Source organism: Pseudarthrobacter niigatensis, from assembly GCF_030812615.1.
GTDB classification, from domain to species: domain Bacteria; phylum Actinomycetota; class Actinomycetes; order Actinomycetales; family Micrococcaceae; genus Arthrobacter; species Arthrobacter niigatensis.
In genome coordinates this window covers 1-56,111 of sequence record NZ_JAUSTB010000011.1, presented here as the reverse complement: position 1 = coordinate 56,111, position 56,111 = coordinate 1, and the positions used below count along the sequence as shown (strand labels likewise).

Here is a 56,111-nt window from a genome sequence, read left to right as displayed (position 1 = left end):
TTGTGGCGGCTGACGTAGCGGACAAACTGCCGGAAAACGCTCCGCGATACCCTGCCGGGCAGGACGGAATGGTGAAGCTCTCCGCAGCATGGCTGATCGACCAGGCAGGCTTCGGGAAGGGCTTCGGCCTGGAAGACGGCGGCGTGGCCGGAGGCCGCGCGTCGCTGTCCACCAAGCACACCCTGGCCATCACCAACCGTGGCTCCGCCAGCGCCGCCGATATGGTGGCTGTCGCGCGGGAGGTGCGGGCCGGCGTCGAACGCCACTTCGGCATTTCGCTGCACCCGGAGCCGCTGCTGATCGGCCTCGAACTCTAGTCCCCCCTGGGCCGCGCCCGGCCTAGGATGGGCGCATGGCTGCATCTGGTGCCCTGCGTGACGGCAGGATGGTTGGCAGGCTCCGCTTGGCGTCCCAGCGGCTCGCCGGGATGGAGGCTACCTCTGTGCCGGAACTGGTCCGCTGGATGACCGCCATGCAGGCACAGGACCTGCCCGCGGCATTGTGGGCGGTCGGGGTCCGGGTGCCAGGGGAGGGGCTCTCCCAGGTACGTGCCGCCATCAATTCCGGAGCAATTGTCCGGTCCTGGCCCATGCGCGGGACGTTGCACCTCGTGGCTCCGGAGGATCTGCGCTGGATGCTGGACCTCACGGCCGAACGGCTCACCAGGAGCATCGCCGGCCGCCACCGGCAGCTGGAGATTGCATGGGCGGACGTGGAGAAGGCCCGCGACCTGGCGCTGGACCGCATCCTGGCGGACGGCCCCATCAGCCGCGCGGCACTGTTCAAGGTGTTCGACGACGGAGGCCAGCCGACACAGGGCCAACGCGGGATCCATCTCCTGGGTTCGCTCTGCCGGCACGGCTGGCTGGTACTGGGGCCCCTGGCCGGAAACCAACAGCTGATCGCTGCGTTCGACGAATGGATCCCGGCACCGCGGAGCCTGGAACGCGAATCCGCCCTGGCTGAGTTCCTGCTCCGCTACTTCCGCAGCCACGGGCCGGCCACCCTCCGTGACTTCGCCTGGTGGACCCAGCTGCCGTTGACCGAGGTGCGCACCGCGTTCGAGCACGTCCGGCGCGAGCTGGTGGAGCTGGAGTTCGAGGGGACCAGCTACTGGCTGTCCCCGGAGGTGGCGGCCTTGGTGGGCTCCAGTGTGCCCGGGGCCCGGTCCGTCCACCTGCTGCCCGGTTTCGATGAGTTTGTCCTGGGCTACACCGACCGCAGCGTCGTCCTGGCGCCGGAGCATTTCGACCTGATCGTGCCCGGCGGCAACGGTGTCTTCAAGAAGACGGTGGTTGCCGCGGGAAGGGTGGTTGGCACCTGGGCGCTGCAGGGATCGGGGCCGGGTGCCGTCGTCGTGCCCGAACTCTTCGATGAAGCCCGGCCGCTGGGTCCCGCCGCGCAGGCAGCCCTGGCCAAAGCCGCCCGGCGTTACACGGCGTTCCTTGCCACCTGACCTGCCCAAAGGCAAAAGCGGCCCCTGCCCGCCTGGGCAAGGGCCGCTCCTGAGCCAGCTGAAAGTTATAGGGTGCCGGTGGCGATGTTGAGCATGCGGCGCAGCGGCTCGGCGGCGCCCCAGAGGAGCTGGTCGCCCACGGTGAAGGCACTGATGTACTGCGGGCCCATTTCCATCTTGCGGATGCGGCCCACCGGGATGTCCAGCGTGCCGGAAGCGGCAACCGGAGTCAGGTCCGCCATGGAGGCTTCCTTGGTGTTGGGAACCACCTTGGCCCACTGGTTGTCCTCGTCCAGCAGCTTCTCGATCTCGGCGACGGACAGGTCCTCGCGGAGCTTCAGGGTCAGGGCCTGGGAGTGGGAGCGCATGGCACCGATCCTGACGCAGAGGCCGTCCATGATCACATGGTTTTCCTCGGAGGTGCCCAGGATCTTGTTGGTTTCCACCCCGGCCTTCCACTCTTCCTTGGACTGCCCGTTGCCCAGGTCGGCGTCGATCCAGGGGATCAGGGAGCCGGCCAGGGGAACGCCGAACTGGGTGGCGTCGATGTCGGTGCGCTGGTGGGCCAGGACCTTGCGGTCGATGTCCAGGATGGCCGACGCCGGGTCGTCCAGTTCCGTGCTGACCTCGGCGTTAAGCGTGCCGAACTGGCTGAGCAGCTCGCGCATGTGCCGGGCGCCGCCGCCGGAGGCAGCCTGGTAGGTCATGGAGGTTCCCCACTCGACCAGGCCGTTCTTGAACAGGCCGCCCAGGCCCATGAGCATGCAGGAAACGGTGCAGTTGCCGCCAATGAAGTCTTTGGTGCCGTTGACCAGGCCCTTGTCGATGACATCCCGGTTGATCGGGTCCAGCACGATGATCGAGTCGTCGTCCATGCGCAGGGTGGAGGCGGCGTCGATCCAGAGGCCGTCCCAACCGCGGCTGCGCAGTTCGCCGTGGACCTGCTTGGTGTAGTCCCCGCCCTGGGCGGTGACGATAATGGGCAGCTTCGCCAGGGTGTCGAGGTCGAACGCGTTCTCGAGCTTGCCGGCGCCGTCAGCGAAGGACGGCGCGGCACCTCCCGCGTTGGAGGTGGAGAAGAACACCGGGTTGATGTTGGCGAAGTCGCCCTCGTCCTGCATGCGCTGCATCAGGACGGAACCGACCATGCCGCGCCATCCGACCAGGCCGACGGAAGGGGTAGCTGCTGTAGTCATTGGTCCAGTTTAGACTTCGCATCCGGAAGGACGCAGTCGGTTACGTCACGCCCCGCCGGGCCCTCCCGTGGAGGTGGCGGCCGCCTCGGGGCCGCCGTGTGGTTCATTCACCGAGGGGTCCTGCTCCGGGTTCCGGCGCATGCCTTTCCTTCCGCAGCTTCTTGGCCCGGTACTCGTCCCTCGCCATGCCGAAGGTATACCAGGCTCCAAAAATGCCGAATGCAGTGAGGACCAGGGCGCCCCAGAACGGCTGGCCGCCGTCCGGCAGGGGCCTGAGCAGTATGACCAGGGAAAGGAGGGTCAAGAGCACCATGACGCCGGTCAGGATCCCCATACCCCACCAGGTTTGGACCTGTACGTGGCCACGGCCTGGGGAAAACCCAATTTCGTCGGCGGGGTAACTGTGCAGTTCGCCGGTGCTGGTGGTGCGCAGCACCCGCTTTTCACCCCGTGAAAGCGCGGCCTTATGTTCGGCGTGAACGGCGTCGTTGCGCCGCTCACGGTCACGGTCGAAGGTCACAGTCAGTCCTGACGGATGGCGCGGATTTGGTGAAGGAGGCCGGCGTCGTCCACGCCTTTGGTTTCAGCGATGTCTGCCTGTTTGGGTGTGGAGATACCAGTGGTCCATGATCCGTCGCCGCCATTCTTCACGTACAGGGTCTGTCCGGTGGGATCCTCGCGGCGGCGGAGAGTGGCGCCGCCCCCCGGGTTGCTGTCCAGGTGCTGCTTGATAATCATGAGGTTGGCTTCGGCGGCGGTAACGTCCGGCCGCTGGGCCATTGCCCACCACGTGAAGTAGGAGCGGGGCTGGAACAGCAGATGGATGTCGTCATTTTCCATGAAGACCACGCTGTCGCCCCCTTCGGCCGTCAGCAGCGAGATCTCAATGCGACGGAGGGCGGAGGAGAGCAGGGCAGCCACGGCGGCAGTGGGTCCTGACACTGAGAGGAGCCCGTCATTTTCGGCTTTGGCCAAGCCTCGGGCCACCAGTGACGACGCGCCTGCGCTCACCATGTCCGTATTGTCCAAATAGCCGTCCACCCTCAGTGCTTCAGCGCTGAGGACCGCAGCGTCCCCGCCCTGGAGGCTTGCCAGGGTAACCATTTCGGCAAAGCCATATCCGATCGCATCAGGGATGGTGGCGGCTTCGGTCGCTGTCTCAGTCATCGTCCATACCTCTCGTTGTGGGCTCAGAATCCAAAGAAGTCGCCGACTTTTTCGGCGGCGTCCCCAGCGCCTTCCCAGACTTCCTTGGCACCGTCAGCGATGGACCCGCCGATGGCATTCACTGTTTCCTTGACTACGGGCACATTGTCATAGATGGCCAACGCTCCGGATGCGACCATGGCCGCCGTTCCGACAGGCGGGGGAGCGAAACTTACCACTCCGAGGCCAGCCTTGATTCCAGAGTAGACGGCGGCCCCTGTGTCGCCCTCCTTTGCGTTGTTGACGGTGTCCAAAACGTCAAGACCCACTCCGATTCCGCCCAGGGCCCTGCCACCAAATTTGAAGAACTCCGCGGCCTTGCCACCTTCGGCGAGACGCAAGGCCGTATCCCACCTGCCGTCGAACAGTTCCGAGGAAGTGTTGAAATACTGGCTCAACATGTTCGTGTTCTGGAATGCTTTTGCCACGTTCTGGAAGTCCCTGGAGAACAGGAACTCACCGAGATTGTCTGCCTTGCTAATGAAATGGGGAAGATCGAACAGTCCTGCCCGGAGGTTCGGCAACGCTTTGGTGAGGTTGTAAATGTCCCAGCCGCTGCGGAAAGGGGAGTTGGGATCCGTGAGCCAGCCCGGGCCCCACGGATCGTTGCTGCCCTGACCCGGGATTGGCGGGCGGGGACCGTTGTTGCCGGCGGGAGAGCCGTTGCCAGGTCCTCCGCCGGCGCCGGAGCCGGTGCTGGCCTTCTCCTGCTCGTCCGCGTTCCTGAGCAGGACTTTGGACTCCTGCTTCAAGCGGGCGACGGTTTGTTGAAGGAGCGTGCGGTGGTTGCTGTTCCAGTCAGACCGGAACCGCTGTGCGTCGGCGCCCTTCCAGGCTGGATTGTTGTTGATCTGACTGCTCAGCTGGGTCGACTGCTGCTGCAGCAGGTCCGCCGTCTTGCTGAACTGCTGCGCGAGGGTCCGCAGTTGCTCTACGTCGGCACCCCACAAAGTTCCTGCCACCAGGATTCCCCCCAATATTCGTTCAACAGCCCCCAGAGTGCTGCGTGCACCAGCCTAGGGCAGGAGCAGCCCGGCCGCGATGGGGCGGTCTCCCCATGCCAGCCCGCCAGTTGGCTGGAGCTAGCCTTGGTCGGACTGTTCCAGCACCGCCGCCTTCCGTGCACGCAGGGCGAAGAACGCCCCGAAAGTGAACACCTGGGTGACCACCACCAGCACGATGGCCCCGGCGATCTTGTTGCCGCCCAGGATCATGGTCAGCCCCACGATAGCGGACAGCAGTGCCAGCAGGGGCAGCAGCATATAGCCCAAAACGAACAGGGTTTCCGGTTTCTTCAGCATGTTCCTAGCCCTCGGTCCGTGACCACTTGGTGAATCGGTAGCGTGTGCCGTTGGCGGCCGTCAGCCACCCGTCCGGCGGGACGGAGGCGGTGGCCTCCCAACTGGTGCCGAGCTCCGGGGCGAACGTGTCGCCGTCGGCCTTCACATCGATGGTGGTGACCACCGCGACGTTGGCGAGGTCCGTGGACTGGCGGAAGACGTCACCGCCGCCCAGGATCCAGACTGTTTCGCCGCCGTCGACGAACTGCGACTCAAGGAGTGCGTCATCCAGGGAAGGAACCACGACGGCGCCCTCCGCCTCGAGCGTGCCGGCCCAGCTTTTCTGCCGGGTGATGACGATGTTGGTGCGTCCGGGCAGCGGCCGGTACTTGTCCGGGAAGGACAGCCAGGTCTTGCGGCCCATGATGACCGGGTGGCCGGTGGTGAGCCGGGTGAAGTGCTTGAGGTCCTCCGGCAGGTTCCAGGGCATGTCCCCGTCCTTGCCGATGACGCCGTCGGAAGTCTGGGCCCACACCAGCCCGACGCCGGTGATTGATGCGGCCAGTTCCTCCGTGAAGGACTGGGGATCAGTGAAGTTTTCGGTGCTCATACAGCGATCGGCGCCTTGATGGTGGGGTGGTGCTGGTAGCCCACCACGTCGAAGTCCTCCAGCGTGTAGTCGAAGATCGACGCGGGCTTGCGGGTGATCAACAGCCGCGGATACTCGTAGGGCTCGCGTTCCAGCTGCTTGAGGACCTGGTCCATGTGGTTCTCGTAGATGTGGACGTCCCCGCCGGTCCAGACAAACTCGCCGGGTTCGAGCCCTACCTGCTGGGCGACCATGCAGGTGAGCAATGCGTAGGAGGCGATGTTGAACGGCACACCCAGGAACATGTCAGCGGAGCGCTGGTAGAGCTGGCAGGAGAGCCTGCCGTTGGCCACGTAGAACTGGAAGAACGCGTGGCAGGGCGGGAGCGCCATGTCGTTGAGCTCGGAGACGTTCCAGGCGGACACGAGGTGCCGGCGGGAGTCCGGATTCGACTTCAGGTTCTCGATGAGTTCGGCGATCTGGTCGATGTGGCCGCCGTCCGGGGTGGGCCAGGAACGCCACTGGACTCCGTAGACCGGGCCCAGGTCGCCGTCTTCGTCGGCCCATTCATTCCAGATGGTGACGCCCTGGTCCGTCATCCACTTGATGTTGGTCTCGCCGCGCAGGAACCACAGGAGTTCAACCGCCACTGACTTGAAGTGGACCCGCTTGGTGGTGATCAGCGGAAAGCTCTTGGAGAGGTCGAAGCGGATTTGGCGCCCGAAAACGCTGGTGGTTCCGGTGCCCGTGCGGTCCGATTTATGGGTGCCGGTGGCCAGGACATCGCGCAGGAGGTCTTCATAAGGCGTTGGGATGCTCACGCCCCAAGTCTACTTTGAAAGCCTGGAGGCTCAGGGAAGCCAGGCTAGTCGTCAAAGGGCTTGAACTGCTCCACCGCTACAACCCGCTTCTTCCCGCCGTTGGCCACATGGCACACCACCAGCTCGCCGGGCGAGAGGTATGGCTCGTGGGCCGGCAGCAGCTTGGCGAGGTGGGAGGGCATGTGGGCAGCCAGTTGCTTCAGCACGGTCGGCAGGGCGGGCCTGTGGGTGCAGACCACCACAGGCCGTTGCTTGTCCACGAGGGACTCGATGACGGCAGCGGTCTTCTTCGGGCTGCGCTGGTGCTTGTGCTCGGTCAGGCCCTCCGCCAGCTTCACCTTGGCCCCGCTGGCCCGCGCGTACGGGGCAACGGTGGCAACGCAGCGCAGCCAGGGGCTGCTGACAACCCGCATCGGCTTCCACGCCTGCAGGAGCCGGCCCACGGCCTGGGCCTGACGTGATCCGGTTGCCGCCAGCGGACGCTCACCTTCGGCTTTGCTCCAGGATGCGCGTGGCTTGGCTTTGGCATGGCGGAGCACCAGCAGGGGCCAGGTGTCCAGCTCCCCGCGCCCGTGCGCGTCCTGCAAGTACTCGAGCGGTACGACGTCGGACGGGTTGGACAGCAGGCGGCCCGCCTTTTCCGGGGCGCACCACATGACGCTGTCCACCTCCTTGCCGTCCGGAACCAGGCTGTCGCCGTTGACCTTTACGGCCCAGTAGTGGACAACCTTCAGTCCAGACGCTACGTGGTAATGGATGGGCGGCAGCGGGATGCCCAGGGGCGCCTTGAGGCCGATCTCCTCCCACACCTCACGGACGGCGCATTCCGGGACGGTCTCGCCGGCGTCGATCTTCCCCTTGGGCCATGACCAGTCGTCATAGCGTGGACGGTGGATCAGCAGGACTTCCAGGCCGTCCCGGCCGGCACGCCAGGGAATGGCTCCTGCCGCAGTGACGGCAATGGGTTCGCCCGGGTGGTCTGTCTGGTCGGCTACGAGTGCATCGCTCGACAACGCGGCGGCCCTTATCGCCGGCTCAGGCTGCGTTGCCGCGGCCGGGACGCCAGCAGCCAGGACTGGACGTCTTCGAGCGGCTTCCCGTCCTCGGAGAGGTGGTGCCGGGTCCAATGGCCCTGGTTATCAAGATGCCAGCTGGAGGTCTCCGGATCCATGTAGCGCTGCAGGAGGTCAAGGACGTACGTGATGTCGTCCGCACTGGCCAACTGGACCAGGGCCTCCACCCGGCGGTCGAGGTTGCGGTGCATCATGTCCGCGGAGCCGATGTACACCACGGGGTCCCCGCCGTTGGCGAATGCGAACACCCGTGAGTGCTCCAGGAACCGGCCCAGGATCGAGCGGACCGTGATGTGCTCGCTGAGGCCGGGAACGCCGGGCCGCAGCGAACAGATGCCCCGGACCACCACGTCCACCTTCACGCCCGCCTGGGACGCGCGGTACAGCGAGTCGATAATGGCTTCGTCCACCATCGAGTTCACCTTGATCTGCACGTGTCCGGGAATTCCGGCGCGGGCATTGCGGATCTCGGTTTCGATGCGGTCGATGAGGCCGGAACGCACGGAACGGGGTGCCACCAGGAGGCGCTTGAACGTCGACTTGGGCGCGTAGCCGGAAAGCTGGTTGAACAGCTTGGAAAGATCCTGCCCCACCTGTTCGTCGGCGGTCAGCAGGCCCAGGTCCTCGTAGTACCGGGCGGTGCGCGGGTGGTAGTTGCCGGTGCCGATGTGGCAGTAGCGGCGCAGGCCGTCCACTTCCTGCCGGACCACCAGGGACAGCTTGCAGTGTGTCTTCAGGCCCACGATCCCGTACACCACATGGACGCCGGCCTGCTCCAGTTTGCGGGCCCACGAGATGTTGGCCTGCTCATCGAACCTGGCCTTGATTTCCACCAGTGCCAGCACCTGCTTGCCGGCCTCGGCGGCGTCGATCAGGGCATCCACAATGGGGGAGTCCCCGGAGGTCCGGTACAGGGTCTGCTTGATGGCCTGGACCTTCGGGTCTGCCGCAGCCTGCTCCAGGAACGCCTGCACGGAGGTGGAGAACGAATCGTAGGGGTGGTGCAGCAGGATGTCCCGGCGCCGCATGGCAGCAAACACGTTGGCGGCCTTGGACGTTTCGGACTCGTTCAGGTACCGGGAGGTGTGCGGGACGTGCTTGGGGTAGTGCAGGTCCGCCCGATCGATGCCGGCTATGACGGACAGGCCCCGCATGTCCAGCGGCGCCGGCACCGAGTACACCTCGGACTCCTCTACGCCCAGCTCACGGATCAGCAGCGCCCGGATGTTGGGGTTGATGTCATTGGTGACTTCCAGCCGGACAGGCGGCCCGAACCGGCGGCGGAGGAGTTCCTTCTCCAGGGCCTGCAGGAGGTTCTCGGCGTCGTCTTCCTCCACCTCCACGTCTTCATTGCGGGTGACGCGGAACGTGTGGTGCTCCAGGACCTCCATGCCGGGGAAGAGCTTGTCCAGGTGGACGGCGATGACTTCCTCCAGTGCGATGAACCGTGCCACCCGGCCCGGCACCGCACCGGCGCGGGGGCCGTCAATGGAAATCAGCCGCGGCAGCTGGTCCGGGACCTTGACGCGGGCGAAGAGCTCCTTGTCGCTTACGGGGTTCCTGACCACCACGGCGAGGTTCAGCGACAGGCCGGAGATGTACGGGAACGGGTGCGCGGGATCCACGGCCAGCGGCGTGAGGATGGGGAAGACCTTTTCCGCGAACATGACGCTGAGCTGCTGCTGGGCGGCGTCGTCCAGTTCCCCCCACTGCATGACGTGGATGTGCTCGTACGCCAGCGCGGGCCGGATCTGCTCGGCGAAAACCTGTGCATGGCGCTGCTGGAGCCGGTGGGCTTCTTCGCTGATCCGCTCCAGCACCTCGACAGGGCTGAGCCCGGCAGGGGAGGGGACGGCCAGCCCGGTGGCGATGCGGCGCTTCAGGCCTGCCACGCGGACCATGAAGAATTCGTCCAGGTTGGAGGCAAAAATGGACAGGAAGCTGACCCGCTCCAGCAGGTGGAGGGTGGGGTCTTCCGCCAGTTCCAGCACCCGGGAATTGAAGGCGAGCCAGCTCAGCTCGCGGTCCAGGAACCGGTCGGGCCGGATGTCGCCCTCGGGCTGCAGGTTCGGTGCGAATTCGGGGATGTCGATGCGGTCCTGCGTGGCCCTGGATGCCGGTACCTCGGAGGAGCCGAAGCGGGCCCGGACAGGCACCGCAACATCCTGGGACGTGGCTGTTCCGGACGGTTCCGGGTTCATGGCTTCTCCTTTAGCTGGCGCTCCGGTGCCTGCGCTTCCGCCCCGCGCGGCTCCATTTCAACCTTACAAGCATTCACCGCCCCCACGGCCTTTGTTTTACGCCGTGCCAGGGATTGCTCCGGCCTCCCGGCTACCCGGCGGCGGGGCCGTACATGACGTCCATGTCCCAGCGGCTGAAACCGAGCCGCCGGTACAACGCGACAGCCGGAGCGTTGTCCGCATCCACGTACAGCATCACACCGGCCAGTCCTGAGTCGCGGAGGTGCTTGATGCCGGCAATGGTCAGTGCCTTGCCCAGTCCCATGCCCTGCGCGTCAGGTGTCACGCCCACCACGTAGACCTCGCCGATGGCCGGGTGGGTGCCGTGGCGTGGGTGGACCTTGGTCCAGTGGTACCCCAGCAGCCTGCCGTCCCGGTCCTCGGCGAGGAGGAAGCCGGACGGGTCGAACCAGTCCTCCGCCATGCGCGCCTCGAGGTCGGCCCTGGTGAGGCTGCCCTGCTCGGGGTGGTGGGCGAATGCTGCCCGGTTGGCTGCCAGCCACGCCTCTTCATCCTTGCCCGGAACGAACGTGCGGATGGCCACCCCGTCCGGCAGGCCGGCATCGGGCAGGTCCGCGCCCGCCGTCGTCATCCTCATTTTCCACAACTCGCGTACCGGCGCGTACCCGTAGCGGGCGGCAAGGTCGGCAGCGGCTTCATGGTTGCCATGCGACCAGGCGTTCAGCCCGTTGAAGCCCCGGACCTCCTTGAGCGCTCCCACCAGCCGGTCCGCCACGCCCTGGTTCCGGTAGGAGGGATGGACGGCGATTTCCAGGATGCCGCTGCCGTCCGGCTCCTCAACCACGACGGCGAAGCCCGCCAGGTCCTGGCCGGTCGCCGGATCGGAGTCCTCGTCGGGAGCGTAGAGGGCCAGCGTCAGGAGGCTGTGCTCCGCCGAGTCACCGGCGCGCATGGTCACCAGGGTTTGCTCGGAAATGGAAGGATTGCCGTCCGATTCCTCAGCCGCGGCCAGAAGGTCACGGCAGTCTTTCAGCAGTTGCTGGTCAACTCCGCCCCGGACGACATGGACGGGCCACTTCTGCGGATGCGCTGGAGTCATGAGCCAAGGCTATACGCCGGCGGCAGCCCAGGCTCAGGCCTCCGTGAGTTCATCTTCCTGCTGCCGGACCAGCGTGAGGCGGTAGCCGACGTTCCGGACGGTGCTGATCAGGTTCTCGTGGTCCGCTCCGAGCTTTGCCCGCAGGCGACGGACGTGGACGTCCACGGTGCGCGTGCCGCCGTAGTAGTCGTAGCCCCACACCTCCGTCAGCAGTTGCTGCCGGGTGAACACGCGGCCGGGGTGCTGCGCCAGGTACTTCAGGAGTTCGAACTCCTTGAAGGTCAGGTTCAGGGGCGCCCCGTTGACCCGGGCCGTGTAGCTTGCCTCATCAATGACGACGCCGGCGGCGCGGATTTCGCTGGGCGCGTCTTCCTGCTCGGGCACTGCCCGGGCAACGGACAGCCGGATACGGGCCTCCACCTCGGCGGGGCCCGCGGAATCGAGGACGATGTCGTCAACGGCCCACGCGGAGGACACCGCCGCCATGCCACCTTCGGTCAGGATCAGCACCAGCGGGGCGCTGAGGCCTGTGGCCTTCAGGAGCTGGGTGAGGGAACGGGCACCCACCAGGTCCTTGCGGGCGTCCAGCAGGACAATATCGCAGGGGTCTGTTTCCAGGAGGGCCGTTGGTTCGGCGGGGAGGATATGGACCCTGTGGTTCAGCAGCTCTAGGGCAGGCAGGATGTCCACCGAAGAACCGGTGCTGTTGGTCAGTAACAGGATGTGCGACATTGTTCCTCCAAGGGCTGTCCGCGCATCATTGGGCGACTGAACCGGATTCTCACCGGCCGGTACTGGCTCCTGCGGAAGGTTTTGGACCGTCAGCACGCCGCCGGCCAGCCACCTCAGCAGGGAGCGTAGCTGAGCTTTGAGTATACCCGGCAGCCCCTCCCTGGCCACAGATTCAGGACGTGGACCGGCACGATTTGCGACATATCCAGTTCACATAAGGCAGGATTGGACCAGGGCGCACCCGCCCTGCCACGAGGGGGCAGACCTGCCTTCCGGCCGACCGCCAGGATGGGAAAACAGCGCAGTGAGTGCACCGACGAAGCACAGGCCGGGCCACGCATGACGGCGGAACTGCAGGCTCCCGCGCGTTCACTGGGCTCCTGGACCGTCGGCGTCGTCGGGATCGCCGGCCTCATCGCGATCATCGCCGGGGTCTACGCCTCGCCGGAGGCACTCGTGGTGGTGGGCATCGTGATCGCCGTGGCGGTGGGCATCGGCTGGCCGCACTTCCTCCGCATTCCCGCCAAGAAGACCCTCGCCGCAGTTATCGCCCTGCCGGGTGCAGGCGCGGCCATAGCCGCCGCCCTGGTGCCTGCCCCCGGATACCTGGACTGGACTCCCGGCTTCGTGGCCTTGGGAATGATGGCCGTGTTCGTGGTGCAGCTCATCCGCGGAACAGGACAGGCGCAACGGCTGGAATCCACCCTGGGGTGCTGCGCCGGTGTCCTGCTGTCCTGCCTGGGAGCAGGCTGGATTGCCGGCTCCCGCTTCAACGGTGTCCGCGAGATGCTCCTGGTGGCGGCGATCAGCGCGGCTGTGGCCCTGCTGGCCGGGCTCATCCGCTGGCCGGACAGCATTGTTGCCCCGCTCGGAGTGGTGCTTGCGGGCCTTGCCGGTCCACTGGCCGGGCTGGTCCTGTCGGACATTGCCGTCCTGCCGGCGGCCATCTTCGGCGTGGTTGTGGGCGCGGTGCTGGCGAGCTTCCGGCGGCTGGCCACCCTGCGCGGCGCGCCACTGAACATCCTGGCCGCCCTTGGCATGGGGCTGGCCCCGGTCTCGGCTGTTGGATCCCTTGCGTACTTCATAGACAAACTACTCATCTACTAACGGTTAGGATGGCACCATGTCCGTACTTGCTTTTGAAATCTTCTTCCTTGTCCTGCTCGGCATCGCGAGCCTGTCCATGGCCTGGTTCGCCGGCTTTGTGGTCTACCGCCTCTTCAAGGGCCAGCAGTAGCCAGCCCTTTCCCGGGACCGGCCGTAGCTGGAGGTAATACCAATGCCCATTGAGATTCCTACAGACCTGACCCCCGAACTCGTCCCCCTGTCCTGGCTCATCGGTGAGTGGGAGGGCCGGGGGCGGCTGGGCAGCGGCGACGAGGACTCTGAACACTTCCTGCAGCACGTCTCCTTCACCCACAACGGCCTGCCGTACCTGCAGTACCGTGCCGAAAGCTGGTTGACCGACGACGAAGGGACGCGCCTGCGTCCGCTCACCGTCGAAACCGGCTTCTGGGCGCTGGAGCGCAAGCAGCTAGACGCCGACGGCGGCCCTGGGCTGGTGCCGGCAGACATCGTCCCGGTGCTGAAGAGCGCCGACGAGGTCGAAGCGCTGCGCAACAAGGACGGCGGCTTCGACATCTCCGTATCCATCGCCCACCCCGGCGGCATCACGGAGCTGTACTACGGCCAAATCAAAGGGCCTCAGATCCAGCTGACCACCGACATGGTGATGCGCGGCAGCCACTCCAAGGACTACAGCGCCGCCACCCGCATATTTGGCCTGGTGGACGGCAACCTGTTGTGGCGCTGGGACGTTGCCACCGGGGGTGACGCAGGAAAAGGGCTGGAGGCCCACGCCTCCGCGTTCCTGCACCGCGTCTCATGACCAGATAGGGTCTTCCGGACCCATAAGAGGGGAGCGGCACCGTGGGAGAAAGCACCGTCCAGGCAGCAGGAGCACCGGCTGATTACAGCGACCTGAAAGCTGTCTTCTTCAATGGCACGCTGAAGAAGTCGCCGCAGACGTCCAATACGGACGGGCTGATCCGGATCAGCCGCATGATCATGGAGAAACACGGCGTGGGCACCACGGTGATCCGGACGGTGGACCATGACATTGCCAGCGGCGTCTACCCCGACATGACCCAGTACGGCTGGGCCACCGACGAGTGGCCCCAGCTTTACCCCGCGGTCAAGGAAGCCGACATCGTGGTGGTGGCCGGGCCCATCTGGTTGGGGGACAACTCGTCCCAGACCAAGAAACTGATCGAACGCCTCTACGCCCACTCCGGCGAACTCAACAGCAAGGGCCAATGGGCGTTCTATCCCAAGGTCGGCGGTTGCCTGATCACCGGAAACGAGGACGGGATCAAGCATTGCGCCATGAACGTCCTCTACAGCCTTCAGCACATCGGCTTCAGCATCCCGCCGCAGGCCGACGCCGGATGGATCGGACCCGTGGGGCCCGGCCCGAGCTACCTCGATGAAGGCTCCGGTGGCCCGGAAACCGACTTCACCAACCGGAACACGACGTTCATGACCTGGAACCTCCTGCACCTGGCCCGGACCCTCAAGGACTCGGGGGGCTACCCCGCGTTCGGAAACCTGCCCGGCGAATGGGCTGCCGGAACAAGGTTCGATTTCGAAAATCCGGAATACCGCTGACCTCCAAGGACTTCTACTTCATATGACTACGCCCAGCCCTTTGTTGTCGCGCCCCGGTGCCGTCGAGGCCACCGGTCCTGACGCCGGAGTCGCCGCCCACTACGGCGAGCCGCTGCGCGAGCAGCGCGCCCTTGCCGCCGGAACTGCCGTCGTCGACCTTTCCCACCGCGGCGTGGTCACCGTCACCGGGCCCGACAGGCTCAGCTGGCTCAACACCCTGTCTTCCCAGCAGGTGGCAGCCCTGAAGCCGGGCGAGTCCAGCGAACTGCTGCTCCTCAGCGTCCAGGGCCGGATCGACTTCGATGCCCGTGTGGTCGATGACGGGGAAACCACCTGGCTGATCGTCGAAGCAACGGAGGCCGCCCCGCTGGCCGAGTACCTCAACCGCATGAAGTTCATGCTGCGGGTGGAGATTGCCGACGTCTCCGCGGACTGGGCCGTGGTGGGCAGCACCAGGGCCGTGCCGGAATGGGCCGGGCACCTCGCCTGGCAGGACCCGTGGCCACACGTGTCCGCGGGCGGGTACTCCTATGCCACCGTTTCCGAGGAGAACCACCCCGGCCTTGAACGTCCCTGGTTCGAGTACCTCATCCCTTCCGGCGGCCTTGAGGACGCCCTTGCCGGCCGGCCCCTGGCCGGTGTGCTCGCTGCCGAGGCCCTTCGCGTGGCCGCCTGGCGGCCCCGGATCGGCGCCGAAACGGATGACAAGACCATCCCGCACGAACTGGACTTGCTGCGCACGGCCGTGCACCTGGCCAAGGGCTGCTACAAGGGCCAGGAAACCATCGCCCGCGTCCACAACCTCGGGCACCCGCCGCGCCGGCTGGTGTTCCTCCAGCTGGACGGATCGCAGCACACCCTGCCCGCCGCCGGCAGCCCCGTCATGGCCGGGGAGCGGAAAGTGGGGACCGTGACCTCGGTGGCGCAGCACTACGAGATGGGTCCGGTGGCCCTGGCAGTCATAAAACGTTCAGTGGCCCCGGATGACATACTGACGGTCCTGGACGGCGATGAGCCGTATGCGGCCGCCCAGGAACTCATCGTCGCCCCCGACGCCGGCCAGGTTGTGGGGCGCCAAACCGGATTCCTGAGGGGGCCGCGCTGATGACCGGGAACACCACGCCCGTCCACGCCGCGGCGAAGGCAACGGAGGGGCACGACGACGACGCGCTGGCTTTGGCGCATACGCTCTTCCAGGCTGCCCGTGAAGGGGACGCTGCGCTGCTTGGTCCCTACCTGGAGGCCGGCGTCCCCGCCACCATGACGAACTCCGCCGGGGACTCCCTGCTGATGCTCGCCGCGTATCATGGCCATGCCGGAACCGTACAGCTGCTGCTGCAGCACGGCGCCGACGCCAACACCGCCAACGACCGGGGCCAGACCCCCCTCGCCGGAGCGGCATTCAAGGGCTACACGGAGGTGGCCCGCGTCCTGCTGGGCGCCGGAGCGGATCCGGACGCCGGTGCGCCGTCGGCGAGGGCCGCAGCGCAAATGTTTGCCCGCACGGAGATCCTGGACCTGCTGGGCTGATCTTCCCGGGTTTCCGCCCGGGCACCAAAACAAAACTCCAGAAGGATGACCGAGTGGAAAACGTAGAAAAGCCGTGGCCGGCGCTGTGGTCCCTGGTGATCGGGTTCTTCATGATCCTGATCGACAGCACCATCGTCTCGGTAGCGAATCCCCGGATCATGGAGGGACTGCACGCCGATATCAACTCGGTGATCTGGGTGACCAGCGCCTACCTGCTGGCTTACGCCGTCCCGCTGCTCATCACGGGCCGCCTCGGTGACAGGTTCGGGCCGCGGAAGCTGTACCTGCTGGGCCTGGTGGTGTTCACCCTGGCCTCGCTGTGGTGTGGCCTGGCCCAAAATGTGGAAACCCTGATCACGGCCCGCGTGGTGCAGGGGCTCGGCGCCGCAGTCATGACGCCCCAGACCATGGCGGTCATCACCCGCATCTTTCCGCCGGACCGCCGTGGCTCCGCCATGGCCGTCTGGGGTGCCACGGCCGGCATGGCCACCCTGGTGGGGCCCATCCTGGGCGGTGTCCTGGTGGACGGCCTGGGCTGGGAGTGGATCTTCTTCATCAACGTGCCCATCGGCGTCGTGGGCTTCATCCTGGCCATGCGCAACGTCCCGGCACTGAGCACCCACCCGCACCGGTTCGATATCCCCGGCGTCCTGCTGAGCGCCGTCGGACTCTTCCTCCTGGTCTTCGGTATCCAGGAAGGCGAGACGTACAACTGGGGGACCATCACCGGGCCCATCAGCGTCTGGGGACTCATTATTGCCGGCCTGGTTGTCCTGGCCGCCTTCGTGGCATGGCAGCGCCTCAACAAGGGCGAACCGCTCCTGCCGCTGGGCCTGTTCCGGGACCGGAACTTCTCCCTCGCCAACCTTGGCATCACCATGGTGGGGTTCACCGTCACGTCTTTCAGCCTGCCGCTGATCTTCTACTACCAGCTGGTCCGCGGCCTGACGCCCACCCAGTCGGCACTCCTGATGGTGCCCATGGCGCTGATTTCGGGCGGCATGGCGCCCGTGGTGGGCAAGATCGTGGACCGGGTCAACCCCAAATACCTTGCCGCCGGCGGCCTGACGCTGATGGCTGTCGCCCTTGTCTGGAACGGCCTGCTCATGCAGCCGGACACACCCATCCTGCTGTTCCTTCTTCCCAGCGCTGTCCTGGGGTTCGCCAACGCCGGCATCTGGGCACCGTTAAGCACCACAGCCACCCGGAACCTGCCGCCTCGCCAGGCCGGCGCAGGTTCCGGCGTCTACAACACCACCCGGCAGTTCGGGGCCGTGCTGGGCAGCGCAGCTATTGCCGTCCTGATCCAGTCGCGGCTCGCCGCGGAACTCCCGTCCGGCGGCCCTGCGGCATCAGCCGGTGAAGGGATGGCGATGGGCGGTACGTTGCCCGGATTCCTGCAGGCAGGGTTCTCGACGGCGATGGCCCAGTCGATCCTGCTGCCCGCCGGCGTTGTGCTCGCCGGGGCGGCCGTGGCACTGTTCTTCGCCAAGCCCAAGCCGGTCCAGGACTGGGGCGCCGCGGGCAGCCCGGCCTCAGCGAAGGTGGACGCTGGTCTGGATTCCGCCGGCTGACAGGCCCAGCTTCCGGGCCAATGCCAGGCAGCCGGTGTTGCTGACATCAGCGCGCCACTGCAGGGTAAGCCCGGCGGCCAGGGCCTCGTGGGCAGCGATGGAACCCGCCAGCGCTCCCAGGCCGCGGCGCCGCCAGTCCGGGTCCACCAGGACGCCCATGTTGGCCAGCAGGCCCTCCCACTCGCCGTAGGCCCCGCAGGCCAGGGGCACGCGCCTGCCGTCCAGTTCATGGACGACCGTGTAGCGGTTCTCGAGGTCGGACAGGCCAACTTCATTCACGTCATCCGGCGGGCACCTGCCCTCCAGTTCGATCGCCTCGGGATTCCCGTGCGAGACCGTCAGTTCCTCCGATGGTTGCTGCAGCGGCAGGTCGTCGGCAAAGAACAGGGCCGCGGCGCCCAGCCCGTGGCCACCCTGTTCCCTGGTCAGTTTCAGGAGGGTGACATGCTGGGCCATTTCCTCGTCGGGGATGCCGGCCGCTGCCTCGATGATGTTCCGTGGTCCTACCAGGACGGAACTGCCGAACAGCCGCACAAACTCGACGGTCCGGGCCGATTCGTCGGCGCGGACAATCCGTTCGCCGGATGCCAGGGCGTCACCGAATGCGTCGTCGTCAAGGCCCAGCCGGCGTGCCCACGCCAGCTGGATGATGGCCGCTGAGCCGGGATCGAGTGTCATGGTCCCAGCCTAGGGCGGCCCAGTGGCTTAGCCGAACAGGACCGCGGCCTCGTCGTAGCGGTTTTGCGGGACAGTCTTGAGCTGGCCCAGGGCCTCCTCGAAGGCGACATGCTGGATGTCGGTGCCCTTCAGCGCCACCATGGTGCCCCAGTAGCCTTCCACCACGGAGTCAATGGCCGCCATGCCCAGCCGGGTGGCAAGGACCCGGTCGAAGGCTGAGGGGACGCCGCCGCGCTGGATGTGCCCCAGGATGGTGGCTCGGGTTTCGATGCCGGTCCGTGCTTCAAGTTCGGGCGCAAGCTGGTCGGCGATGCCGCCCAGGCGCGGACGGCCGAAGGTGTCCAGGCCACGCTCCGAGTGCGGGCTTTCCATGTGTTCGGGCACGAAGCCCTCGGCCACCACCACAAGGGGTGCGCGGCCTCGGGCATGGGCTTCCTTGACCCATTCGGTGACCTGCTCGATGCTGACCTTCTGCTCCGGGATGAGGATGGCGTGCGCCCCGGCTGCCATCCCGGCGTGCAGTGCAATCCAGCCCACGTGGCGGCCCATCACCTCGGCAATCATGCAGCGGTGGTGGGATTCACCCGTGGTGCGGAGCCGGTCGATCGCCTCGGTGGCGATCTGTACCGCGGTGTCGAAACCGAAGGTGTAGTCGGTGGCGTCAAGGTCGTTGTCAACGGTCTTGGGGACACCCACGATCTTGAGTCCGGCGTCGGTCAGGCGCTTGGCCGCTGCCAACGTGCCCTCACCGCCGATTGCGATGATGGCATCGATGCCAAGCCGGTCCATATGGGCTTTGATGGCCTCGGGGCCGCCGCCGTTTTCGAACGGGTTGGTGCGGGAGGTGCCCAGGATGGTGCCGCCCTGCTTGGCGATGCCGCGGACCATGGTGCGGGGGATGGCGATGATGTCGCCCTCCACCACGCCCCGCCAGCCATCCCGGAATCCGACGAATTCCTGGCCATGGACGGCGATGCCCTTAAGTACCGCGCCGCGGATGACGGCATTCAATCCGGGGCAGTCGCCACCGCTGGTGAGGATTCCAATTTTCATGTTCGGCTCAAATCCTGGGAAGAAGGTTTACAGGCAGAGCGCCACGCTGAGCTCACCTAGAAGTGTAGTGGGGTGTGTGGGGTACGACACAAACCGGTTACATTGGGGCCGGCCGCCGGGGACACGGCAAGGCCCCGGCCCCGGAGGATGATTCCCCAGGGCCGGGGCCTGAAAGTGCGGTGGTCAGGGCCGGTTGAGCGACCGCCGGTCCAGGAAGGTCTGCAGCAGGATTTCATTGCGCTGGTCCGGGATGATGATCCAGGCCAGGAGGTAGAAGACCACGGCGGGTCCGGGGAGCAGGCACAACAGGAGGAAAGCGATGCGGACATAGGCCACGTCGACGTTGAGCTGCGCCGCGATTCCTCCGAGTACTCCACCAACCCAGCGCTGCGGTCCGCGCTTCAGGCCGAAGCCCCTGACAATGCTGAAGAACTTATCCATGGTTCAAGACTTCCCTGTAGTTGGTTGGTTGTCACGTTTCCGGGCTGAGAGCAGGCCGCCCACCACCAGGGCCACTCCGGCGCCGATCATGAGGCCGATCAGGACGTAGGTGCCATTGAGGGCGACGATCCCCAGTTGGGCCACGATGATCAGCGCGGCCAGCGCCAGGACGATCAGTCCCCACACCACCGTTCCCACCCTGGCCGGTGCCGGTCCGGCGGTGTCGTGGCCCGCCGTCGTCGGAATGTTGCTGTTGTCCATGTCAGTTGCCTTCCTGGATCGTGACGTTGCTGAAGGTGCCGTCGATCTGGACCACCAGGTGGTTGCCGGGCCGGTCGGTGTTGTAGCTGCTTTGGCGGGTGGTGGTGCCGCCGCGCTGGCCTCCGCCCTCGTTCAGGTTGCCCATGGTCATGTCCGCCTTGATATCCACCGGCACGTTCTGCGGAATCACCACGGTGACGTTGCTTGCGGTGATGTCCAGGGGAACCACGACGTCGGACGTCAGGGGGGCGGTAGGGGATAGGCCCGTGAGGTCCACGGTTCCACGTCCGGCGGTGATGTCGATTCCACCACGTGCTTCCTCGATGCTGGCGGGGTTCCAGTCCACCTGCTGGAACCGCATCCGGCCATCGTCCAGGGTGTTGTAGACGCCCCCGGTGATGAGTGCAACCACGGCGAAGAAGCTCAGGATGCCGGAGGTCCGGCCGCGGAAGCCTGCCACTAGGATGCCCAGGCCCAGGACCGCTGCCGCGCTGGCCCACACGATGGCGTTGGCGGAGCCGCCCAGGCTGATGACGTTCGCGGCGTCGAGGGCCTTCAGTCCGCCGCCCACCACCAGGGCGGAACCCGTTGCGATGGCCACACCGGGGGCGCCTGGACCGGACGGCCTGGGCTTGGGCGGCCGCGGCGGAACCCATGGGGTGGGGTAGCTGCCGCCGCCGGGGGCACCGCTGCCGGGACCGCCGGGAGACGTGCCGCCAACGCCGCCGGAGCCGGGAGCCGGTGGCACACTTCCGGCCGGGCTGTAGCCGCCCTGGCCGTAAGGGCCGCCCGTTGCGGTGGTGTCCGCCGTGCCTGCGGTGCTGCTGCCATAAGGGGGCGCCGCAGCCGCAGCCGGTCCGGCTGCGGTGCCGGCGGAGAACGTCGCGGTGTGGGCCGCGCCGGAACTCCCCATTGGAAAGGTCCCGCCTGGCGCGGCGGTGCCGTGGCCGGCCATGGTGGGGTGGGCCTTGTTGCGCTGGGAGAGGTAGTAGATCAGGTAGATGGCGCCGCCAACCCAGAAGAGGGTCCACAGCAGTCCGCTGAGGCCGTTATGGCTCCAGCCCCAGAAGCCTCCGCCCAGGCCCGTAAGGCCCAGGATGGTGGCGATGAGGGAACCTGTCATGCCGCTGGACCAGCGGCCAGCGCCGGCTTCCTGGACATGGATCCTGCCGTCCGGTTCCGGGAGGAAGGCCCAGGCCAGGCCGTACAACAGGACTCCGATGCCTGCCAGGAGGGTCAGGACAATGAAGACGCCGCGGATGATGATGGGGTCAACGCCCAGCCTGTGCGCAATACCGCTGCAGACGCCGCCAACCCACCGGTCATTGCCGCGGTAGATGCCGTTGCTGTGGATCCAGCCGAAGAAGTCGGTGGACGGAGCGGGTGCCGGTCTGCCCTGGTACGCATAGTTGGGTGAAGGTTCCGCCGGCGGGCCTGGGGCGGGGTCAGGAGGCGTCGGGCCGGAGGATGGCAGCGGCTCGGTGGGCTGCCCGCTGTCCGTTCCGGGCTGCTCCTTGCGAAGGGGCTCGGCAGGGTGTTCGTCGTCGGGGGAGGGGGTCTGCGAGTTCATACCTCGATCCTCCCGTCCATGCCCGGCGGCCCTCTACTGGGGGAAACCCTGAACCGTCCCTGAGCTGTCCCCGGGAAGCGGCTGAATGCGGTCCGGGCAACCCTGATCCATGTTTGGATTGACCCATGACAACCCTTCCGGTGCGGCCGCCCCTGGCGCGGAGCAGCGACCGTGTCATCGCCGGGGTGTGCTCCGGCTTGGCTGCACACCTGGGCTGGCCGGTGCGGAACGTCCGCCTGGGCATGGTCCTGGCGTGCTTCGCAGGCGGTGCCGGCCTGGTCTTCTACGCATGGCTCTGGATCATGGTGCCCACCGCGGACGAGGCCGTGCGCCGCAACGCCCGCCGCCCGGCGTCGCCCATTGCCCCAGCGGTGAGCCGGCCCGCCCAGGTGACCACTGCCGACGCCGGATCCCCGGCAGGTGCCCCCGGTCCGGTTCCGGACGGCGCCGGCGTGCCGCCGGGCGCCCCTTGGTTCCGGGCGCGCGGAATGCGGTACGGCAAGGAAATCCTGCTGGGCTGCGGGCTCCTGCTCGTCGCCGGCATCATGATCGCCCAGCTGCTGGGCGTGGACGTATCACTGGGAACGCTGATCCCGGCGGCCGCGGTCCTGGGCGGCGCCTCGATCGCATGGATGCAGCTGGATGAGACCCGTCGCGCAGGGCTGGTGGACAAGACCAAGGCTGACCAGGCCGGCGGCTGGGGCCGCCTCGCTGCAGGCCTGGCGCTGGTGGTGGCCGGGGTCCTGGTGATGGTCTCCGGCTCGGGGTCATGGGAGCAAACGTGGCTTGCGCTGCTTGCCTCGGTGGCCGTCCTGGGCGGGGTGGTGCTGGTCCTGCTGCCCTGGGCGCTGAAGTTTTGGCGTGACCTCGAGGCCGAACGCGCCGGCCGGATCCGGGAGACGGAACGTGCCGAAATTGCCGCCCACCTCCACGACTCCGTGCTTCAGACCCTCGCCTTGATCCAGCGGCGTGCGGGCAACGAGCACGACGTCGTCCGCCTGGCCCGTGCCCAGGAACGCGAGCTGCGCGGCTGGCTATTCCAGGACCCCGGCCGGGAAAGCGGGCAGCTTTCAGACCGGATCAAGGCCGTTGCCGGCGAGGTGGAGGACCTGCTCGGCAACGCCGTGGAGGTGGTCACCGTTGGTGATGCCCCCATGACCGAGGCGTACGAAGCCTTGGTCCAGGCAAGCCGGGAAGCCATGCTCAACGCATCCCGCCATGGTGGCGGGACGGTCTCGGTCTACCTTGAGGCATCGGACGGGCTGGCCGAGATCTTCATCAAGGACAGGGGCCCGGGCTTTGAGCTGGGGGACGTCCCGGCGGACCGGCTGGGCATCCGGGAATCGATCATCGGCAGGATGAAACGGCACGGCGGCTCGGCTGCCATCCTCAGCACGGGGGACGGCACGGAGGTCCGGCTCCGGCTGCCGGCTGCAGCAGAACACGCGGAAGGAAAATCATGAACCCGACCCAGGGTGCCGGCGGCGGAAGCGCCCGGCCGGCCAACTCCGCACGGGTGGTCATCGTGGATGACCACGCCATCTTCCGGTCCGGCCTGAAAGCGGACCTTGACCCCAGCATCCAGGTGGTGGGTGAGGCTGCCACCGTGGAGCAGGCCATCGCCGTGATTGCCCAGCAGCGGCCCGACGTCGTCCTCCTGGACGTCCACCTCCCCGGCGGACTGGGCGGCGGCGGCCGGGAAGTCATCGCCGGATCCGCCGCGCTCCTGTCCAGCACCCGGTTCCTGGCGCTGAGTGTGTCCGACGCCGCGGAGGATGTGGTCGCAGTGATCCGCGCCGGCGCCCGGGGCTATGTCACCAAGACCATTTCCGGCGCCGAGATCACCGACGCCGTGTTCCGGGTAGCCGGCGGCGATGCGGTCTTCTCACCCCGGCTTGCCGGTTTTGTCCTGGACGCCTTCGGCACTGCCCCCGCGGACATTGCCGACGACGAACTCGACAAGCTCTCAGCCCGCGAGCTGGAGGTCATGCGGCTCATCGCCAGGGGCTACAGCTACAAGGAGGTGGCCAAGGAGCTCTTCATCAGCATCAAGACCGTGGAGACCCATGTCTCGGCGGTTCTGCGGAAGCTCCAGCTCTCCAGCCGGCACGAACTGACCAAGTGGGCCGCGGAGCGCCGCCTCCTCTAAACGCCCCATAAGATCCTGCGTCTCTAACCCAAACGCCCCATCAGATCCTGCGTCTCTAACCCAAACGCCGCATCAGCTCCTGCGTCTCTAACCCAAACGCCCCATCACCAGGTGATGGGGCGTTTGGGTTATTCCTGCGGAAGGTGATGGGGCGTTTGGGTTATTCCTGCGGAAGGTGATGGGGCGTTTGGGTTATTCCTGCGGAAGGTGATGGGGCGACTACTGGGCCTTGCCGAGGAAGTCCTGCAGGCGCTGGACGCCCGTGGCGAGGTCGTCGTCGCCCAGGGCATACGAGAGACGCAGGAAGCCGGAGGGCCCAAACGCCTCACCGGGAACCACCGCTACCTCAACCTCGTCGAGGATCAGCGCAGCCAGCTCCGCGGACGTCTGCGGCGTAGCGGTGCCGGAAGCGGTGGGGAACTCCTTGCCCAGCAGCGCACGGACGTCCGCGTACACGTAAAAGGCGCCCTTCGGCGTCGGGCACTCCACGCCCTCAATGGCATTCAGCCCTGCAACGATGGCCTTCCGACGGCGGTCGAATGCCACTTTCATCTCGTCGACGGCGGTCAAGGGGCCGGACACGGCGGCGAGGGCAGCGATCTGCATGATGTTGGACACGTTGGACGTGGCGTGCGACTGAAGGTTCGTGGCCGCCTTGATGACGTCCGCGGGACCGATCATCCAGCCCACGCGCCAGCCGGTCATGGCGTAGGTTTTGGCAACACCGTTGAGGATGACCACCTTGTCGCCCAGCTCGGGGGCAGCGGTGGCGATGGACGTGAAGGGTACGCCGTCGTACGTCAGGTGCTCGTAGATTTCGTCCGTAACCACCCAGAGGCCCTTTGCCGCGGCCCACTTGCCGATCTCCGCCACCTGCCCGGGGGAGTAGACAGCGCCCGTGGGGTTCGACGGCGAGACGAACAGCAGGATCTTGGTCCGGTCCGTCACGGCTGCTTCGAGCTGGTCAACGGTCACCAGGTAGTCCTGTTCGGGCCCGGCAAACACTTCCACGGGGACGCCGCCGGCCAGCCGGATGGCTTCAGGGTAGGTGGTCCAGAACGGGGAGGGCACGATGACCTCGTCGCCCGGGTCCACCAGCGTGGCGAAGGTGTTGTAGACAGCCTGCTTGCCGCCGTTGGTGACCAGCACCTGTGAAGGATCCACGGAGTAGCCCGAGTCGCGCAGGGTCTTCTCCGCGATGGCCTTCTTCAGTTCGGGCAGCCCGCCTGCGGGGGAGTAGCGGTGGAACCTGGGCTGGGACGCCGCCTCGATGGCCGCCTGGACAATGTAGTCCGGGGTGGGGAAGTCGGGTTCGCCCGCACCGAAGCCAATAACCGGCCGGCCAGCTGCCTTCAGCGCCTTGGCCTTGGCATCGACGGCCAGGGTTGCGGATTCGGCAATTGCGGAGATGCGTTGGGAAACGCGGGCGAAAGGCATTGGCAGGTCCGTTCTTCGCTTGCAGCCCAGGGGCTGGAATGTGGGATTCGACGAGTTCTACTCTATGCTGTTCACCGGACCCTCCGGGGTGCCGGTTTTGATTTATGACTGCCCCGCGCAGCAGGATCCGGGCCGGGCAGCGGATGGTCCGGAAAACGGGCTGGTTTTACCTACGCGAAGTTCTTGCGTAGACTGGTTCACCGGTGTTGAAACACGGATGATGGCGTGCGCCCCAGTTCAAGCTGGTGGTTGGCCATCAAAGAGTGCAATTCACTCCATAGGGTAGTGGCGCAATTGGTAGCGCAGCGGTCTCCAAAACCGCAGGTTGCAGGTTCGAGTCCTGTCTGCCCTGCGCAAGCTGCTCCGGGCGAAAGCCCGGAGCAGGCGCAGCAACCATGGTTCTGATCAGGGCCGGGTAATCCACCATTGCAAAGATGAGCGAGGACCAGGTGACCGAAACAGCTGCCAGCAGCTCCAAGGGCCGCCCAGCTAAGAAGGAAGCCAAGGCAAACTTCTTCGCCCGCATTGCACTCTTTGTCCGCCAGATCATCGGCGAACTGAAGAAGGTTGTTGCCCCCACCCGCAAGGAACTGATCAACTACACGCTCGTGGTGCTGGTGTTCGTGGCCATCATGATGGTCATCGTCAGCCTGCTGGACATTGGTTTCGGAACCGCTGTCAGCTGGATCTTCGGCGGCACCGGCCCCAAGGACAGCTAAGGCTGAACGGTCCGCAGGCTGCGTGCTTCATCCGGGTAACCGGGAGGAAGCGCCGGCGTGCGGAATTGAGCCATTTAAATAGGCATGTTAGGCAATGAGGAAGCAGGAGACCAAGTGTCTGAGCAGGAGCTCGAGGTAACCGAGACGGGGCTGGAAGAATCCCCGGACGTCACGGCAGAAGCCGGTGAAGAGTCCGAGGTTGAGTCCTCCGCGCCCGAATCCGACGACGCCGCCTCCGACGCAGCAGTTGCTGACGAAGCCGACGCTTCAGAAGCCGACGGCGAAGATGAGCCTGCAGACGCCCTCGCCGCTGCGGCAGCCACCGCCGCCGCTGACCCGGCTGAGGAGTTCAAGGCCAAGCTGCGCCGCCAGGAGGGTGACTGGTACGTCATCCACTCCTACGCCGGCTACGAGAACCGCGTGAAGGCCAACCTTGAAACCCGAATCCAGACCCTGGACATGGAAGATTACATCTTCGAAATCCAGGTCCCCATGGAAGAAGTCGTGGAGATCAAGAACGCCCAGCGCAAGGTGATCAACCGCGTCCGCATCCCCGGCTACGTCCTGGTCCGCATGGACCTCACGGATGCCTCCTGGGGCGCCGTCCGCCACACCCCCGGCGTCACCGGCTTCGTGGGCAACGCCCACAACCCGGTCCCGCTGCGCCTGGACGAGGTCTTCTCCATGCTCGCCCCTGTCTTCGAAGAGGAACAGGCCGAGAAGGGCAAGCCGGTCAACAAGCAGAACCAGGCACCCGTGGCCGTGGACTTCGAAGTTGGCGAGTCCGTCATCGTCAAGGAAGGTCCGTTCGAGACCCTCCCCGCCACGATCTCCGAGATCAAGCCCGAGTCCCAGACCCTCGTGGTGCTGGTATCCATCTTCGAGCGCGAAACGCCGGTCACCCTGGCGTTCAACCAGGTCACCAAGATCTGAAAATCCTAGAATTCGTCCCGGCGCCGCCCGCTTAGCGGCACCGGAACGGCCGGCCGCCTTGCCATGGCGGCCACAAACCTGAGGCACGCTCCTGTGCCCCAGGACGTTATTGAGAGAAGGACCCTACATTGGCTCCCAAGAAGAAGGTCACCGGCCTCATCAAGCTGCAGATCCAGGCAGGTGCCGCCAACCCGGCCCCGCCGATCGGTCCTGCGCTTGGCCAGCACGGTGTCAACATCATGGAATTCTGCAAGGCGTACAACGCTGCAACGGAAGCCCAGCGCGGCAACGTCATCCCCGTGGAAATCACCGTCTACGAGGACCGTTCCTTCACGTTCATCACCAAGACCCCGCCGGCTGCAGAGCTCATCAAGAAGGCTGCAGGCGTTGCCAAGGGTTCATCCACCCCGCACACCGTCAAGGTTGCCAAGCTGACCCAGGCCCAGGTCAACGAGATCGCCTCCACCAAGATGGAAGACCTCAACGCCACCAGCCTCGAAGGCGCAGCCAAGATCATCGCCGGCACCGCCCGCTCCATGGGCATCACCGTCGAGGGCTAACCACCCTTCCCGCTGTCCAGCGTCAAAGTAATTGACGACGACGGGCGGCACCGCCGGGACACCGGCACCAAACACATTGAAATGTCGGGCATCCGGGCCGGATAACGAACCGGACCACCGACTGTGGCAGGGCCCAGCGCGGTCCGCCGACCACAACTGCACAAGGAGAAATAAGCAGCATGGCAAAGCGCAGCAAAGCATATGAGGCAGCAGCCGCCAAGATCGACGCGGAGAAGCACTACGCACCGTTCGAGGCAGTAACGCTGGCCAAGGACACCAACCCGTCCAAGTTCGACGCCACGGTTGAGGTGGCCTTCCGCCTCGGCGTTGACCCCCGCAAGGCTGACCAGATGGTCCGCGGCACCGTCAACCTGCCCCACGGCACCGGTAAGACGGCCCGCGTCCTGGTCTTCGCCACGGGCGACAAGGCCGAGGCAGCAATCGCAGCCGGCGCCGACTTCGTTGGTTCCGACGACCTGATCGAAAAGATCGCCGCCGGCTGGACCGACTTCGACGCCGCCGTTGCCACCCCTGACCTCATGGGCAAGGTTGGCCGCCTCGGTAAGGTCCTGGGTCCGCGTAACCTGATGCCGAACCCGAAGACGGGCACCGTGACCCCCGACGTCACCAAGGCCGTCAACGACATCAAGGGTGGAAAGATCGACTTCCGCGTCGACAAGCACTCCAACCTGCACTTCATCATCGGCAAGGTCTCCTTCGACGCCATCAAGCTGGCCGAGAACTACGCAGCGGCACTGGAAGAGGTTCTTCGCCTCAAGCCGTCCGCCGCAAAGGGCCGCTACATCCAGAAGGCCACCGTTGCCACCACGTTCGGCCCGGGCATCTCCGTGGACCCCAACGTCACCAAGGTTCTGACCGAGGCATAGTCGTTCCTGAAGTTCCTGCCTCGGGATTGATTCCGGAGCAACCAAAGACCGTCCCGGCGCCAAGGCGCCGGGACGGTCTTTTTTGTGCCGGCTGCCACGCGGGCCGGTGCTGCCTAAGCTGGCTGCATGGACCACGTTGAGCGAACCGGCCCCCCACTGTCGCCGTCGATCCCGTCCTGGGCAATTGCCGCCGTCGTTATCCCGCCACGCGGACCCGACCGCCGCGGCACTGGGCTGACCGCGGACTTCCTGGCATGCCAGGCCATGAAGGAGGCCCACGCCCTCGAGCTTTGGGGAAGCCTGGAGCGCTGCCCCACCTTGGACGAAGCGCTGGAGTATTGGCGCGGGAACGAGTACGAGGAACGGCTGCTTTTCCTTGCCCGGGCCGGCGCTGAGCCGGTGGGGCTGTGCTCCGTGGCGCTGCCTCTGCGCGAGAACCTGGCCACGGCGGGGATCGACGTCCTGGTGGCTCCCGGCCGGCGCCGGAGGGGAGCGGGGCGGCGCCTGCTGGAACATGCCGAAGCCGTGGCCCGCGCCCGCGGCAGGACATCCCTGGAGGGCTTCCATGAAGTTCCCTTGGACAGAATGCTCCAAGGTTCACGCATGGTCACCGCCAAATCGGGGGCGGGCCAGCTGCCGGCGGATGACCCTGCAACCGCCTTCGCCCTGGCCTCCGGGTACCAGCTCGAACAGGTGGAACGCTCCAGCAGGCTGGAGCTGCCAGTCGCCACGGACCTGTTGTCACAGCTGGCCGAGGACGCCGCAGCCCACTCCGGGGACTACGTGCTGGCCGGCTGGGACGACCACTGTCCGGACAAGTTCGTTGCAGGTTATGCCGGATTGAGGGCGCGGATGAGTACGGACGCGCCCACCGCCGGCATGGACTGGGAACGGGAGGACTGGGACGTCCAGCGCGTGCGCCGCGATGAAGAGGCCCAGGTCCGCAGCGGTGTGCAGACCTCCGTGGCCGCGGCCCTGCACCGGCAAAGCGGCGAACTGGTGGCGTATACGGTCCTGACCTGGCGCCCGGAGGTGCCGGAGTCGCTGATCCAGCAGGACACCCTGGTGGCGGCGGAGCATCGCGGCCACCGGCTGGGGATGCTGGCCAAGGCGGCCAACCTGCGGCGGGCCCGGGAAAAATGGCCGCAGGCGCGCTCCGTCCTGACATGGAATGCCAGCGAAAACCAGCATATGCTGGCGATAAATACCGCCCTTGGATTCAGGCCCGCCGGCTATGAAGGTGAGTGGCAGAAACGGCTGGGATGATGCCAGAATGGCAATAGACGTGAAGATCGAGCAGCTCTGGATTCCCGACTCCCTGGACACCCCGGACGCTGCGGATTTCCTCGCCGCGGTGGAAGTGGGCCGCAAGGTCCGCATGCAGACGTGGGGCAGTGACGATCTTGCGTACGGTCCCGAGGAAAAACTGCTTGAGTTCGCGGACCCGTATGAGCGCCAGTTGATCCTCGTTGCCAGGGTGGACGGCGCGATCGTGGGCACGGTTGATATTGCGCTGCCCCTGACGGACCACCTGGACCTTGCCGAGCTCACCTTGGACATCCTGCCCGAGTTCCAGCGGCAGGGGGTGGGCCGCCGGCTCCTGGAGGCTGCCGAACAGCTGGCCCGGGGGGAGGGCCGCACCATGATCCTGGTGGATACCAACCATCCCGGGGCGTCCCTGCATGAGTTTGAACGGGCCCAGCTGGTGCCGGGCTCCGGGCAGGGCTTCGTGCCCCTGGAGAGCCGCGAGGTGGAGTTCGCACAGAAGACCGGCTACACCCTGCAGCACATCGAGCAGTTCAGTTCCTGCCTCCTGCCCCTGGACACCAAGCTGGTGGCCGACCTCCAGGCTGAGGCCGAGGAAGCGAACAACGGCAGGTACCGGCTGCACCACTGGACGGACCGCTGCCCCGACCGCTGGCTGGAGGCCGTGGCTGCGCTGGAAAACCAGGCGGGCGCCGACGTGGACCCGTCACTGGACATGCCGGTTGAACAGGACATGGTGTTCGACGGCGGAATCCTGCGTGAGGCGGAGGACGTCGCCATCGCCCAAGGCAGGAGAACGGTGGTCACCGCCGTCGAGCACATCGCCACGGGGGCCCTGGTGGGCCTTACCACCATCACTGTCCTTGCCCACCGGGCGGACGTGGTGTTCCAGGACGATACCCTGGTCCTCCAGGAGCACAGGGGCAACAAGCTCGGGCTGCTGATCAAGGTGGCCAACATGGAGCGGCTCAGCGAACAGTTCCCGGACGCCCGCATCATCTACACCTGGAACGCCCCGGAGAACCGGTACCTCCTCACGGTCAACAAGCAACTGGGATTCCAGACAGCCGGCGTCACCGGCATCTGGCAGAAGGAGCTCCCGACCCTGCACACCAGCACCAGCTGAGGCCGATTTGGCGGACCGGCAGCGCCTCGCGTAAGCTGGATGTACCAAAGACCGTCGGTTGTTGGAAATCCACTCTCCTGAACATGGCTCAACTCTGCAGTTGTGCGCGGGGGACCACAGTGGCTTTCCGGACGAAGGACCCTCAACGCAGGGCGGCCGGCGCAGGTGAACGAAGCAAGGCTCCACGGCAACGTGTTGAGCCAAGCCCCGTGCATCTGCGCGGGGCGTTTTTAGTTTTAGCTCTCTTGAGCGGGGACCGTCGAATACCGGCACTATCCCCGGAAGGAGGGTTATGGCAACGCCTACCAAGGTTTCAGCAGTAGCTGAGATCACTAACGATTTCAAGGAATCGAACGCCGCTGTCCTGACCGAATACCGCGGGCTCACCGTTGCACAGCTCAAGCAGCTGCGTGTTTCTCTCGGCCAGGACACCAAGTTCGCGGTCGTCAAGAACACCCTGACCGCCATTGCAGCCAAGGAAGCCGGCGTCGAAGCATTCGACGGCCAGCTTGCCGGCCCCACTGCAATCGCGTTCATCAAGGGTGACGCAGTTGCTGCTGCCAAGAGCCTGACGGATTTTGCCAAGGCCAACAAGCAGCTGGTCATCAAGACCGGTTACTTCGAGGGCAAGGCGCTGGACGCCACCGAGGTCGCCGCACTGGCTGCCCTCGAGTCCCGCGAGCTGCAGCTCGCCAAGGTTGCAGGCGTCCTCAAGGCACCTGCCGCCGCAGCTGCACGCATCATCGACGCACTGCGCCTCAAGCTTGAAGAAGAGAACGGTGCACCGGCAGCTGCCGAAGCGCCCGCCGCTGAAGAAGCCCCCGCCGCTGAAGCTGACGCTCCCGCCGACGCTCCCGCTGCCGAAGAGAACTAATTCTCTTACCCCCATCAGACTCCGGTGTCCGTCCGGCCCAGCGCCTCCCGGTCACCACAACAGGAAGGACGCCTACCATGGCGAAGCTCAGCAACGAAGAGCTCATTGAAGCTTTCAAGGAACTGACCATCATCGAGCTCTCCGAGTTCGTCAAGCTCTTCGAAGAGACCTTCGAAGTTACCGCTGCTGCTGTAGCTGTTGCCGGCCCCGCCGGTGGCGGCGCCGCTGAAGAGGTTGAAGAGAAGACCGACTTCGACGTCATCCTCGAATCTGCCGGTGACAAGAAGATCGCAGTCATCAAGGAAGTTCGCGCCATCACCTCCCTCGGCCTCAAGGAAGCCAAGGACCTGGTTGACAGCGCCCCCAAGGCTGTTCTCGAAGGCGCCAACAAGGAAGCTGCCGAGAAGGCCAAGGAACAGCTCGAGGCTGCAGGCGCCACCGTTACCCTCAAGTAACAGCGCCTTTTCCTTCGGAAACCCCGTCCACTCCGGTGGGCGGGGTTTCCTGCGTTAACCAGCTCGACCGATTCCAGGTCCCGCCTGGACGGGATCGCTGATGTCCGCCACCACGGCTTCCAGGGCGGCAGTCAGAGCGTCGGCGTCGACGAACGCGCTGTATCCGTGCGCACCGGCGCCCATGGAGATGCGCCGCCCGGCGATGGTGGCGTCGGCATAGACAGGCCAGGCAGTGGTGCTGCCAAGCGGGGTGATGGTGCCCCGCTCGTAGCCGGTGGCCTCCAGCGCAGTTCCTGCGGGCGGCAGGGACAGCTTGTTCACGCCTACCAGGGCGCGGAGCTTGGGCCACGAAATCTGCCGGTCACCGGGGATCAGCGCAAAGAGGAACGTCCCGTCCTTGTGCTTCACTACCAGGGATTTGACGATGTCCGCCGGCGTGATGCCCAGGATGCCCGCGGCCTCTTCAAGGCTCTTCGCTGCGGGCCGCTCCACCACGTCGACTTCCAGGCCACGGGCAGCGGCATCGGCCAGGAACCGTTCCCGTCCGGCGCCGTGCGCTCCGCTTCCGGATGGGCCGGCCATCAGTCGCGGTACAGCAGGAGGGCCTCGCCCTGCCCGCCCCCGCCGCAGAGGGACACCGCAGCCCTGCCGGTGCCACGCCGCTTCAGCTCATGTGCGGCATGGGCCGCCAATCGTGCGCCCGAGGCCCCGATCGGATGCCCCAGGGCGATGGCGCCGCCATGGATATTGCACTTTTCCAGCGGGTAGTCCAGGTCCTTGAGGGACTGCACAGCCACCGAGCCGAAGGCTTCGTTGATCTCGATGAAGTCAAGATCGGCGGTGCTCCACCCCGCCTTGCCGAGGGCGTTCATGATGGCGTTGGAGGGCTGTGAATGCAACGAATTGTCAGGGCCGGCCACCTGCCCAGGCTTCCCCACCACCGCCAGGTATTCCAGCCCGTGCTCCTCCGCATAGCCGCGGGAGGTGAGTACCAAAGCAGCTGCGCCGTCGGACAGGGGAGAGGAATTGCCTGCGGTGATGGTGCCGTCGGTGACGAACGCGGCGCGCAGGCCCGCCAGCGACTCGACCGAGGTGTTGGGGCGGACCCCTTCGTCGGCGTCCACGACCAGGGGCTCGCCCTTGCGCTGCTTGACGCTGATGGGTGCGATCTCGCCGTCGAACGTTCCGTTCTTCGCCGCAAGCGCAGCACGCTGGTGCGATTGGGCCGCGACGTTGTCCTGCGACATGCGGTCAATGCCCAGCGTGAGGTTCCGTGTTTCCGTGGACAGTCCCATGGACTGGCCGTCGAAGGCATCGGTCAGCCCGTCATGGGCGGCTGCGTCCAGCGCCTGGATGGAGCCGTACGTCCAGCCCTGGCGTGAACCAGGAAGCAGGTGCGGTGCGCGGCTCATCGACTCCTGGCCGCCGGCAACCACCACGGCGGCCTCGCCGGCCCGGATCATCCGGGCGGCATCGATCACCGCGGTCAGGCCGGAAAGGCAGACCTTGTTGACGGTCACCGCGGGGACGTTCCACCCGATGCCGGCGCCGATGGCGCTCTGCCGGGCGGGGTTCTGGCCGGCTCCTGCCTGCAGGACCTGGCCCATGATGACGGCTTCCACGGCGGCCGCGTCGACACCGCTGTGTTCCAGTGCGGCCTTGATGGCGTGGGCACCAAGATCCACTGCCGTGAGGCTGGACAGCTGGCCGTTGATCCGGCCCTGCGGCGTCCGTGCCGCCCCGAGGATGACAACGTCACTGTTGTCGGAAGAGTTGCCCATGGTTACCACTTTCCGTCCGGTTTTGATCTAAGCCACCAAGGCTATCGTGAGCCTGCTCACCCAACTATTCAAACGCCAAAGCCGCTATGTGCATTCCGGCCATGCGGCCGGGAGGGTGGGGGAGATGTCCCCATCCGTGGGGTTATGCACGACGGCGGGCGCCTGCGTAGGGTGGACGGCGAGGCTTTGCAGGGGGACGCCAGGTCCGGAGCCGGGATGGACGGAGCGACATTGTGAAGAAACCACTGACGGCGGTTGCCACGGCCGTGGCGGTCCTGACCGGTGGCGCCCTGGCGGGCTGTTCGGTCTCCACACCGGCGCCCGCGGAATCCACCCGCTTCACAACGGCTGCGTCGAACCCGGATAACAGCACGGAGAGCAGCAGCCCTGCCGCCTCCACAGGCCTGGGAAGTTCCGCGGCCGGCGGAGCCAGGGCGGCCTGCGAACTCTTCAATAAGTTGGTGGCGGACTATGCCGCAGTTTCCCCCACCGACCCGCAGGGCTACGAAGACGTCTACACGAAAGCCCAGGACGCCAAGGACACCGTTTCGGGGAACCTGAAGGGACTCTTCACCTCGCTGGGCCTGCTGGCCATCGACCACTCATCGGCTGCGGAGTCCGGGGGCAAGCCGTCCCGGGAATCGGAGGACGCCGTCCGGGATGCCGTCTTCGCGAACGCCGGAACCTGCACGGCGGAGGGCGTGACGCTGCGCCTCTAGCCTGATCCGGACCTCACGGTACGGAGCCGGCGAACAAGGTGCTTGCATTCCGGCAGGAAGTGGGGTAGACACGTAGGTTGTTTTGCCGTATCGTAGATATTTGCGTCTTCCCTGTTTACCTTCAGCCTTCATATAGCGGTGGGCTTTGCCTGGCAGCTGGCAATCAACGTGCCGTAACAACGGTTACAGCATAGTCAGTCCAGGCCCCGGGTCATATAGCGGAACCGGATGGTAGCGCTGCGGAGTCACTTCGCAGGGTGCACAGCGGGGGAGATCTGAAAACGCCTGAAGGTCTGTGGAAGGATCCCTCTTGGTCGCCTCGAGCACCTCTAATAACGAAACCGCTAACACCGCCGACAGCACTGATGGTGCCACTCGCCGGCTCTCATTCGCAAAGATTCACGAACCCCTTGACGTTCCGAATCTGCTTGCCCTGCAGACGGACAGCTTTGACTGGCTGGTAGGCAATGAGCGCTGGCAGGCACGCGTGGCAAAGGCTGTCGAAGAAAACGATCTCAGCGTCGCCACCACGTCCGGCCTGTCGGACATCTTCGAAGAGATCTCCCCGATCGAGGACTTCCAGGGCACCATGTCCCTGAGCTTCTCCGATCCGGAGTTCGCTGACCCCAAGTACACCATGGCCGAGTGCAAGGACCGGGACGCAACGTACTCGGCTCCGCTGTACGTCAAGGCCGAGTTCATGAACAACAACACGGGCGAAATCAAGCAGCAGACCGTGTTCATGGGTGACTTCCCGCTGATGACCGAGAAGGGCACCTTCGTCGTCAACGGCACCGAGCGTGTCGTCGTCTCCCAGCTGGTCCGTTCGCCGGGCGCCTACTTCGAGCGCGCCGCCGACAAAACCAGCGACAAGGACATCTTCACCGCCAAGATCATCCCGTCCCGCGGTGCATGGTTCGAGCTCGAGATCGACAAGCGCGACCAGGTCGGTGTCCGGCTCGACCGCAAGCGCAAGCAGTCCGTCACGGTCCTGCTGAAGGCCCTGGGCTGGACCGAAGGCCAGATCCTCGAAGAGTTCGGCCAGTACGACTCCATGCGGGCAACCCTGGAGAAGGACGCCACCGAAACCCGCGAAGACGCCCTCCTGGACATCTACCGCAAGCTGCGTCCGGGCGAGCCGCCCACCGTCGAGGCTGCCCAGTCCCTGCTGGACAACCTGTACTTCAACTCCAAGCGCTACGATCTGGCCAAGGTTGGCCGCTACAAGATCAACCGCAAGCTGGGCATCGACCGTTCCCTTGGTGACAAGGAAGCCTCTGTCCTGCACGTTGAAGACATCGTCGCCATGATCAAGTTCCTCGTCGCGCTGCACGCCGGCGAGAAGACCATCAAGGGCACCCGCGATGGCCAGGAAGTGGACCTGCGCGTCGAGATCGACGACATCGACCACTTCGGCAACCGCCGCATCCGCGCCGTCGGCGAGCTCATCGAGAACCAGGTCCGCACCGGCCTGTCCCGCATGGAGCGCGTTGTCCGCGAGCGTATGACCACCCAGGACGTCGAGGCCATCACGCCGCAGACCCTGATCAACATCCGCCCCGTGGTTGCGGCCATCAAGGAGTTCTTCGGAACCTCCCAGCTGTCGCAGTTCATGGACCAGAACAACCCGCTCTCGGGCCTGACCCACAAGCGCCGCCTGTCGGCACTTGGCCCCGGTGGTCTGTCCCGTGACCGCGCCGGCATGGAAGTCCGCGACGTGCACCCGTCCCACTACGGACGTATGTGCCCCATCGAAACCCCTGAAGGCCCGAACATTGGCCTGATCGGTTCGCTGGCTTCCTACGGACGCATCAACCCGTTCGGTTTCATCGAGACCCCGTACCGGCTGGTTAAGGACGGCGTCGTATCCGACGACGTCCAGTACCTGACCGCCGACGACGAGGCAGAGGTCCTGATCGCCCAGGCCAACGCCCCGCTCGACGAGAACAAGAAGTTCGCCGAAGAGACCGTCCTGGTCCGTGCCCGCGGTGGTGGCGGTGAGCCCGTCCTGGTTCCGGCCGAGGACGTCGAGTTCATGGACGTTTCCCCGCGCCAGATGGTGTCCGTGGCTACGGCCCTGATCCCGTTCCTGGAGCACGACGACGCCAACCGCGCACTCATGGGTGCCAACATGCAGCGCCAGGCTGTGCCGCTGGTCCGTTCCGAGGCCCCCGTTGTGGGCACCGGCATGGAGCGCGCCGCCGCCGTCGACGCCGGTGACGTTGTCATTGCCAAGAAGGCCGGTGTGGTCACCGAGGTTTCCGCCGAGCTCGTCATCATGCTCAACGACGACGGCACCGAGACCAACTACCGCATCAACAAGTTCGCCCGCTCCAACCAGGGCAACTGCTACAACCACCGCGTCCTGGTCAACGAAGGCCAGCGCCTGGAAGTTGGCGGAATCATCGCCGACGGCCCGGCAACGGACCAGGGCGAGCTCGCACTGGGCAAGAACCTGCTCGTGGCATTCATGTCATGGGAAGGCCACAACTTCGAGGACGCCATCATCCTCTCGCAGCGCATCGTTGCCGAGGACGTCCTTTCCTCCATCCACATCGAGGAGCACGAGATCGATGCCCGCGACACCAAGCTTGGTGCCGAGGAAATCACCCGTGACATCCCCAACGTGTCCGAGGAAGTCCTGGCCGGCCTGGACGAGCGCGGCATCATCCACATCGGTGCCGAGGTTGAAGCAGGGGACATCCTGGTCGGAAAGGTCACCCCGAAGGGTGAAACCGAACTGACCCCGGAAGAGCGCCTGCTGCGCGCCATCTTCGGCGAGAAGTCCCGCGAAGTCCGCGACACCTCCCTGAAGGTTCCCCACGGCGAGTCCGGTACCGTCATCGGCGTGCGCGTCTTCGACCGCGACAACGACGACGAGCTGCCCCCGGGCGTGAACCAGTTGGTCCGCGTCTACGTGGCCGCCAAGCGCAAGATCACCGACGGCGACAAGCTCGCCGGCCGCCACGGCAATAAGGGTGTTATCTCCAAGATCCTTCCGATCGAGGACATGCCCTTCCTTGCCGACGGCACCCCCGTTGATATCGTCCTGAACCCGCTGGGTGTTCCGGGCCGTATGAACGTGGGCCAGGTGCTCGAAACGCACCTCGGCTGGGTTGCCAAGACCGGCTGGAAGATCGAAGGCGAGCCCGAGTGGGTCAAGCAGCTGCCGAACCTGCCGCGCGAGAGTGGTCCCACCACTGTTGCCACGCCGGTGTTCGACGGTGCCCGCGAAGAGGAAATCACGGGCCTGCTGGATTCCACCAACGTGACCCGCGACGGTGACCGCCTGATCAACTCCTCGGGCAAGACCCGCCTGTTTGACGGCCGCTCCGGCGAGCCGTTCCCGGATCCGATCTCGGTCGGCTACATGTACATCCTGAAGCTCCACCACCTGGTGGACGACAAGATCCACGCACGCTCCACCGGCCCGTACTCCATGATCACGCAGCAGCCGCTGGGTGGTAAGGCACAGTTCGGTGGCCAGCGCTTCGGTGAAATGGAAGTGTGGGCGCTCGAGGCTTACGGCGCCGCCTACACGCTCCAGGAACTCCTCACGATCAAGTCCGATGACATCCACGGTCGCGTGAAGGTCTACGAAGCGATCGTCAAGGGCGAGAACATCCCCGAGCCGGGCGTTCCCGAATCCTTCAAGGTCTTGATCAAGGAAATGCAGTCGCTGTGCCTGAACGTGGAAGTCCTTTCCACGGACGGAACCACAATTGAAATGCGTGACTCTGATGACGCAGTCTTCACGGCTGCGGAAGAACTGGGCATCGATCTGTCTCGCGCAGAGCCCAGCTCCGTAGAAGAGGTTTAGCAGGAGGTTTACGACGGCGGGTGACCACCCGCCGTCGTACGCCCCCTCCCTCATCCCGCACCAAGACTTCAGAATTTAGAGAACAAGAGAGAACAGGGACCATATGTCCAGCGAATCCTCCTTCGGCCTCATGCAGATCGGCCTCGCCACCGCGGAAGACATCCGCGGCTGGTCGTACGGCGAGGTTAAGAAGCCGGAAACCATCAACTACCGCACGCTCAAGCCCGAGAAGGACGGCCTCTTCTGCGAGAAGATCTTCGGCCCGTCCCGCGACTGGGAGTGCTACTGCGGCAAGTACAAGCGCGTGCGCTTCAAGGGCATCATCTGTGAGCGTTGTGGCGTTGAAGTCACCCGCGCCAAGGTCCGCCGTGAGCGCATGGGCCACATCGAACTGGCCGCCCCCGTCACGCACATCTGGTACTTCAAGGGTGTTCCGTCCCGCCTGGGCTACCTCCTTGACCTGGCCCCGAAGGACCTCGAAAAGGTCATCTACTTCGCTGCCTACATGATCACCAGCGTCGACGAAGCTGCCCGCCACGAGGAACTGCCCAACCTGCAGGTTGAGCACGACATCGAGAAGAAGCAGCTGATCGACAACCGCGACGCCGATATCGCCGCTATCGCCCGCGACCTTGAAGGCGAAATCGCCCGCCTCGAGGGCGAAGGCGCCAAGGCTGCCGACAAGAAGAAGGCCCGCGACTCCGCCGACCGCCAGATGGCCAACGTGCGCAAGCGTGCCGACGCCGACATCGAACGCCTCGAGCAGGTCTGGGACCGCTTCAAGAACCTGAAGGTCGCCGACCTCGAAGGTGACGAGGGGCTGTACCGCGAACTGCGCGACCGCTACGGCATGTACTTCGAAGGCTCCATGGGTGCCGAGGCCATCAAGAAGCGGCTCGAGAACTTCGACATGCAGGCCGAGTCCGACCTGCTGCGCGACGTCATCGCCAACGGCAAGGGCCAGCGCAAGACCCGCGCCCTGAAGCGGCTCAAGGTGGTCAACGCATTCCTGACCACCAACAACAGCCCGCTGGGCATGGTCCTCGACGCCGTCCCGGTGATCCCGCCGGAACTGCGCCCCATGGTCCAGCTGGACGGTGGCCGCTTCGCGACCTCCGACCTCAACGACCTGTACCGCCGCGTGATCAACCGCAACAACCGCCTCAAGCGCCTGCTTGACCTGGGTGCTCCGGAGATCATCGTCAACAACGAGAAGCGCATGCTTCAGGAAGCTGTTGACAGCCTCTTCGACAACGGCCGCCGCGGCCGCCCGGTCACCGGACCGGGCAACCGTCCGCTGAAGTCCCTGAGCGACATGCTCAAGGGCAAGCAGGGCCGCTTCCGCCAGAACCTCCTCGGCAAGCGCGTCGACTACTCCGGCCGTTCGGTCATCGTCGTCGGCCCGCAGCTGAAGCTGCACCAGTGCGGCCTGCCCAAGCAGATGGCCCTGGAGCTCTTCAAGCCGTTCGTGATGAAGCGCCTGGTCGACCTCAACCACGCCCAGAACATCAAGTCGGCCAAGCGGATGGTGGAGCGCTACCGCCCGCAGGTTTGGGACGTGCTCGAAGAGATCATCACCGAACACCCGGTGCTGCTCAACCGTGCACCTACCCTGCACCGCCTGGGCATCCAGGCGTTCGAGCCGCAGCTTGTTGAAGGCAAGGCAATCCAGCTGCACCCGCTGGTTTGTGGCGCGTTCAACGCCGACTTCGACGGCGACCAGATGGCAGTCCACCTGCCGCTGAGCCCCGAGGCGCAGGCTGAGGCGCGCATCCTGATGCTGTCCTCGAACAACATCCTGAAGCCCTCTGACGGACGCCCGGTCACCCTGCCTTCGCAGGATATGATCATCGGCCTGTACCACCTGACCACCAAGCGGAAGGGTTCCGCCGGCGAAGGCAGGATCTTCTCCTCCGTATCGGAAGCGATCATGGCCTTCGATGCACGCGAGCTGCACCTGAACTCGCAGGTCAAGATCCGGCTCGAAGGATTCGTTCCCTACGCCGGCTGGGAAGCCCCGGAAGGCTGGGAGCCCGGTCAGCCGGCACTCGTCCAGACCTCCCTGGGCCAGGTTGTGTTCAACCAGACCCTGCCCGAGGACTATCCGTGGGTTGAAGCCGTTGCCGACAAGGGCGAACTGTCCCGGATCGTCAACGACCTCGCCGAGCGCTACCCCAAGGTCGTCACCGCGGCAACGCTGGACAACCTGAAGGATGCCGGTTTCTACTGGGCAACCCGTTCGGGCGTCACCGTCGCCATCTCCGACATCGAGGTTCCTGCTGCCAAGCCGGAAATCCTTGCCGGGTACGAGGAACGCGCCGCCAAGATCCAGGGCCAGTACGACAAGGGCCTGATCGACGACGACGAGCGCCGCCAGGAACTGATCGAGATCTGGAACAAGGCAACCAACGACATCGCCACCGTGATGCGTGAGAGCCTTTCCCCGATGAACACCATTAACCGCATGGTGTCCTCCGGTGCACGTGGTAACTGGATGCAGGTCCGCCAGATCGCGGGTATCCGTGGCCTGGTGGCCAACCCGAAGGGTGAGATCATCCCGCGCCCCATCAAGTCCTCCTACCGCGAGGGCCTGTCGGTGCTGGAATACTTCATCGCCACGCACGGTGCCCGTAAGGGCCTGGCCGATACCGCACTGCGTACCGCCAACTCGGGTTACCTGACCCGTCGACTGGTGGACGTCTCGCAGGACGTCATCGTCCGTGAAGAGGATTGCGGCACCGAGCGCGGCCTGGTCACGCCCATCGCCGTCGCCGATTCCAACGGTGAGCTGGTCCTGGACGAGAACGTCGAGAACAGCGCCTACGCACGTACGCTGGCCGTCGACGTCGTCGACTCCGAGGGCAACGTCCTCGCAGCGGCCGGCACCGACTGCGGCGACGTCGTGATCGCTGAGCTCTTCAAGGCAGGCATCACCGAGGTCAAGGTCCGCTCCGTACTCACCTGTGAGTCCAGCGTCGGCACCTGCGCCCTGTGCTACGGCCGCTCGCTGGCCACCGGCAAGACCGTGGACATCGGCGAGGCCGTTGGCATCATCGCCGCACAGTCCATCGGTGAGCCCGGTACCCAGCTGACCATGCGTACGTTCCACACCGGTGGTGCTGTTTCCGCCGGCGGTGGCGACGACATCACCCAGGGTCTGCCCCGTATCCAGGAGCTCTTCGAAGCCCGTACTCCGAAGGGTGTCGCGCCGATTGCTGAAGCAGCCGGCCGCATCACCATCGAAGAGTCCGAGCGCCAGATGCGCCTGGTCATCACCCCGGATGACGGAACGGAAGAGATCGCCTACCCGGTCCTCCGCCGTTCACGCCTGCTGATCGAAGACGGCGACCATGTCGCCGTTGGCCAGAAGCTGATCAACGGTCCGGTGGACCCCAAGCAGGTCCTGCGCATCATGGGTCCGCGTGCGGCACAGAAGTTCCTCGTGGACGAAGTGCAGGGCGTGTACCGCAGCCAGGGCATCGGTATCCACGACAAGCACGTCGAGGTCATCGTCCGCCAGATGCTGCGCCGCGTCACTGTCATCGAGTCCGGCGAATCGGACCTGCTGCCCGGCGAACTCGCCGAGCGCAGCCGCTTCGAAGACGCCAACCGCCGCGTTGTGTCCGAGGGCAAGACTCCGGCTTCCGGACGTCCTGAACTCATGGGCATCACCAAGGCGTCGCTGGCCACCGAGTCCTGGCTGTCCGCAGCTTCCTTCCAGGAGACCACCCGCGTCCTGACGCAGGCGGCCATGGAAGGCAAGAGCGATCCGCTGCTCGGCCTCAAGGAGAACGTCATCATCGGTAAGCTGATCCCGGCCGGCACGGGTCTCCCGCGCTACACCGAGGTCACCGTGGAGCCCACTGAGGAAGCAAAGGCCAACCTGTTCACCGGCCCCAGCGCGTTCAGTGACTTCTCGTACGACACCCTGGGTGGTGACGGAGCTCCCGAGTTCCACGCCATCCCGCTGGACGACTACGACCTGGGCAACGACTTCCGGTAACCACTGACGGTTGACGCCTGACCAAGGGATGGTCCCGCACCGCAAGGTGGGGGACCATCCCCGTTTAACCATGGTGGGAGGCCCGATTAAGGCATGGGGCCCGTCCATGCTAGACTTGTTACCAATTGTTATTGTGGCAGTGGATGAGTGCGCCGGTATCAGCTGAAAAGCTGGACCAGAGCGACGTTTCCGGTTTGCAGGGTTCTTGTGCAACGTATGCCACATTTTTGCATGCCTAGGGAACTGCAGGAATGTACGTTTCGATCCCGGTGTGCGATCCGACTATTAAGGCTTCGCCTTCGCCGCCATGGAGATTCCCTTCAGGGCCCGGGCGGCGGGGCAACGCAACAAGAGAGTGGCCGGAAACAGCCACTCCGGATAAAACGGAGAACACGAGAGTGCCTACGATTAACCAGCTGGTCCGTAAGGGCCGCACGCCTAAGGTCTCAAAGACCAAGGCTCCCGCGCTTAAGGGCAGCCCCATGCGCCGCGGTGTTTGCACCCGCGTCTACACCACCACCCCGAAGAAGCCGAACTCGGCTCTGCGTAAGGTGGCACGTGTGCGCCTCAACGGCGGCGTGGAAGTTACCGCCTACATCCCCGGTGTTGGCCACAACCTGCAGGAGCACTCCATTGTGCTCGTTCGCGGTGGTCGCGTGAAGGACCTCCCGGGTGTCCGCTACAAGATCGTCCGTGGCGCCCTCGATACCCAGGGTGTGAAGAACCGTAAGCAGGCCCGCAGCCGCTACGGCGCAAAGATGGAGAAGAAGTAATATGCCTCGCAAGGGTCCGGCCCCCAAGCGGCCGCTCGTTTCGGATCCGGTTTACGGTTCCCCGCTGGTAACCCAGCTCATCAACAAGGTGCTCGTTGACGGCAAGAAGTCCACGGCAGAGCGCATTGTCTACGGTGCACTCGAAGGCGCACGCGCCAAGTCCGGCGGCGACCCCGTTGCAGCCCTGAAGAAGGCCATGGACAACGTCAAGCCGTCCCTCGAGGTCCGCTCCCGCCGTGTCGGTGGCGCCACCTACCAGGTTCCGGTTGAGGTCAAGCCGGGCCGCTCCACCGCACTCGCCCTGCGGTGGCTGGTTGGCTACTCCAAGGCCCGCCGTGAAAAGACGATGACCGAACGTCTCCAGAACGAAATCCTGGATGCGTCCAACGGTCTCGGTGCCGCTGTGAAGCGTCGCGAAGACACCCACAAGATGGCCGAGTCCAACAAGGCCTTCGCACACTACCGCTGGTAATACTCCCCGGACGCCGCCGGCTCAACCGAGCCGGCGGCGAACGTGTAGTCCATCCCAAAAGGAGACCCCGTGGCACAGGACGTGCTTACCGACCTTAGCAAGGTCCGCAACATCGGCATCATGGCCCACATTGATGCCGGCAAGACCACCACCACCGAGCGCATCCTGTTCTACACGGGTGTGAACCACAAGATCGGCGAAACGCACGACGGCGCTTCGACCACTGACTGGATGGAACAGGAAAAGGAACGCGGCATCACCATCACGTCTGCCGCCGTGACCTGCTTCTGGGAAAACAACCAGATCAACATCATCGACACCCCCGGCCACGTGGACTTCACGGTTGAGGTTGAGCGCTCCCTGCGCGTCCTCGACGGTGCAGTCGCCGTCTTCGATGGCAAGGAAGGCGTTGAGCCCCAGTCCGAGACCGTGTGGCGCCAGGCTGACAAGTACAACGTTCCGCGTATCTGCTTCGTCAACAAGATGGACAAGCTCGGTGCTGACTTCTACTTCACCGTGGACACCATCATCAGCCGCCTCGGTGCGAAGCCGCTGGTCATGCAACTGCCCATCGGTGCCGAGAACGACTTCATCGGCGTCGTCGACCTGCTCTACATGCGTGCCCTGGTTTGGCCGGGCGACGCCAAGGGCGACGTGACCATGGGTGCCAAGTACGAGATCCGCGAGATCCCGGCAGACCTCCAGGAAAAGGCCGAGGAATACCGCGCGAACCTCGTTGAGACCGTCGCTGAGTCTTCCGAGGAACTCATGGAGAAGTACCTCGAGGGCGAAGAGATCTCCATCGACGAACTCAAGGCCGGCATCCGCAAGATGACCATCGCTTCCGAGCTCTACCCGATCTTCTGCGGCTCCGCCTTCAAGAACCGCGGCGTTCAGCCCATGCTGGACGCGGTCGTTGACTACCTGCCGAACCCGCTCGACGTTCCCCCGATGGTCGGCCACGACCCTCGCGACGAAGAGAAGGAACTGACCCGCAAGCCTTCCGCTGAAGAGCCGTTCTCGGCCCTTGCGTTCAAGATTGCGGCCCACCCCTTCTTCGGCCAGCTCACCTTCATCCGCGTGTACTCCGGTCACGTGGAAGCAGGCGCCCAGGTGGTCAACTCCACCAAGGGCAAGAAGGAGCGCATCGGCAAGCTGTTCCAGATGCACGCCAACAAGGAAATGCCCGTTGAGGGCGCTACCGCCGGCCACATCTATGCAGCCATCGGCCTGAAGGACACCACCACCGGTGACACCCTGTGCGATGCCAACAACCAGATCGTGCTCGAGTCCATGAGCTTCCCGGAGCCCGTGATCTCGGTTGCCATCGAGCCGAACACCAAGGGTGACCAGGAGAAGCTCTCCACGGCCATCCAGAAGCTCTCCGCTGAGGACCCCACCTTCCAGGTGTCCCTTAACGAAGACACCGGCCAGACCATCATCGCCGGCATGGGCGAGCTCCACCTGGACATCCTGGTGGACCGCATGCGCCGCGAGTTCAAGGTTGAAGCCAACGTTGGCAAGCCGCAGGTTGCTTACCGCGAAACCATCAAGCGCGCCGTCGAACGCCACGACTACACGCACAAGAAGCAGACCGGTGGTTCGGGTCAGTTCGCAAAGATCCAGATCGCCATCGAGCCGCTGGACACCGCCGAAGGCGAGCTGTACGAGTTCGAGAACAAGGTCACCGGTGGCCGCGTTCCCCGCGAGTACATCCCGTCTGTTGACGCGGGCATCCAGGATGCGCTGAACGACGGCGTCCTGGCCGGCTACCCGGTTGTCGGCATCAAGGCCACGCTGATCGATGGCGCGTACCACGATGTTGACTCCTCGGAAATGGCGTTCAAGATCGCCGGACGGATGGCTTTCAAGGAAGCTGCACGCAAGGCGAACCCTGTCCTGCTTGAACCGCTGATGGATGTCGAGGTCCGCACCCCTGAGGAGTACATGGGTGAAGTTATCGGTGACATCAACTCACGGCGTGGCCAGATGCAGTCCATGGAAGATGCACAGGGCGTCAAGGTCATCCGTGCGCACGTCCCGCTGTCCGGCATGTTCGGCTACATCGGTGACCTGCGCTCCAAGACCCAGGGCCGTGCTGTTTACTCCATGACGTTCAACAGCTACGCCGAGGTCCCGAAGGCAGTTGCCGACGAGATCATCCAGAAGTCCCGCGGCGAATAGTCCCTCCGGACTCTCGCAGCGAAAACCTCGGTTGCGCTGTCCGTCCTTGGACAGTGCGGCCGGTGCAGGCGGCCGGCCGGCCGGATTCGTCCGGCTGGTTCCGGCCCCTGCACGAACAGGCTCAGGGGATTAGTATTAGTTCCTGAATCTGCAATTTCACCAATCCAAAGCCCCCCAAGTAGACTTGCCTGAGTTCTACCGCGATAAGCGCGGCTGGAGGGCAAGCTATTTGAAAACGTTCTAGGAGGAACCTGTGGCAAAGGCAAAGTTCGAGCGGACTAAGCCGCACGTCAACATCGGCACCATTGGTCACGTTGACCACGGTAAGACGACGCTGACGGCCGCCATTTCCAAGGTGCTGTACGACAAGTACCCGGATCTCAACGAGAAGCGTGACTTCGCGTCGATCGACTCTGCACCCGAAGAGCGTCAGCGCGGTATTACCATCAACATCTCCCACGTGGAGTACCAGACCGAGAAGCGTCACTACGCACACGTTGACGCCCCCGGCCACGCTGACTACATCAAGAACATGATCACCGGTGCTGCCCAGATGGACGGCGCAATCCTCGTGGTTGCCGCTACCGACGGCCCGATGGCTCAGACGCGCGAGCACGTTCTGCTCGCCCGCCAGGTTGGTGTTCCCTACCTGCTGGTCGCCCTGAACAAGGCTGACATGGTCGACGACGAAGAACTGCTCGACCTGGTCGAAATGGAAGTTCGTGAGCTCCTGAGCTCGCAGGGCTTCGATGGCGACAACGCTCCGGTTGTCCGCGTTTCAGGCCTGAAGGCACTGGAAGGCGACCCCGAGTGGGTCAAGTCCGTTGAGGACCTGATGGCTGCCGTCGACGAGTCCGTTCCGGACCCCGTACGTGACCGCGACAAGCCGTTCCTGATGCCGATCGAGGACGTCTTCACCATCACCGGTCGTGGCACCGTTGTTACGGGCCGCGCCGAGCGTGGAACCCTCGCCATCAACTCCGAGGTCGAGATCGTCGGCATCCGCCCGGTCCAGAAGACCACGGTTACCGGTATCGAGATGTTCCACAAGCAGCTCGACGAAGCATGGGCCGGCGAGAACTGTGGCCTGCTGCTCCGCGGTCTGAAGCGCGACGATGTCGAGCGTGGCCAGGTTGTCGTCAAGCCGGGTTCCATCACCCCGCACACCGACTTCGAGGCCAACGTCTACATCCTCTCCAAGGACGAAGGCGGACGTCACAACCCGTTCTACTCCAACTACCGCCCGCAGTTCTACTTCCGCACCACGGACGTAACCGGCGTTATCACCCTGCCCGAGGGCACGGAAATGGTTATGCCTGGCGACAACACTGAGATGACCGTTGCGCTCATCCAGCCCATCGCCATGGAAGAGGGCCTCGGCTTCGCTATCCGCGAAGGCGGCCGCACCGTTGGTTCGGGACGCGTTACCAAGATCATCAAGTAGTACTTGCTGAACTGAAGGACAGCCCCGCTGCAAAAGCAGCGGGGCTGTCCTTTTTCGTTAAAGGCCCCCTGATACTGTTGCAGCACTGAAAGGAGACCATCATGGGCTGGCTTATCTTCCTCATCATCGCGGTGGCCGTCGTGGCCGGAGTGTTTTGGGTCAAGCGGAACTTCCGGCACGAAATTGACCGGGCAAAGAGGATCAACAGGGCTAACAAGAACCAGTAGTGCCGCGGGCACCTCAATCTCGAAGGCAAGCCTTAGTCCTACTTTTCGGTACACCTAAATTCGCGGTATCCTCGTCCTATTGACGCCCCGACGACGAGGACACGTGATGGCTGTTTCAACATTGGCGGCTGAATCCGCTTCCATCAAGGGCTGGTCGCGCCTCCTGCTGCTTGGCCCGGCCTTCGTGGCGGCAATTGCATACGTTGATCCGGGGAACGTGGCGGCGAACCTGACGGCCGGGGCAAACTTCGGATACCTGCTTGTCTGGGTGCTGGTAGTTGCGAATGCCATGGCCGTGCTGATCCAGTACCAGTCCGCCAAGCTGGGCCTTGCCACCGGCATGAGCCTGCCGGAGATCCTGGGCAAGCGCTTGGGAACCGGGCAGCGGCGTGCCTTTTGGGTGCAGGCTGAGATCGTTGCCGGTGCTACAGACATGGCAGAGGTCATTGGCGGAGCTGTCGCCCTCAACCTGCTGTTCGGCCTTCCGCTGCTCACGGGCGGAGTGATCATTGGATTGGCGTCCATGCTGCTGCTGGGACTTCAATCGCACCGGAGCCAGAAGTCCTTCGAACTCGCCATCCTGACCCTGCTCGGCGTGATCGCCGTTGGCTTCGTATCAGGGCTGTTCGTTGCCCCGCCGGACGCGGGCGGGGCCCTCGCCGGCCTCGTGCCACGGTTCGGCGGGACCGACACCGTCCTGCTCGCCGCCAGCATGCTCGGGGCCACTGTCATGCCACACGCGATCTACCTGCACTCAGCCCTGGCGCGGGACCGTCACGGTTTCTCCGAAGATCCCGTTGTCAGGACGCGGCTGATCAGGGCAACCCGGCTGGACGTCGCCGGAGCGCTGCTGCTGGCCGGCATCGTCAATATTGCCATGCTGCTGCTGGCCGCCACGAGCCTCCGCGGAGTGGAGGGGACGGACACCATCGCCGGGGCGCACGCGGCCGTGACGTCGGCACTGGGGCCGGTTATCGGCGTCGTATTTGCCGTGGGACTCCTGGCCTCCGGCCTGGCGTCCACCTCGGTAGGGTGCTATGCCGGGGCCACGATCATGGGCGGCCTGCTGAAAGTGCGGATTCCGCTGCTTGTCCGCCGCACCGTCACCCTGATCCCGGCGCTGCTGGTCCTGGGCGCCGGCATTGAACCTACCCTGGCCCTGGTCCTCAGCCAGGTCCTCCTGAGTTTCGGTATCCCCTTCGCGCTCATCCCGCTGATCCGCCTCACCGGGAGCCGCAAAGTCATGGGCATCCATGCGGACTCGGCGGCGCTCCGGATTGCAGGCTGGACCAGTGCCACACTGATCGTGGGCCTGAACTGCGTACTGATCGTGCTGACGGTGCTGGGGCGCCAGTGACCCTTCAGGGACGGGCCGTGTGGTCCTGCCGGCTGCCGCGGGCCCGGGACAACGCCTGGTACCAGTAGAAGGAACGCTTGGGAGTCCGCTCCAGCGAGTCGAAATCCACATGCACCAGGCCAAAGCGCTGGGAGTATCCGGCGGCCCACTCGAAGTTGTCCATCAGCGTCCACACATAGTAGCCCCGCAGATCCACGCCTTCTGCGACGCCGCCGGGCGAGGTGGCCTCCAGGGCTGCCCCCAGATGGGTTGCGAGGTACGCCACCCGGTCCGTGTCCTCCAGGGTCTCCGTAACGCGGTCCGGTTCCGGGAAGCTCGCGCCGCCTTCGGTGATGTATACCGGCGGGAGGGATTGCCCGTACCGGTCCCGCATCTCCTGCAGCAGGACACCCAGATGCTCCGGCGCGACGGGCCAGCCGAAGCCGGTGCTGCCGTACTCCGGGTAACCCGCCTCGTGGAAGGGCAGCTTCGCCAACTCCTGGTGCATGTCCGCAGGTACGGGGGTGATGCCTGGCCCCAGGGCCACTTTGACCGGGAAATAGTAATTGAGGCCGTAGAAGTCCAGCGGCTGGTGGATGGTCTTCAGGTCGGCATCGGAAATCCTGCCAATGGAGCGCAGCCACGGCCGCGCATACAAGGGCAGGGATGGGTAGCGCCCCAGCAGGACTGGATCGGCGTAGAGCCTGTTCATCAGCAGGTCGTACAGATGCGCCACCAGCCGGTCGCCGATCTTCCGGGTGGCAGGCCTGACGGGGGAGTGCAGGTTGGTCAGGCCGACGCCGCCCGCTACGCCGGCTGCCCGCAGGGCCTGCACGCCAAGTCCATGCGCCAGGAGTTGGTGGTGGATGGCGGGGAGGGCGTCGAACATCAGGCGGCGTCCCGGCGCGTGGACTCCCAGCGCGTATCCATTGAGGGTGACCGACACGGGCTCGTTGAGTGTCACCCACTGGTCAACGCGATCGCCAAACCGCTCACCGGCGGCGCGTGCGTACTCGCCGAACCGCTCAGCGGTATCCCGGTTCAGCCAGCCGCCGCGGTGTTCCAGCGGCAGGGGGGTGTCCCAGTGGTACAGGGTGGCCATGGGGGAGATGCCGGCCTCAAGGAGCTGGTCGATTAGGCGGTCGTAAAAGTCCAGGCCCTCAGCGTTGAAGCTGCCCTGGCCATCAGGCTGGATGCGCGGCCAGGACAGGGAGAACCGGTAGGAGTCAACGCCCAGCTCCTTGAGCAGTCCAACATCTTCCGGCAGCCGGTTGTAGTGGTCGCACGCCACTGCGGGGGAGTGGCCGTCAATGATGGCGCCGGGTTTCTCCGCGAAGGCGTCCCACCCCGAGGGCCCGCGGCCTCCTGCCGTCAGCGCGCCTTCTATCTGGAACGCCGCGGCGGCGACGCCAAGGGTGAACGACGGCGGCACGCGCCCGGCCAGTTGCGTCACCGATTCAGTGCCTTCCAGGGTCATGCACCTATCATCCAGCCGGTTTCATGCCACTGCAATGGGATCTCAGGGGGCGAACGGAAGGCCAATTCGCATCTGCCGGGCTTTTCCGGCATACTAGATGAGTTGTTCAAGCGCTTCTTCGTGTCCCGATCCGGATAATGCCGGGTGCAGGGTCCAAGCTGAAGACCAAACATAACCCACCCCCAAGGAACTGCGGATTCATATGCGCGCCCAGCGCGACACGCCCGACCGCGGGGGTCGGTTACGCCGGCAAGGTGAGGAACCCGGATTTATCCGGATTCAGTTTGTGCGGCGGATGGTGGTTACGACCTCAAATGCTTCGGCAGCCATACAACGAGTAAGTGAACAGGGCAGCCCTAATCCGGGGAAGCACAGACTGAAAGAGAGTCAGGCGACATGGCGGGACAAAAAATCCGCATCCGGCTGAAGTCATACGACCACGAGGTCATTGACGTTTCAGCACGGAAGATCGTTGAGACGGTCACGCGCGCAGGCGCAACGGTAGTTGGCCCCGTGCCGCTGCCCACGGAGAAGAACGTTTACTGCGTTATCCGCTCTCCGCACAAGTACAAGGACAGCCGCGAGCACTTTGAAATGCGCACGCACAAGCGTCTTATCGACATCATCGATCCCACGCCGAAGGCTGTCGACTCGCTCATGCGTCTCGACCTGCCGGCTGACGTGAACATCGAAATCAAGCTGTAGGGAGGTGCTGAGAGACTATGACCGCAACCCGTAACGTAAAGGGCCTGCTGGGCACGAAGCTCGGCATGACCCAGGTCTGGGACGAGAACAACAAGCTCATCCCCGTCACTGTGGTCCAGGCAGACTCGAACGTCATCACCCAGCTGCGCAACGCAGAAGTTGATGGCTACGTCGCCGTTCAGATCGGCTACGGCCAGATCGATCCCCGCAAGGTCACCAAGCCGCTGGCTGGTCACTTTGAAAAGGCAGGCGTCACGCCTCGCCGCCACGTCGTCGAACTTCGTACCGCAGATGCTGCCGAGTACGAGCTGGGCCAGGAGCTCTCCGTAGAGCTCTTCGAAGCCGGCCAGAAGATCGACGTCGTCGGGACCACCAAGGGTAAGGGCTTCGCCGGTGTTATGAAGCGTCACGGCTTCCACGGCGTTGGAGCTTCCCACGGTGCCCACAAGAACCACCGTAAGCCCGGTTCAATCGGTGGCGCATCCACCCCGAGCCGCGTCTTCAAGGGCATGAGAATGGCCGGCCGCATGGGCGCCGTTCGTCACACCACGCTGAACCTCACCGTTCACGCGGTCGACGTCGAGAAGTCGCTGCTCCTGATCAAGGGTGCCGTTCCCGGTGCCCGCGGCCAGGTCGTCTTCGTACGCACCGCCGTGAAGGGAGCCTAGTTCAATGGCTAACACTGTCCAGGTTGACCTGCCTGCAGAGATCTTCGACGTTCAGACCAACGTGCCGCTGCTGCACCAGGTTGTCGTTGCCCAGCTCGCTGCTGCCCGCCAGGGAACCCACAAGACCAAGACCCGCGCTGAAGTTTCCGGTGCAGGACGCAAGCCGTTCAAGCAGAAGGGCACCGGCCGCGCCCGTCAGGGTTCCATCCGTGCCCCCCACATGACCGGCGGTGGCATTGTCCACGGTCCCACCCCGCGTGACTACAGCCAGCGCACCCCCAAGAAGATGATTGCTGCTGCACTGCGCGGCGCACTCTCTGACCGGGCCCGCAACGGTCGCATCCACGTTGTCGCAGAACTGGTTGAAGGCACCAAGCCGTCCGCCAAGACCGCCCTGGCAACGCTCCGCGGTGTTTCCGACCGCAAGAACCTGCTGGTCGTCATCGAGCGCGATAACGACGTTGCCGCACTGTCCGTGCGCAACCTCGCCGGCGTTCACGTTCTGTACGCAGACCAGCTGAACACCTACGACGTTCTCGTCTCCGATGACGTTGTCTTCACCAAGGCTGCCTACGACGCATTCGTTGCCGCCAAGGCAGCTAAGAACGAGGAGGATGCCAAGTGAGTGCAGCCACCATCAAGGATCCCCGCGACGTCGTGCTTGCACCCGTCGTGTCGGAAAAGAGCTACGGCCTGATCGACGAGGGCAAGTACACCTTCCTGGTGGACCCCCGTTCGAACAAGACCGAGATCAAGCTGGCCGTGGAGAAGATCTTCTCCGTCAAGGTCGAATCGATCAACACCATCAACCGTGCCGGTAAGCGCAAGCGCACCAAATTCGGATGGGGTACCCGCAAGAACACCAAGCGTGCGATTGTCACCCTCAAAGAAGGCACCATCGACATCTTCGGCGGTCCGCTCGCGTAGCGGAGACCACTTTAACGAGGAAATAAATTATGGGAATCCGTAAGTACAAGCCGACTACCCCGGGCCGTCGTGGCTCGAGCGTAGCGGACTTCACCGAAATTACGCGGTCGACGCCGGAAAAGTCGTTGGTACGTCCGCTGCCCAAGAAGGGCGGCCGTAACAACTCCGGCAAGATCACCACCCGTCACAAGGGTGGTGGACACAAGCGCCAGTACCGTCTGATCGACTTCCGTCGCCACGACAAGGACGGCGTCAACGCCCGCGTTGCCGAAATCGAGTACGATCCGAACCGCACGGCCCGCATCGCCCTCCTGCACTACGTTGATGGCACCAAGCGTTACATCATCGCCCCCAACAAGCTCGCCCAGGGTGACGTTGTTGAGGCAGGTGCCGGTGCTGACATCAAGCCCGGTAACAACCTGCCGCTGCTCAACATCCCGGTGGGTACTGTCATCCACGCAGTTGAACTGCGCCCGGGTGGCGGCGCCAAGATGGGCCGCTCCGCCGGCGCATCCATCCAGCTTGTTGCCAAGGAAGGCCGCTTCGCCCAGCTGCGTCTGCCTTCCGGCGAAATCCGCAACGTTGACGTGCGCTGCCGCGCAACCGTCGGCGAGGTTGGCAACGCCGAGCAGTCGAACATCAACTGGGGCAAGGCCGGCCGTATGCGGTGGAAGGGCGTTCGCCCGACCGTCCGTGGTGTCGCCATGAACCCGGTTGACCACCCGCACGGTGGTGGTGAGGGTAAGACGTCCGGTGGACGTAACCCCGTCAACCCGAACGGTAAGCGTGAAGGCCGCACCCGCCGCCCCAACAAAGAGAGCGACAAGCTTATTGTGCGTCGCCGTCGTACTGGCAAGAACAAGCGATAGGAGCCTGGACACATGCCACGCAGCCTGAAAAAAGGTCCTTTCGTTGACCAGCACCTCTTTGTGAAGGTAGCCAGGGAAAACGAAAAGGGCACCAAGAACGTCATCAAGACCTGGTCCCGCCGTTCGATGATCATCCCCGACATGCTCGGACACACGATCGCCGTACACGACGGACGCAAGCACATCCCGGTGTTTGTCACTGAGTCGATGGTCGGGCACAAGCTCGGCGAATTCGCTCCCACGCGGACATTCCGCGGCCATGTCAAGGACGACCGTAAGGGCAAGCGCCGCTAGGCGCCTGCGTTTACGTCAAAGACGAGAGAAGGAAAGCAATGGAAGCCAAGGCAATTGCGCGCCACATCCGCGTAACGCCTATGAAGGCCCGGCGCGTCGTCAACCTTGTTCGTGGATTGCAAGCGAATGAGGCTCTGGCAATTCTGAAGTTTGCCCCGCAGGCAGCTTCGGAGCCGGTATTCAAGGTAGTTCAGTCAGCAATCTCCAACGCCCGGGTCCTCGCGGACCGCGACGGCGTGGCGTTTGACGAAGGCGACCTCATCATCAGCGAAGCGTTTGTTGATGAAGGCCCGACCATGAAGCGGTTCCAGCCGCGTGCCCAGGGTCGTGCATTTCAGATCAAGAAGCGCACCAGCCACATCACCGTGGTAGTCGCTACCCCGGAGAAAGAGGAGGCTCGCTAAGTGGGACAGAAAGTAAACCCGCACGGGTTCCGACTCGGCATCACCACCGATCACGTATCGCACTGGTTCGCTGACAGCACCAAGGCCGGACAGCGGTACAAGGACTTCGTTCGCGAAGACATCCGCATTCGCCAGCTCATGTCCACGGGCATGGAGCGCGCCGGCATCGCCAAGGTCGAGATCGAGCGCACCCGTGACCGTGTCCGCGTGGACATCCACACGGCCCGCCCGGGTATCGTCATCGGCCGCCGTGGAGCAGAAGCAGACCGCATCCGCGGCGAGCTCGAAAAGCTCACCGGCAAGCAGGTCCAGCTGAACATCCTCGAGGTCAAGAACCCCGAAATGGAAGCCCAGCTCGTGGCCCAGGGCGTTGCAGAGCAGCTGACTTCCCGCGTGGCATTCCGCCGTGCGATGAAGAAGGCCATGCAGTCCGCACAGCGTGCAGGTGCCAAGGGCATCCGTATCGCCTGCTCGGGCCGCCTGGGTGGCGCTGAAATGTCCCGCTCGGAGTTCTACCGCGAAGGCCGTGTGCCCCTGCACACCCTCCGCGCGAACATCGACTACGGCTTCTACGAAGCCAAGACCACCTTCGGCCGCATCGGTGTGAAGGTTTGGATCTACAAGGGTGACGTCACCGCCAAGGAACTGGCCGCACAGGCCGCTGCTGCACCGTCCCGCGGTAGCCGTGGCGACCGTCCCGGCCGTCCGGGTGGCGCTGACCGCGGTGACCGCCGCCGTCGTAACGACCGCCCGGCCGCTGACGCAGCTCCTGCTGCCGAAGCACCGGCAGTTGAAGCAGCACCCGCTGCTGCAGAAGGAGGACAGGCTTAAATGCTTATCCCACGTCGAGTAAAGCACCGTAAGCAGCACCACCCGGGTCGTTCCGGCGCTGCTACGGGCGGTACCCAGGTCTCCTTCGGTGAGTACGGCATCCAGGCACTGAGCCCGGCATACGTCACCAACCGTCAGATCGAGTCCGCTCGTATCGCCATGACCCGCCACATCAAGCGTGGCGGTAAGGTCTGGATCAACATCTACCCGGACCGTCCGCTGACCAAGAAGCCCGCCGAAACCCGCATGGGTTCCGGTAAGGGTTCACCGGAATGGTGGGTCGCCAACGTCAAGCCGGGTCGGGTTCTCTTCGAACTCTCCGGTGTCAATGAAGAGGTAGCTCGCGAGGCCCTGCGCCTGGCAATCCACAAGCTGCCGTTGAAGGCACGCATTGTGCGTCGCGAGGGTGGTGAATAGAAATGGCAGTAGGATCCAAGGATCTGGCTCCCGCGCAGCTGGACGGTTTCGACAACGAGCGTCTCGTTGAAGAACTCCGCAAGGCCAAGGAAGAGCTGTTCAACCTGCGTTTCCAGTCCGCCACCGGACAGCTGGAAAACCACGGCCGCCTGCGTGCAGTAAAGAAGGACATTGCACGCATCTACACCGTTCTCCGCGAACGCGAGCTGGGCATTCGTGCCGAGGTTGCCGCGCCGGTTGTGGAAGCCAAGGAAGAAAAGAAGTCCAAGAAGGCTTCAACCAAGAAGGCCGACAAGGCTGAAAAGGCTGAGACCGAGGAGGACGCCAAGTGAGTGAAAAGGACCAGAACGTGACCGAAACTGCTACCGCAGCCAAGGCTGGGGAGCGCGGTTACCGCAAGACCCGTCGCGGCTACGTGGTCTCCGACAAGATGGAAAAGACCATCGTTGTCGAGGTTGAAGACCGCGTGAAGCACGCACTGTACGGCAAGGTCATCCGCCGCACCTCCAAGGTCAAGGCACACGACGAAGAGAACACCGCCGGCATCGGCGACCTCGTAGTCATCGCCGAGACCCGTCCGCTGTCCGCCACCAAGAACTGGCGGCTCGTGGAAATCCTCGAAAAGGCCAAGTAGCACCCGCTGCTTTGCTGGATGCCTCCGCTCCCTTCCGGGAGCGGGGGCATCCCCGTTTAACGGGCAGCGGGCGTGGCCGTCCGCCCCACACAGACGCCCCATCACTTCCTGCACCTTTTCCCGAAACGCCCCATCAGTTCCTGCACGCTTTTCGGAAACGCCACATCACTTGCCGAAACGTACCAGCGGGAGGTGATGGGGGACTGTCTGAATAACGGTGGATCCACAGTTGGCCTGACACGCCGGGCGTTGCCTGGCGGGGAGGACTGATCATGAGCGACACCATGGATCCC

Annotated in this window: 58 protein-coding genes and 1 tRNA gene (1 of these 59 running past the window's edge); 39 read left to right on the top strand and 20 right to left on the bottom strand. The window is 64.8% G+C overall.

Features of this window, described 5'->3' with window-relative positions:
* Both J2T23_RS15390 and J2T23_RS15385 read left to right on the top strand, forming a co-directional pair.
* A protein-coding gene (locus tag J2T23_RS15390) for a UDP-N-acetylmuramate dehydrogenase (protein WP_141159729.1) crosses the window boundary here: on the top strand, nt 1–317 show its end. The gene continues 751 nt to the left of window position 1, outside the view; 317 of the gene's 1,068 nt are visible here — the last part of the coding sequence; the start codon falls outside the window, past its left edge; it ends in the stop codon at nt 315–317.
* Between the two features lie 35 nt (nt 318–352).
* Nucleotides 353–1,456, top strand: coding sequence for a winged helix DNA-binding domain-containing protein (locus tag J2T23_RS15385; protein WP_307361338.1), 1,104 nt, complete (start codon nt 353–355; stop codon nt 1,454–1,456).
* A 65-nt stretch (nt 1,457–1,521) separates the two neighbouring features.
* Here J2T23_RS15385 and asd read toward each other — a convergent pair whose 3' ends face one another.
* The 11 genes from asd to J2T23_RS15330 all read right to left on the bottom strand — a co-directional run bounded on the left by asd (nt 1,522) and on the right by J2T23_RS15330 (nt 11,653).
* Nucleotides 1,522–2,652, bottom strand: coding sequence for an aspartate-semialdehyde dehydrogenase (gene asd, locus J2T23_RS15380; RefSeq protein WP_307361336.1), 1,131 nt, complete (start codon nt 2,650–2,652; stop codon nt 1,522–1,524).
* A gap of 103 nt (nt 2,653–2,755) precedes the next feature.
* Complete coding sequence (locus tag J2T23_RS15375; RefSeq protein WP_307361334.1) at nt 2,756–3,172, bottom strand: hypothetical protein; 417 nt, start codon at nt 3,170–3,172, stop codon at nt 2,756–2,758.
* Nucleotides 3,173–3,174: 2 nt separating this feature from the next.
* Nucleotides 3,175–3,819 (bottom strand): hypothetical protein, encoded by a 645-nt coding sequence (locus J2T23_RS15370; RefSeq protein WP_307361331.1) that lies wholly within the window; start codon nt 3,817–3,819, stop codon nt 3,175–3,177.
* 23 nt (nt 3,820–3,842) lie between these two features.
* Nucleotides 3,843–4,820 carry a hypothetical protein gene (locus J2T23_RS15365; RefSeq protein ID WP_307361329.1) on the bottom strand — a complete coding sequence of 326 codons (978 nt, stop codon included), beginning with the start codon at nt 4,818–4,820 and terminating at the stop codon, nt 3,843–3,845.
* A gap of 120 nt (nt 4,821–4,940) precedes the next feature.
* Nucleotides 4,941–5,159, bottom strand: a complete 219-nt coding sequence (locus J2T23_RS15360) for an NF038396 family protein (protein ID WP_141159734.1) — start codon at nt 5,157–5,159, stop codon at nt 4,941–4,943.
* A 4-nt stretch (nt 5,160–5,163) separates the two neighbouring features.
* On the bottom strand, nt 5,164–5,748 hold the full coding sequence (locus J2T23_RS15355) for a dihydrofolate reductase (protein ID WP_307361322.1): 585 nt from the start codon (nt 5,746–5,748) through the stop codon (nt 5,164–5,166).
* A complete protein-coding gene (locus tag J2T23_RS15350; protein ID WP_141159736.1) occupies nt 5,745–6,548 on the bottom strand; it encodes a thymidylate synthase in 804 nt (267 codons plus the stop codon). Before J2T23_RS15350 ends, J2T23_RS15355 begins: the two co-directional genes overlap by 4 nt.
* A 44-nt stretch (nt 6,549–6,592) precedes the next feature.
* The gene (locus tag J2T23_RS15345) at nt 6,593–7,561 is read right to left on the bottom strand and encodes an NUDIX hydrolase (protein WP_141159737.1); all 969 of its coding nucleotides are present in this window, start codon (nt 7,559–7,561) and stop codon (nt 6,593–6,595) included.
* Between the two features lie 11 nt (nt 7,562–7,572).
* Nucleotides 7,573–9,822 carry an RNA degradosome polyphosphate kinase gene (locus J2T23_RS15340; RefSeq protein WP_307361319.1) on the bottom strand — a complete coding sequence of 750 codons (2,250 nt, stop codon included), beginning with the start codon at nt 9,820–9,822 and terminating at the stop codon, nt 7,573–7,575.
* A 130-nt stretch (nt 9,823–9,952) separates the two neighbouring features.
* Nucleotides 9,953–10,921 (bottom strand): mycothiol synthase, encoded by a 969-nt coding sequence (gene mshD, locus J2T23_RS15335; protein ID WP_307361317.1) that lies wholly within the window; start codon nt 10,919–10,921, stop codon nt 9,953–9,955.
* 33 nt (nt 10,922–10,954) lie between these two features.
* Complete coding sequence (locus J2T23_RS15330; protein ID WP_133345752.1) at nt 10,955–11,653, bottom strand: winged helix-turn-helix transcriptional regulator; 699 nt, start codon at nt 11,651–11,653, stop codon at nt 10,955–10,957.
* A 339-nt stretch (nt 11,654–11,992) separates the two neighbouring features.
* Here J2T23_RS15330 and J2T23_RS15325 point away from each other — a divergent pair, with 339 nt between their 5' ends.
* The 6 genes from J2T23_RS15325 (at nt 11,993) to J2T23_RS15300 (ending at nt 17,424) form a co-directional block, all read left to right on the top strand.
* On the top strand, nt 11,993–12,760 hold the full coding sequence (locus J2T23_RS15325) for a permease (RefSeq protein WP_141182139.1): 768 nt from the start codon (nt 11,993–11,995) through the stop codon (nt 12,758–12,760).
* A gap of 172 nt (nt 12,761–12,932) precedes the next feature.
* On the top strand, nt 12,933–13,541 hold the full coding sequence (locus J2T23_RS15320) for a nitrobindin family protein (RefSeq protein WP_141159741.1): 609 nt from the start codon (nt 12,933–12,935) through the stop codon (nt 13,539–13,541).
* A 41-nt stretch (nt 13,542–13,582) separates the two neighbouring features.
* Nucleotides 13,583–14,320 (top strand): flavodoxin family protein, encoded by a 738-nt coding sequence (locus J2T23_RS15315; protein ID WP_141182138.1) that lies wholly within the window; start codon nt 13,583–13,585, stop codon nt 14,318–14,320.
* Between the two features lie 22 nt (nt 14,321–14,342).
* Nucleotides 14,343–15,425, top strand: coding sequence for a CAF17-like 4Fe-4S cluster assembly/insertion protein YgfZ (gene ygfZ, locus J2T23_RS15310; RefSeq protein ID WP_307361310.1), 1,083 nt, complete (start codon nt 14,343–14,345; stop codon nt 15,423–15,425).
* Complete coding sequence (locus J2T23_RS15305; RefSeq protein ID WP_307361308.1) at nt 15,425–15,850, top strand: ankyrin repeat domain-containing protein; 426 nt, start codon at nt 15,425–15,427, stop codon at nt 15,848–15,850. Before ygfZ ends, J2T23_RS15305 begins: the two co-directional genes overlap by 1 nt.
* A gap of 53 nt (nt 15,851–15,903) precedes the next feature.
* A complete protein-coding gene (locus J2T23_RS15300) occupies nt 15,904–17,424 on the top strand; it encodes a DHA2 family efflux MFS transporter permease subunit (RefSeq protein WP_307361306.1) in 1,521 nt (506 codons plus the stop codon).
* Here the strand turns inward: J2T23_RS15300 and J2T23_RS15295 are convergent.
* The 5 genes from J2T23_RS15295 to J2T23_RS15275 form a co-directional block, all read right to left on the bottom strand.
* Nucleotides 17,386–18,102: a GNAT family N-acetyltransferase gene (locus J2T23_RS15295; RefSeq protein ID WP_307361304.1), complete on the bottom strand. Its 717-nt coding sequence runs from the start codon at nt 18,100–18,102 to the stop codon at nt 17,386–17,388. The two genes, J2T23_RS15300 and J2T23_RS15295, sit on opposite strands and share 39 nt — an antisense overlap.
* Nucleotides 18,103–18,129: 27 nt before the next feature.
* The gene (locus tag J2T23_RS15290) at nt 18,130–19,155 is read right to left on the bottom strand and encodes a 6-phosphofructokinase (protein ID WP_307361302.1); all 1,026 of its coding nucleotides are present in this window, start codon (nt 19,153–19,155) and stop codon (nt 18,130–18,132) included.
* Between the two features lie 183 nt (nt 19,156–19,338).
* On the bottom strand, nt 19,339–19,596 hold the full coding sequence (locus tag J2T23_RS15285; RefSeq protein WP_141159747.1) for a PspC domain-containing protein: 258 nt from the start codon (nt 19,594–19,596) through the stop codon (nt 19,339–19,341).
* A gap of 3 nt (nt 19,597–19,599) precedes the next feature.
* Nucleotides 19,600–19,857, bottom strand: coding sequence for a hypothetical protein (locus J2T23_RS15280; RefSeq protein WP_141159748.1), 258 nt, complete (start codon nt 19,855–19,857; stop codon nt 19,600–19,602).
* Between the two features lies 1 nt (nt 19,858).
* Nucleotides 19,859–21,427 carry a PspC domain-containing protein gene (locus J2T23_RS15275; protein ID WP_307361298.1) on the bottom strand — a complete coding sequence of 523 codons (1,569 nt, stop codon included), beginning with the start codon at nt 21,425–21,427 and terminating at the stop codon, nt 19,859–19,861.
* Between the two features lie 125 nt (nt 21,428–21,552).
* Here J2T23_RS15275 and J2T23_RS15270 point away from each other — a divergent pair, with 125 nt between their 5' ends.
* Nucleotides 21,553–22,890, top strand: a complete 1,338-nt coding sequence (locus J2T23_RS15270; RefSeq protein ID WP_307361295.1) for an ATP-binding protein — start codon at nt 21,553–21,555, stop codon at nt 22,888–22,890.
* Complete coding sequence (locus J2T23_RS15265) at nt 22,887–23,576, top strand: LuxR C-terminal-related transcriptional regulator (protein ID WP_307361293.1); 690 nt, start codon at nt 22,887–22,889, stop codon at nt 23,574–23,576. The genes J2T23_RS15270 and J2T23_RS15265 overlap by 4 nt, the downstream gene beginning before the upstream one ends.
* Before the next feature lie 219 nt (nt 23,577–23,795).
* Here the strand turns inward: J2T23_RS15265 and J2T23_RS15260 are convergent, their stop codons facing one another.
* The gene (locus J2T23_RS15260; RefSeq protein WP_307361290.1) at nt 23,796–25,013 is read right to left on the bottom strand and encodes a pyridoxal phosphate-dependent aminotransferase; all 1,218 of its coding nucleotides are present in this window, start codon (nt 25,011–25,013) and stop codon (nt 23,796–23,798) included.
* A gap of 279 nt (nt 25,014–25,292) precedes the next feature.
* Between J2T23_RS15260 and J2T23_RS15255 the strand changes: the two genes are divergently transcribed.
* The 9 genes from J2T23_RS15255 to rplL all read left to right on the top strand — a co-directional run bounded on the left by J2T23_RS15255 (nt 25,293) and on the right by rplL (nt 31,833).
* Nucleotides 25,293–25,365 (top strand) — tRNA-Trp (locus J2T23_RS15255).
* 82 nt (nt 25,366–25,447) lie between these two features.
* Entirely contained in the window at nt 25,448–25,732 is a 285-nt protein-coding gene (gene secE, locus J2T23_RS15250; RefSeq protein ID WP_056388913.1) for a preprotein translocase subunit SecE, read from the top strand.
* 114 nt (nt 25,733–25,846) lie between these two features.
* The gene (gene nusG / locus J2T23_RS15245) at nt 25,847–26,665 is read left to right on the top strand and encodes a transcription termination/antitermination protein NusG (RefSeq protein WP_141159753.1); all 819 of its coding nucleotides are present in this window, start codon (nt 25,847–25,849) and stop codon (nt 26,663–26,665) included.
* 128 nt (nt 26,666–26,793) lie between these two features.
* Nucleotides 26,794–27,225 (top strand): 50S ribosomal protein L11, encoded by a 432-nt coding sequence (rplK, locus tag J2T23_RS15240; RefSeq protein ID WP_018760472.1) that lies wholly within the window; start codon nt 26,794–26,796, stop codon nt 27,223–27,225.
* A gap of 179 nt (nt 27,226–27,404) precedes the next feature.
* A complete protein-coding gene (gene rplA, locus J2T23_RS15235; RefSeq protein ID WP_018760471.1) occupies nt 27,405–28,112 on the top strand; it encodes a 50S ribosomal protein L1 in 708 nt (235 codons plus the stop codon).
* A 126-nt stretch (nt 28,113–28,238) separates the two neighbouring features.
* Nucleotides 28,239–29,378, top strand: coding sequence for a GNAT family N-acetyltransferase (locus tag J2T23_RS15230; RefSeq protein ID WP_307361287.1), 1,140 nt, complete (start codon nt 28,239–28,241; stop codon nt 29,376–29,378).
* A gap of 7 nt (nt 29,379–29,385) precedes the next feature.
* Nucleotides 29,386–30,504: a GNAT family N-acetyltransferase gene (locus J2T23_RS15225; RefSeq protein ID WP_307361285.1), complete on the top strand. Its 1,119-nt coding sequence runs from the start codon at nt 29,386–29,388 to the stop codon at nt 30,502–30,504.
* A gap of 292 nt (nt 30,505–30,796) precedes the next feature.
* Nucleotides 30,797–31,378 (top strand): 50S ribosomal protein L10, encoded by a 582-nt coding sequence (rplJ, locus tag J2T23_RS15220; protein WP_307361283.1) that lies wholly within the window; start codon nt 30,797–30,799, stop codon nt 31,376–31,378.
* Nucleotides 31,379–31,455: 77 nt separating this feature from the next.
* Nucleotides 31,456–31,833 (top strand): 50S ribosomal protein L7/L12, encoded by a 378-nt coding sequence (gene rplL / locus J2T23_RS15215; RefSeq protein WP_018760467.1) that lies wholly within the window; start codon nt 31,456–31,458, stop codon nt 31,831–31,833.
* 54 nt (nt 31,834–31,887) lie between these two features.
* Here rplL and J2T23_RS15210 read toward each other — a convergent pair whose 3' ends face one another.
* Entirely contained in the window at nt 31,888–32,415 is a 528-nt protein-coding gene (locus tag J2T23_RS15210) for an aminoacyl-tRNA deacylase (RefSeq protein WP_307361280.1), read from the bottom strand.
* Complete coding sequence (locus tag J2T23_RS15205) at nt 32,415–33,614, bottom strand: acetyl-CoA C-acetyltransferase (RefSeq protein ID WP_307361277.1); 1,200 nt, start codon at nt 33,612–33,614, stop codon at nt 32,415–32,417. Before J2T23_RS15205 ends, J2T23_RS15210 begins: the two co-directional genes overlap by 1 nt.
* Before the next feature lie 233 nt (nt 33,615–33,847).
* Between J2T23_RS15205 and J2T23_RS15200 the strand changes: the two genes are divergently transcribed.
* From J2T23_RS15200 to J2T23_RS15160, 9 genes are all read left to right on the top strand, one after another.
* On the top strand, nt 33,848–34,333 hold the full coding sequence (locus tag J2T23_RS15200; protein ID WP_307361275.1) for a hypothetical protein: 486 nt from the start codon (nt 33,848–33,850) through the stop codon (nt 34,331–34,333).
* Between the two features lie 310 nt (nt 34,334–34,643).
* A complete protein-coding gene (rpoB, locus tag J2T23_RS15195) occupies nt 34,644–38,153 on the top strand; it encodes a DNA-directed RNA polymerase subunit beta (protein ID WP_141159759.1) in 3,510 nt (1,169 codons plus the stop codon).
* Nucleotides 38,154–38,256: 103 nt separating this feature from the next.
* Entirely contained in the window at nt 38,257–42,156 is a 3,900-nt protein-coding gene (locus J2T23_RS15190) for a DNA-directed RNA polymerase subunit beta' (protein ID WP_141159760.1), read from the top strand.
* Between the two features lie 398 nt (nt 42,157–42,554).
* A complete protein-coding gene (rpsL, locus tag J2T23_RS15185; RefSeq protein ID WP_009358312.1) occupies nt 42,555–42,929 on the top strand; it encodes a 30S ribosomal protein S12 in 375 nt (124 codons plus the stop codon).
* A gap of 1 nt (nt 42,930) precedes the next feature.
* Nucleotides 42,931–43,401 carry a 30S ribosomal protein S7 gene (gene rpsG, locus J2T23_RS15180; protein ID WP_003803829.1) on the top strand — a complete coding sequence of 157 codons (471 nt, stop codon included), beginning with the start codon at nt 42,931–42,933 and terminating at the stop codon, nt 43,399–43,401.
* 69 nt (nt 43,402–43,470) lie between these two features.
* Entirely contained in the window at nt 43,471–45,585 is a 2,115-nt protein-coding gene (fusA, locus tag J2T23_RS15175; protein ID WP_141159761.1) for an elongation factor G, read from the top strand.
* Nucleotides 45,586–45,838: 253 nt separating this feature from the next.
* Nucleotides 45,839–47,029 carry an elongation factor Tu gene (gene tuf, locus J2T23_RS15170; RefSeq protein WP_141159762.1) on the top strand — a complete coding sequence of 397 codons (1,191 nt, stop codon included), beginning with the start codon at nt 45,839–45,841 and terminating at the stop codon, nt 47,027–47,029.
* A gap of 101 nt (nt 47,030–47,130) precedes the next feature.
* Nucleotides 47,131–47,256, top strand: coding sequence for a hypothetical protein (locus J2T23_RS15165; RefSeq protein ID WP_256371453.1), 126 nt, complete (start codon nt 47,131–47,133; stop codon nt 47,254–47,256).
* Nucleotides 47,257–47,362: 106 nt separating this feature from the next.
* Nucleotides 47,363–48,613, top strand: coding sequence for an Nramp family divalent metal transporter (locus J2T23_RS15160; RefSeq protein ID WP_307361269.1), 1,251 nt, complete (start codon nt 47,363–47,365; stop codon nt 48,611–48,613).
* A gap of 4 nt (nt 48,614–48,617) precedes the next feature.
* On the opposite strand, the gene J2T23_RS15155 is transcribed toward J2T23_RS15160, so the two are convergent.
* Nucleotides 48,618–50,069: a GH1 family beta-glucosidase gene (locus tag J2T23_RS15155; RefSeq protein WP_307361265.1), complete on the bottom strand. Its 1,452-nt coding sequence runs from the start codon at nt 50,067–50,069 to the stop codon at nt 48,618–48,620.
* 396 nt (nt 50,070–50,465) lie between these two features.
* Here J2T23_RS15155 and rpsJ point away from each other — a divergent pair, with 396 nt between their 5' ends.
* Genes rpsJ through rpsQ form a run of 11 tightly spaced genes read left to right on the top strand, consistent with a single transcriptional unit; the run spans nt 50,466 to nt 55,818 of the window.
* On the top strand, nt 50,466–50,774 hold the full coding sequence (rpsJ, locus tag J2T23_RS15150; RefSeq protein ID WP_003803825.1) for a 30S ribosomal protein S10: 309 nt from the start codon (nt 50,466–50,468) through the stop codon (nt 50,772–50,774).
* Nucleotides 50,775–50,791: 17 nt separating this feature from the next.
* On the top strand, nt 50,792–51,442 hold the full coding sequence (gene rplC, locus J2T23_RS15145; protein ID WP_141159765.1) for a 50S ribosomal protein L3: 651 nt from the start codon (nt 50,792–50,794) through the stop codon (nt 51,440–51,442).
* A gap of 4 nt (nt 51,443–51,446) precedes the next feature.
* A complete protein-coding gene (gene rplD, locus J2T23_RS15140; RefSeq protein ID WP_141159766.1) occupies nt 51,447–52,067 on the top strand; it encodes a 50S ribosomal protein L4 in 621 nt (206 codons plus the stop codon).
* Nucleotides 52,064–52,369 carry a 50S ribosomal protein L23 gene (gene rplW, locus J2T23_RS15135; protein WP_011692807.1) on the top strand — a complete coding sequence of 102 codons (306 nt, stop codon included), beginning with the start codon at nt 52,064–52,066 and terminating at the stop codon, nt 52,367–52,369. The genes rplD and rplW overlap by 4 nt, the downstream gene beginning before the upstream one ends.
* A 29-nt stretch (nt 52,370–52,398) precedes the next feature.
* Complete coding sequence (gene rplB, locus J2T23_RS15130; protein ID WP_141159767.1) at nt 52,399–53,238, top strand: 50S ribosomal protein L2; 840 nt, start codon at nt 52,399–52,401, stop codon at nt 53,236–53,238.
* A 12-nt stretch (nt 53,239–53,250) separates the two neighbouring features.
* Nucleotides 53,251–53,532, top strand: a complete 282-nt coding sequence (gene rpsS, locus J2T23_RS15125; protein WP_003803803.1) for a 30S ribosomal protein S19 — start codon at nt 53,251–53,253, stop codon at nt 53,530–53,532.
* 38 nt (nt 53,533–53,570) lie between these two features.
* Nucleotides 53,571–53,936 (top strand): 50S ribosomal protein L22, encoded by a 366-nt coding sequence (rplV, locus tag J2T23_RS15120; protein ID WP_009358304.1) that lies wholly within the window; start codon nt 53,571–53,573, stop codon nt 53,934–53,936.
* On the top strand, nt 53,937–54,767 hold the full coding sequence (gene rpsC, locus J2T23_RS15115; protein WP_141159768.1) for a 30S ribosomal protein S3: 831 nt from the start codon (nt 53,937–53,939) through the stop codon (nt 54,765–54,767).
* Complete coding sequence (gene rplP, locus J2T23_RS15110) at nt 54,768–55,184, top strand: 50S ribosomal protein L16 (protein WP_043454603.1); 417 nt, start codon at nt 54,768–54,770, stop codon at nt 55,182–55,184.
* Nucleotides 55,185–55,186: 2 nt separating this feature from the next.
* Nucleotides 55,187–55,516 carry a 50S ribosomal protein L29 gene (gene rpmC, locus J2T23_RS15105; RefSeq protein ID WP_018769136.1) on the top strand — a complete coding sequence of 110 codons (330 nt, stop codon included), beginning with the start codon at nt 55,187–55,189 and terminating at the stop codon, nt 55,514–55,516.
* Nucleotides 55,513–55,818 carry a 30S ribosomal protein S17 gene (gene rpsQ, locus J2T23_RS15100; protein WP_141159769.1) on the top strand — a complete coding sequence of 102 codons (306 nt, stop codon included), beginning with the start codon at nt 55,513–55,515 and terminating at the stop codon, nt 55,816–55,818. Before rpmC ends, rpsQ begins: the two co-directional genes overlap by 4 nt.
* Nucleotides 55,819–56,111: the final 293 nt, after the last annotated feature.

What these genes read in the sequence shown, in the direction of transcription:
- J2T23_RS15385 (WP_307361338.1), top strand. Translation starts at nt 353, where the DNA reads ATGGCTGCATCTGGTGCCCTGCGTGACGGCAGGATGGTTGGCAGGCTC.
- asd (WP_307361336.1), bottom strand. Translation starts at nt 2,652, where the DNA reads ATGACTACAGCAGCTACCCCTTCCGTCGGCCTGGTCGGATGGCGCGGC.
- J2T23_RS15370 (WP_307361331.1), bottom strand. Translation starts at nt 3,819, where the DNA reads ATGACTGAGACAGCGACCGAAGCCGCCACCATCCCTGATGCGATCGGA.
- J2T23_RS15360 (WP_141159734.1), bottom strand. Translation starts at nt 5,159, where the DNA reads ATGCTGAAGAAACCGGAAACCCTGTTCGTTTTGGGCTATATGCTGCTG.
- J2T23_RS15355 (WP_307361322.1), bottom strand. Translation starts at nt 5,748, where the DNA reads ATGAGCACCGAAAACTTCACTGATCCCCAGTCCTTCACGGAGGAACTG.
- J2T23_RS15340 (WP_307361319.1), bottom strand. Translation starts at nt 9,822, where the DNA reads ATGAACCCGGAACCGTCCGGAACAGCCACGTCCCAGGATGTTGCGGTG.
- mshD (WP_307361317.1), bottom strand. Translation starts at nt 10,921, where the DNA reads ATGACTCCAGCGCATCCGCAGAAGTGGCCCGTCCATGTCGTCCGGGGC.
- J2T23_RS15330 (WP_133345752.1), bottom strand. Translation starts at nt 11,653, where the DNA reads ATGTCGCACATCCTGTTACTGACCAACAGCACCGGTTCTTCGGTGGAC.
- J2T23_RS15325 (WP_141182139.1), top strand. Translation starts at nt 11,993, where the DNA reads ATGACGGCGGAACTGCAGGCTCCCGCGCGTTCACTGGGCTCCTGGACC.
- J2T23_RS15320 (WP_141159741.1), top strand. Translation starts at nt 12,933, where the DNA reads ATGCCCATTGAGATTCCTACAGACCTGACCCCCGAACTCGTCCCCCTG.
- ygfZ (WP_307361310.1), top strand. Translation starts at nt 14,343, where the DNA reads ATGACTACGCCCAGCCCTTTGTTGTCGCGCCCCGGTGCCGTCGAGGCC.
- J2T23_RS15305 (WP_307361308.1), top strand. Translation starts at nt 15,425, where the DNA reads ATGACCGGGAACACCACGCCCGTCCACGCCGCGGCGAAGGCAACGGAG.
- J2T23_RS15295 (WP_307361304.1), bottom strand. Translation starts at nt 18,102, where the DNA reads ATGACACTCGATCCCGGCTCAGCGGCCATCATCCAGCTGGCGTGGGCA.
- J2T23_RS15290 (WP_307361302.1), bottom strand. Translation starts at nt 19,155, where the DNA reads ATGAAAATTGGAATCCTCACCAGCGGTGGCGACTGCCCCGGATTGAAT.
- J2T23_RS15285 (WP_141159747.1), bottom strand. Translation starts at nt 19,596, where the DNA reads ATGGATAAGTTCTTCAGCATTGTCAGGGGCTTCGGCCTGAAGCGCGGA.
- J2T23_RS15280 (WP_141159748.1), bottom strand. Translation starts at nt 19,857, where the DNA reads ATGGACAACAGCAACATTCCGACGACGGCGGGCCACGACACCGCCGGA.
- J2T23_RS15275 (WP_307361298.1), bottom strand. Translation starts at nt 21,427, where the DNA reads ATGAACTCGCAGACCCCCTCCCCCGACGACGAACACCCTGCCGAGCCC.
- J2T23_RS15270 (WP_307361295.1), top strand. Translation starts at nt 21,553, where the DNA reads ATGACAACCCTTCCGGTGCGGCCGCCCCTGGCGCGGAGCAGCGACCGT.
- J2T23_RS15265 (WP_307361293.1), top strand. Translation starts at nt 22,887, where the DNA reads ATGAACCCGACCCAGGGTGCCGGCGGCGGAAGCGCCCGGCCGGCCAAC.
- J2T23_RS15260 (WP_307361290.1), bottom strand. Translation starts at nt 25,013, where the DNA reads ATGCCTTTCGCCCGCGTTTCCCAACGCATCTCCGCAATTGCCGAATCC.
- secE (WP_056388913.1), top strand. Translation starts at nt 25,448, where the DNA reads ATGAGCGAGGACCAGGTGACCGAAACAGCTGCCAGCAGCTCCAAGGGC.
- rplA (WP_018760471.1), top strand. Translation starts at nt 27,405, where the DNA reads ATGGCAAAGCGCAGCAAAGCATATGAGGCAGCAGCCGCCAAGATCGAC.
- J2T23_RS15230 (WP_307361287.1), top strand. Translation starts at nt 28,239, where the DNA reads ATGGACCACGTTGAGCGAACCGGCCCCCCACTGTCGCCGTCGATCCCG.
- J2T23_RS15225 (WP_307361285.1), top strand. Translation starts at nt 29,386, where the DNA reads ATGGCAATAGACGTGAAGATCGAGCAGCTCTGGATTCCCGACTCCCTG.
- rplJ (WP_307361283.1), top strand. Translation starts at nt 30,797, where the DNA reads ATGGCAACGCCTACCAAGGTTTCAGCAGTAGCTGAGATCACTAACGAT.
- rplL (WP_018760467.1), top strand. Translation starts at nt 31,456, where the DNA reads ATGGCGAAGCTCAGCAACGAAGAGCTCATTGAAGCTTTCAAGGAACTG.
- J2T23_RS15210 (WP_307361280.1), bottom strand. Translation starts at nt 32,415, where the DNA reads ATGGCCGGCCCATCCGGAAGCGGAGCGCACGGCGCCGGACGGGAACGG.
- J2T23_RS15205 (WP_307361277.1), bottom strand. Translation starts at nt 33,614, where the DNA reads ATGGGCAACTCTTCCGACAACAGTGACGTTGTCATCCTCGGGGCGGCA.
- J2T23_RS15190 (WP_141159760.1), top strand. Translation starts at nt 38,257, where the DNA reads ATGTCCAGCGAATCCTCCTTCGGCCTCATGCAGATCGGCCTCGCCACC.
- rpsG (WP_003803829.1), top strand. Translation starts at nt 42,931, where the DNA reads ATGCCTCGCAAGGGTCCGGCCCCCAAGCGGCCGCTCGTTTCGGATCCG.
- J2T23_RS15165 (WP_256371453.1), top strand. Translation starts at nt 47,131, where the DNA reads ATGGGCTGGCTTATCTTCCTCATCATCGCGGTGGCCGTCGTGGCCGGA.
- J2T23_RS15160 (WP_307361269.1), top strand. Translation starts at nt 47,363, where the DNA reads ATGGCTGTTTCAACATTGGCGGCTGAATCCGCTTCCATCAAGGGCTGG.
- J2T23_RS15155 (WP_307361265.1), bottom strand. Translation starts at nt 50,069, where the DNA reads ATGACCCTGGAAGGCACTGAATCGGTGACGCAACTGGCCGGGCGCGTG.
- rpsJ (WP_003803825.1), top strand. Translation starts at nt 50,466, where the DNA reads ATGGCGGGACAAAAAATCCGCATCCGGCTGAAGTCATACGACCACGAG.
- rplC (WP_141159765.1), top strand. Translation starts at nt 50,792, where the DNA reads ATGACCGCAACCCGTAACGTAAAGGGCCTGCTGGGCACGAAGCTCGGC.
- rplD (WP_141159766.1), top strand. Translation starts at nt 51,447, where the DNA reads ATGGCTAACACTGTCCAGGTTGACCTGCCTGCAGAGATCTTCGACGTT.
- rplB (WP_141159767.1), top strand. Translation starts at nt 52,399, where the DNA reads ATGGGAATCCGTAAGTACAAGCCGACTACCCCGGGCCGTCGTGGCTCG.
- rpsS (WP_003803803.1), top strand. Translation starts at nt 53,251, where the DNA reads ATGCCACGCAGCCTGAAAAAAGGTCCTTTCGTTGACCAGCACCTCTTT.
- rplV (WP_009358304.1), top strand. Translation starts at nt 53,571, where the DNA reads ATGGAAGCCAAGGCAATTGCGCGCCACATCCGCGTAACGCCTATGAAG.
- rplP (WP_043454603.1), top strand. Translation starts at nt 54,768, where the DNA reads ATGCTTATCCCACGTCGAGTAAAGCACCGTAAGCAGCACCACCCGGGT.
- rpmC (WP_018769136.1), top strand. Translation starts at nt 55,187, where the DNA reads ATGGCAGTAGGATCCAAGGATCTGGCTCCCGCGCAGCTGGACGGTTTC.